This is a genomic window from Pseudomonas sp. NPDC089407, from assembly GCF_044900445.1.
Lineage (GTDB): Bacteria > Pseudomonadota > Gammaproteobacteria > Pseudomonadales > Pseudomonadaceae > Aquipseudomonas.
This window is the reverse complement of sequence record NZ_JBJDNB010000019.1, coordinates 1-57,671: the sequence shown is the minus strand read 5'-3', so window position 1 is coordinate 57,671 and position 57,671 is coordinate 1. Positions and strand designations below refer to the sequence as shown.

Sequence of the window (57,671 nt, the reverse complement as noted above, 5' to 3'; positions counted from 1 at the left end):
CGTAGCCAGCAAACGCCAGCCATCACGCAGTTCATCCCATTCCTGATGCACATGCCCCCACAGCAGCGCCCGCACCTGTGGATAACCTTCGACGATATCGAACAGCGCCTGGGCATTGCGCAAACCAATCGGCGCGATCCAGGCGCAGCCGATGTCCACCGGCTGATGGTGGAAACACACCAGACAATGCCGTTCGCCCGCACCTTTCAGTGCTGCTTCCAACACTGCCAGCTGGTCATTCTTCAGAAAGCCATGGGTCGCACCGTGCACGGCCGTGTCGAGCATGACGATGCGCCACCCGCCAATGTCGGTCACCGCCTGCACCAGCTCCGGCGCAACCTGTGCCATCACCTGGGCCTCATCGTGGTTGCCCGGCAACCAGCGAGTCGGCACGGCAAACGGCGCAGTCAGCTCACGGAACGCTTCATAAGAGGCAACACTGGCATCCTGGGACAGGTCGCCAGTGCATAACAGCAGGTCGACCCGCGGTTGCTCGCGCCGCACCTGGGCCACCACATGACGCAGGCTGTTGCGCGTATTGAGGCCGAGCATGCTGCCGGCCGGGTCCGCGAACAGGTGGGCATCGGTCAGTTGCACCACATGCACGGGGCGCGATGGTTCCGAGTGTGGCAACGGCCGTCTCCTTTCAGCGAACGCTGGCCAGTTCGTGACCGCAGGCCAGGCAGTGGCTCAGCCATTCACCGAGGAACAGGTTGAGCTGGGCTTTTTCGTCCGGCTGGTGCATGGCCTTGTTCGGGTACGGGTAGATGCTGCGCAGGCGGCGGGTGTGTTCGGCGCTGACCACTTCAGCCATGCGCGCATCGTGGTACACCTGCACTTCCAGGTGCGGCACCGGCAGCCACGGCAGGCTGTGCTCCTGGCGCACATGCAAGGTGGTGGTGTACGGGCAGGCCAGCACCACGTCCAGCACCAGCACGCCGAGCATCTGGTCGCCCTGGGTCATGCCGATGCGGCGCGAGCTCTGGGTGGTGCGCATGTCGGGTAACAGGCGCATCAGCCGGGCGTAGTTGGCCTCGCAGGCTGCTTGCAGCCCGACCAGGTCAACTCGATAGCGCTCGCGCAGCAGGTTCACTTCCACATACCTCGTACTTCGTCACGGTTCAGCGCCAGCCATTGCAGGCCAATGATGGTCGCCGCGTTGCAGACGCGCCCATCGCGCACCGCCTGCAAGGCATCCTCGAACGACCACACGCGCACGCGAATGTCTTCGCCTTCTTCTTCCAAGCCGTGCAGGCCGCCGGCACCCTCGCTGCTGCAACGCCCAAGGAACAGGTGAACGTATTCGTCACTGCCGCCGGGCGACGGGAAGTAACGGGTCATCGGCCACAGGGCGCTGAAGGTCAGGCCGGCTTCTTCTTCGGCTTCGCGATGAGCAACTTCTTCCGGTTGCTCATCCTTGTCGATCAGCCCGGCAACCATTTCGATCAACCAAGGGTTGTCGGCCTTGCCCATGGCCCCGACGCGGAACTGCTCGATCAGCACCACTTCGTCGCGCAACGGGTCATAGGGCAACACGCACACGGCATCGTGGCGCACGAACAGTTCACGGCTGATCTCGCGGCCCATCCCCCCGGCGAACAACTCGTGGCGCAGGTGCACCCTGTCGAGCTTGTAGAAGCCCTGGAAGCAATTGGCCCGCTTGACGATCTCGACCGCCCTTGGCACCGAATTCAACGTGTCTGACATGAAAATCCTCGTTGCTACATCAACCGCACAATTACTGCATCGCGCCATCCTACTCTGCACGCTAGCGCGTTTCACCCCTTTCCGGTAACCGTTCGCCCACTCGGGACAGCGCGCCTGCTCTCTGTTAGCTTAGTGGCGAACTGAAGGCCGCGCAGACGGTCAAAGGCCGACTTTTCCCTGTTCTGCAAGGATCATCATGACACTTGTCAAACTGACTTCCGTGGCCGTGCTGGCACTCGCTCTAGGTGCCTGCCAGAGCCTGTTCACGCCCAACTACCGGGCCCCGCTCGAGGTCAAGCGCGACGCCTGGGAGCATGTCAAACCCGGCTGCAGCGAAAGCGACTGCCCCTTGGTAAACATCGACATGGTGCACTTCCCGGACCTGCCCAAGCTCGACGGCATCGTCGAAAAGTGCTTGCTGCAACTGACCGAAGATAATCAGCATGGCACCGCACCGAGCACCCTGCAGGCCTACGAACAGCAATACCTGGCCACGGCCGACAAACGTAACAGCAGCTACCTGCAAGCCAAGGTACGCGAGCAGCATGACGGGCTGGTGATCATCGAGCTGTCCAGCTACCTCGACAGTGGCGGCGCCCACGGCATGCCAGGGCGTGGCTTCATCAACTATTCGCGCAAGCTGGACAAGGTGCTGACCCTGCAGGACATGCTGGTGCCTGGCCAGGAAGAGACCTTCTGGAAAACCGTCGAAGAATCGCACCGCGCCTGGCTGATGAGTGTGGGTATGGACAAGGACGCCGAGTTCGTCAAGACCTGGCCGTTCAAGAAGTCGCCGCACGTCGCCCTGACGTACGGCGCGGTGGTGGTCAAGTATGAGGTCTATGCCATTGCGCCCTACTCCATGGGCCACGTGGAACTGAAGATCCCCTACCCGCGCCTGAATGGCGTACTCAAGCCTGAACTGTTTCCCGGCCGCGGCTGAGGCTTAGCAAGGCATGCAGCACACCTGCCAGCAGCAACGCTGGCAGGGTGGCACCCAGCTCCGGTGCGTTGGCGGCAATCAGGTGGTAGGCCGCCACCCCGGCAAACCAGGCCAGCAGGGCCTGCCAGTGCACGCCATCGACCTGTGCCGGGAGGCGGCGGCGACGGATTACGTAGTGGTCCATCAGCACTACGCCGAACAGCGGCGCAAACACCGAACCGATCAGCAGCAGGAAGTTCTCGTACTGGGCCAGCGGCGCCAGCAAGGCGATCAAGGTGCACAGTACGCCGATGGCCAGCGCCAGCTGCTCGACTTTCAACGGCAGCAGCACACCGGTGGAAACCGCCGCCGAGTGGATATCGGCGAAGGCCTTTTCCGACTCGTCGAGCAGAATCAGCAGCAGCGGGATACCCATGCCGGCGCCAGCCAGGGCCAGCAACAGCGCATTGACTTCACCGCTGGCGGCGAAGGCCAGCGTGTAGGCCACGCCCAGGCTCATCAACCAGGTGTTGCCGATGAAGTAGCCCAGTACTGTACCGCCGAACACATGCTTGCCATTACGGGCGAAACGCGAGTAGTCGGCGATCAACGGCAACCACGACAACGGCATGGCAATGACGATGTCAAAGCCTACCGCCAGCGACATCGAGCCGTCCCCGGCGCGGTTCCACAGGTCAGCCAGGTCAGCCTTGGCGAACAAGTTCCAGGTCAGCCAGACGCAGGCGCCCAGCAGCAACCAGATACCCCAGGCGCGCAGCACCTTGCGCACGAACGCCAGAGGCCCGCTCACCGCCAGCAACGTCGCCAGGGCACCAAAGCACAGGGTCCACAGCATCGGGCTGTTCCAGGCACTGTCCTCACCAAAGGCGCGCGCGCCCAGCAGGCTGGCGGCATCGCGCATGACAATGATCTCGAACGCGCCCCAGCCCACCAATTGCAGCAGGTTGAGCAGCGCCGGCAAGCGCGCGCCATGGCTGCCCAGGCTGAGTCTCAGAGTGCCCATGGCCGACAAGCCAGTGTCGCTGCCGATGACCCCGGCGGCGCCCAGCAATAGAACCCCGACACCGGTGCCCAGGGCAATGGCCAGCACTGCGCCGGCCAGGCCCAGGCCTGGCGCGAGCATGGTGCCGACCTGCAGCACCATCAGGCCGATGCCGAGGGAGAACCACAGCGAGAACAGGTCGCGGGCGCCGAAGATGCGCTGGTGGGTGGGGACCGGGTGGTCGGGGGAGAATTGGCTGGGGGTGGTCATGCTTGTTGATACTCGGCAAAGTATTTGAATGGACGCGGTCGCTGTAGGAGCGGCCTTGTGTCGCGAAAGGGCCGCAAAGCGGCCCCGGGTCTCAGCTTCGCAGCTGAATTTGCCGGGGCCGCTTCGCGGCCCATCGCGACGCAAGGCCGCTCCTACAGGGGGCAGTGTCGCGATTTAGACCTTGTGGTACAGCTGGCTGCCTTCCTGGCGGAACCGCTCGGCCTGCTCGCGCATGCCTGTTTCGACCGTAACGTCCACGGCCTCGATCTTGGCGGCGTACTCACGCACTTCCTGGGTGATCTTCATCGAGCAGAACTTCGGCCCGCACATCGAGCAGAAGTGCGCGACCTTGGCCGATTCCTTCGGCAGGGTTTCGTCGTGGTAGGCCCGCGCGGTGTCCGGGTCCAGGCCAAGGTTGAACTGGTCTTCCCAGCGGAACTCGAAACGCGCCTTGGACAAGGCGTTGTCGCGGATCTGCGCGCCCGGGTGGCCTTTGGCAAGGTCGGCCGCATGCGCGGCGATCTTGTAGGTGATGATGCCGGTCTTGACGTCGTCCTTGTTCGGCAGGCCCAGGTGTTCCTTGGGCGTGACGTAGCAGAGCATGGCGCAACCGAACCAGCCGATCATCGCCGCACCAATGCCCGAGGTTATGTGGTCGTAGCCAGGGGCGATGTCGGTGGTCAGCGGGCCGAGGGTGTAGAACGGCGCCTCATCGCAGCACTCCAGCTGCTTGTCCATGTTCTCCTTGATCAGCTGCATCGGCACGTGGCCAGGGCCTTCGATCATGCACTGTACGTCGTGCTTCCAGGCAATCTTGGTCAACTCGCCGAGGGTTTCCAGCTCACCGAACTGCGCAGCGTCGTTGGCGTCGGCGATCGAGCCAGGGCGCAGGCCGTCACCCAGCGAGAAGCTGACGTCGTACGCCTTCATGATTTCGCAGATTTCGTCGAAGTGGGTGTACAGGAAGTTTTCCTTGTGGTGCGCCAGGCACCACTTGGCCATGATCGAGCCACCCCGGCTGACGATACCGGTAACGCGCTTGGCGGTCAGCGGCACATAGCGCAGCAGCACACCGGCGTGGATGGTGAAATAGTCCACGCCCTGCTCGGCCTGCTCGATCAGGGTGTCGCGGAACAGCTCCCAGGTCAGGTCTTCGGCCACGCCGTTGACCTTTTCCAGGGCCTGGTAGATCGGCACGGTACCGATCGGCACCGGCGAGTTGCGGATGATCCACTCGCGGGTTTCGTGAATGTGCTTGCCGGTGGACAGGTCCATGACCGTGTCCGAACCCCAGCGGATGCCCCAGGTCAGCTTGGCCACCTCTTCCTCGATCGAGGAACCCAGGGCGCTGTTGCCGATGTTGCCGTTGATCTTCACCAGGAAGTTGCGCCCGATGATCATCGGCTCCACTTCCGGGTGGTTGATGTTGGCTGGGATGATCGCGCGGCCGCGGGCGACTTCCTCGCGCACGAACTCGGGGGTGATTTCTTTCGGGATGTTGGCGCCAAAGCTGTGGCCGGCGTGCTGCTCGTTCAGCAGGCCAACAGCACGGGCCTCCTGCAGCTTCATGTTTTCGCGGATGGCCACGTACTCCATCTCGGCAGTGATGATGCCCTGGCGGGCATAGTGCATCTGCGAGACGTTGGCGCCGGGCTTGGCGCGGCGCGGGTTGCGCACGTGGGCAAAGCGCAGCTTGGCCAGTTCGGCATCGTTCAGGCGCTGCTGGCCAAAGTCCGAGCTCAGGCCGTCGAGGCGCTCGGTGTCACCGCGGGCTTCGATCCAGGCCGAGCGCACATCGCCCAGGCCCTTGCGCACGTCGATGATCACATCAGGGTCGGTGTACGGGCCGGACGTGTCGTAGACCAGTACCGGGGCGTTGGTTTCGCCACCAAAGTCGGTCGGGGTATCGTCCAGGCTGATTTCGCGCATGGGTACGCGAATGTCCGGGCGCGAGCCTTCGACGTAGATCTTGCGCGAACGGCGGAACGGTTGCACGGACTGCTGATCGACTTGTGCCGATTCGCTGAGGTTGATCGCTTTTTCTTGTTTGGTCATCACAGGCTCTCCAGACGGCTTCCTAGCAGTGGAATGTCGGGGTGAACCTGAATGGCGCGGACGCACCCATTGATGAGTGCAGTGCCGGATAGGGGTGCCTGAAGCTGCATGCAGCTGTGACAATCCCGGACCTGGCACAAGAGGCTCCCCGGGAAGGTGAGCAATCTTGTTCCCTACGCAGGCGCTAACCTGATCAGGTTCAACGGGATCCGCACCTCTGCGATCTCAGCCTTTGCTTCAAGGCACCCCGACAAGAACACGCGCAGTCTAGACTGGAGTGGTCGGCAAAGCCAAGCGGGTAAATGCGTGGATGATGAAAGGCACACCCGGCGATTGTTGCCGGGGGCGCATGGCACTACACTGGCGCATCGCTGGATACTCAACAGTTCAGTAATTAAATTTCGTACAAGGATTGCCTCTATGCTGCGCAAACTCTCACTGGCGATAGCCGTGTCTTGTGCGTCCAACGGAGTGGTATGGGCAGCGGACGTGCCCCAAACAGTCAAGACCGACCTGGTCAGCGTCTACCAGGAAGCGGTCGACAACAACGCTGACCTGGCGGCAGCGCGTGCCGATTACGGCGCCCGTCGCGAAGTGGTACCGCAGGCCCGGGCCGGGTTGCTGCCTAATCTGTCGGCGGGTGCCGAAATGATGAACACGCGCACCAAGCTGGATGAGCCGTCCATCACCTCCAACCGCAGCGGCAATTCCTGGAGTGCGACCCTGGCGCAGCCGATTTTCCGCGCAGACCGCTGGTTTCAGTTGCAGGCTGCCGAGGCGGTCAATGAACAGGCGGCACTTGAACTGTCGGCAACCGAACAGAACCTGATACTGCAAACCGCGCAGAACTACTTCGCCGTGCTGCGGGCGCAGGACAACCTGGCCGCGACCAAGGCCGAGGAAGCGGCCTTCAAGCGCCAGCTCGACCAGTCCAACGAACGTTTCGACGTGGGCCTTTCCGACAAGACCGATGTGCTGCAATCCCAGGCCAGCTATGACACCGCCCGGGCCAACCGGATCATCGCCGAACGCCAGGTACAGGATGCCTTCGAGGCCCTGGTAACCCTGACCAACCGCGAGTACAGCTCGATTCAGGGCGTGGTCCACACCTTGCCGGTGCTGGTCCCTACGCCCAACGACGCCAAGGCCTGGGTCGAAACTGCCGGGCGCCAGAACCTCAACCTGCTGGCCACCAACTATGCGGTTTCCGCCGCCGAAGAGACGTTGCGCCAGCGCAAGGCGGGCCATGCACCGACCGTGGATGCGGTGGCCAAGTACCAGAAAGGCGACAACGACAGCCTCGGTTTCAGCAACCCTTCGCCCTTGGGTCAGCGCTATGGCGGTGATGTCGAGCAGACCAGCGTCGGCCTGCAACTGAACATCCCGATCTACAGCGGCGGCCTGACCAGTTCGCAGGTACGCGAAGCCTACCAGCGCCTGAGCCAAAGCGAGCAGCAGCGTGAAAGCCTGCGCCGCCAGGTGGTGGAAAACACCCGCAACCTGCACCGTGCAGTGAACACCGATGTGGAGCAGGTGCAGGCGCGCAAGCAGTCGATCATCTCCAACCAGAGCGCACTGGAAGCCACCGAAATCGGCTACCAGGTGGGTACCCGCAACATCGTCGACGTGCTCGATGCCCAGCGCCAGCTGTACACCTCGGTGCGCGACTACAACAACAGCCGCTACGACTACATCCTCGATAACCTGAGCCTGAAGCAGGCCGCCGGTACGCTGAGCCCGCAAGACCTGCAGGACCTCAAGCGCTACCTGAAACCGGACTACAACCCGGACAAGGACTTCCTGCCGCCGGACCTGGCAGCGGCGGCGGCCAAGAACTTCGAGCGCCGCCCTTGAGATAGGGGTGCAGTGTTCAAAGGCTGGGTTGCCTTTGATGGCCTCATCGCCGGCAAGCCAGCTCCCACAGGTTCTCCACTGGCCTGTAAGACTTGTGCAATACCTGTGGGAGCTGGCTTGCCGGCGATGAGGCCAGAAAGCCCAACACAGAACTCAGCGCATGAGCCTGGCCAGCCCATCGAGCAAGCGCTGCAAAGCACCCTGATTGGCCTGCATCACCGCCCTGCCCGCCTCGCCCATGCGCTGGGCATCCTGCGGCAGCTCGACCAGGCGGCGCACCGCCTCGGCCAACCCCTCAGCATCGTCCACCTGCTGCAACGCCCCCGCCTCGCGCAACATCGCGCTGATTTCGAGGAAGTTGAACACGTGCGGCCCCATCAGCACTGGCAAGGCCAGTGCTGCCGGCTCCAGCGGGTTGTGCCCGCCGGTCGCCACCAGGCTGCCGCCGACAAAGGCGATGTCAGCCAGGGCATAGAGGAACAGCAGTTCGCCCATCGTATCGCCCAACAAAACCCGCGTCTGCGCATCGACCGGTAGCCCGGCAGAACGGCGCACGGTGTTGAACTGTTCGCTGCACAGCGCATGCACCGCATTGAACCGCTCAGGGTGGCGCGGCACCAGGATCAGCAAGGCATCGCCATGCACCCGCAACAGCTGTTGGTGCGCCTGCAGAATCAGCGCGTCCTCACCCTCATGGGTACTGGCGGCAATCCACACGGGGCGCTGCACTGCCCCCCATTGCCCGCGCAACAACCGGGCACGCGGCAGCAACTGCTCGTCGATTTTCAGGTCGAACTTGATCGAGCCGGTCACCTGCACGCATTCAGGCCGTGCGCCCAGGTCGCGAAAGCGCTGGGCCTCGGTTTCGGTCTGCACGGCAATCAGGCGCATCTCGGCCAGCATCGGCCGGGTCAGCCTGGCAAAGCGCCCATAGCCACGGGCCGAGCGCGCAGACAAACGCGCGTTGGCCAGCGCTACCGGAATGCAGCGCCGGGCACACTGATGAATGTGGTTGGGCCACAACTCGGTTTCCATGATGATGCCCAGCTTCGGCTGCACATGGTCGAGAAAACGCCCCGCCGCCCAAGGCAGGTCGTAGGGCAGGTAGCAGTGCTGCACGCGCGGTTCGTCGGCGAACAACGCGCGAATGCGCTCGGAACCGGTGGGCGTCATGCAGGTGAGCGTGATCGGCAGTTCCGGGTAGACCTTGAGCAAGGCACGCACCATCGGTGCAGCGGCGATGCTTTCGCCCACCGATACGGCATGCACCCAGATCCCGCCCTGGCGCATGGCCGGCAGCTTGAAGGCAAAACGCTCGGCGATGCGCTGGCCATAGGCCGGCGCCTTGCGCGCGCGCAGGTACAGGCGCAGCGCGACCAGCGGCAGGCCCAGGTGAAACAGCAAGGTGTAGAGGGTTCTGTTCATGGCAGCGGAGTTTACCCGATCGCGCGCAGGTGCACCGCAAAGCGCTCGGCCAACCATTGCGCGGCTGGGCCCAGGGGCTCATCGCGGCGCCAGGCCAGCTCCGCTACCAGCGCAGGCGGGCGCCATTCGCTGTCCAGTTCGACCATGTGCGCCTGATAGGTCGGGTACTGCACCACGTGGCGTGGCAACCAGGCCCAGCCCAGGCCGCGCATCAGCAGTTCGGCCATGGCGTAGAAACTGTCGGCACGCCATACCTGCGGGCTGGCAGCTTCGCCCCCGGGATAGCCACTTTGCTGTGGCGTGATCAACAATTGCCGGTGGCGTGCCAGTTGCTGCCGGGTAACCCGGCCTTCAGCCGCCAACGGGTGGCCAATTGCGCACACCGTGACCATTTCCACACTGCCCAGGGCTCGCCGTTCCAGCGATGCCGGCATACTTTCGTGGTGAAAAAACAGGCCCAGGTCGGCGCGCCGCTCGACCAGCTTGCGCGCGACATCGCCCTGGGCACCACTGGCCAGTTGCACCTCCAGGTACGGGTAGCGGCTGGCCAACTCGTCAAGGCTGTCGATGACCGGCTGGTAGGGCATGGCTTCGTCCTGGGCCACCCGTAACAAAGCTTCCTGCCCGCGCATCAACGCCAGCGCGCGGCCATCCAGGCGTTCGCACTGGCGCAACAGTTCACGGGCATCCTCCAGCAGCGCGCTACCGTTTTCGGTCAGTTTCGGCTGCCGGCCACTGCTGCGCTCGAACAGGGTAACGCCCAGGTCGGCTTCCAGCAGGGCAATGGCGCTGCTGATCGCCGACTGCGCCTTGCGCTGCTCGCGGGCCACGGCAGAGAACGAGCGCAATTCTGCAACCCGCAGGAAGGTGCGCAGTTGTTCAAGGTTCCACTGCTCAGCCATCAGCCTATCTCCACTATTGATAGGTAATGACTTTACCCCATCCAGGTTAGGTCTAGAATGCCCGCCCAGTAACCGGAGGATCCCGCCATGAATGCCTATACCTATCTCGCCATTGCCATCTGCGCCGAAGTCATCGCCACTGCCTCGATGAAAGCGGTAAAAGGCCTGAGCACGCCATTGCCGCTGCTGTTGATGGTGGTGGGTTATGGCATTGCGTTCTGGATGCTGACCCTGGTGGTGCGCAGCATTCCGGTGGGGATTGCCTATGCCATCTGGTCGGGGCTGGGAATTGTGCTGATCAGCGTGGCGGCGCTGGTGGTCTACGGGCAGAAACTGGATGTGCCGGCGATGCTGGGGATGGCGATGATTGTGGGTGGGGTGGTGGTGATTCAGCTGTTTTCGAAGACGGCTGGGCATTGAGGTTGGCCATGAGGACCTATCGCCGGCAAGCCAGCTCCCACAGGTGTTCCACTGGCCTTGAGCCTTGTGCAATACCTGTGGGAGCTGGCTTGCCGGCGATAGGGCCCTCACAGGGATAGGCTGTATACTTGCCAGCTGTCCCAGTCTTCGAGGTACCGCCATGCCATCTGCCATTTCCACTGACGTACTGATCGTCGGCGCCGGGGTCGCAGGCCTCTGGCTCAATGCCCGCTTGCGTCGCCTGGGCTACTCGACGGTGCTGGTTGAGCGCGCCAGCCTTGGCGGCGAGCAGACGATCAAGTCGCAAGGCATCATCCATGGCGGTACCAAGTACGCCCTGCACGGCGCGCTGACCGGTGCCTCGGAAGCCATCGCCGACATGCCGCGCCGCTGGCGCGAGGCGTTGAGCGGCAAGGGTGAGCTGGAACTGACCCGCACCCGCCTGCTGTCCGATGCGCACTACTTGTGGTCGCCAGGCACCCTCGCCGGCAACCTCACCAGCTTCTTCGCCAGCAAGGCCGTGCGCGGCCGGGTTGACCAGGTGAAAGGCGAGCAACTGCCTCCCGCGCTGCAAGACCGCGCCTTCAAGGGCAAGGTCTATCGCCTGGCCGAACTGGTCATCGACGTACCCAGCCTGCTGGCCAACCTGGCCGAACTGGCCGGCGACAGCCTGTTGGCCGGTGAACACATCGAGCCGCTGCGCGAAGGCGACGAACTGGTCGGCCTGCGGGTCGATGGCCGCGACATCCGTGCCCAGCGCATCGTCCTCAGCGCCGGTGCAGGCACCGCTGACCTGCTGCATGCCCTGGGCCTGAACCAGCCGGCCATGCAAACCCGCCCGCTGCACATGGTGCTGGCCAAGGGCGCCAACCTCAAGCCGCTGTACGCGCACTGCCTGGGCGGCGGGCCGAAACCGCGGGTCACCATTACCACCCACCCGGCCGCCGATGGCCAATGGGTCTGGTACCTGGGCGGCGACCTGGCCGAAGCCGATGGCGTAGCCCGCGAACCGGCGGCGCAGATTGCTGCAGCACAGAAAGAAATTGCCAGCCTGCTGCCGTGGGTCGACCAGAGCCAAATACATTGGGCGACCTTGCGGGTCGACCGTGCCGAGCCTGCGCAATCGGGCCTGGTGCGCCCGGACAACGCCTTCCTTGCCGACCAGCAACGCCTGCTGGTTGGCTGGCCGACCAAACTGGCACTGGCACCGGACTTCAGCGACCGGGTGGTCAGCCACCTGGAGCGCGACGGTATCCGCCCGCAGGCACACGCCGAGCTGGCCGGCCTGCCACGCCCGCCACTGGGCATCCCGGCCTGGGAGCAACTGTTGCCATGAGCCTGCCGACCCTGCACGACTTCCACCGCCCGCTGGGCAGCACTGGCTTCAAGGTTTCGCCACTGGGCCTGGGCACCGTCAAACTGGGCCGCGACCAAGGCGTCAAATACCCTAACGGCTTCACCATCCCCGACGATGACGAAGCCCGCCTGCTACTGGCCCAGGCCCGCGAACTGGGTATCAACCTGATCGACACCGCCCCGGCCTACGGCCGCAGCGAAGAGCGCCTGGGCCCGCTGCTGCACGGGCAGCGCGACGAATGGGTAATCGTCAGCAAGGTCGGTGAAGAGTTCGACAATGGCCTGTCGCACTTCGATTTCAGTGCCGCTCACACCCGCCGGTCGGTGGAGCGCAGCCTGCGCAGGCTGGAAACCGACCGCATCGAGTTGGTGCTGGTGCACTCCGACGGCAACGACCTGGCAATCCTCGAACAGCAGGAGGTGTACCAGACCTTGGCCGAACTCAAGCAGGAGGGCAAGATTCTCGGCTTCGGGCTGTCTGGCAAGACTGTCGCCGGCGGCCTCAAGGCGCTGGAGCAAGGCGACTGCGCCATGGTCACCTACAACCTCAATGAGCAGGCAGAACGCCCGGTGCTGGACTACGCTGCCGAGCACGGCAAGGCCATTCTGGTGAAAAAGGCCCTGGCCAGTGGGCATGTCTGCCTGGCCCCGGGCGTTGACCCGGTACAGGCCAGCTTCGAGTTGCTGTTTGCCCACCCGGGCGTCAGCAGTGCTATCGTCGGCACCATCAACCCGCTGCACCTGGCCCACAACGTGGCCACTGTCGCCCGCATCCTGGGCCGGCACTGAGTTACCCCTGGCCCGAGGGCCAGGAAACTGACCCGACGCAAGGAGGAGCCTCGTGGCGCGAACGCTGATCCGCAAGAACCCGAGCAACTTCAAGACACTGCCCCTGCATGTCGAGGCCACGCCCGAGGGGCTTATTTACCAAAGTATCGGCATGCCGCTGAACTTCGCCCAGACTCAGCAGCGGCGCAAAGCCATCCAGCTGCCCGACGCGCAGCGCTTCGTGGTCGAACTGGCCAACCTGGGCGTATCGGTGCGCCTGACGCTGAATTGGCAGAACCGCGATTACTGGGTGCTGGTCCGCCAGCGCCGGCAAGACCGCGGCGATGTGGTGCTGAAACTGATTTCCGGGTATGTACCGGCGCAGGAGCTGAACCTGCCGTTGCACACCGCCGTGCAGGAAGTGGCTGAAGAGTGCCTGCTGGAAACCCCGGAAGGCTGGTTGGGCGGCCGCTTCAACGACACCTGGCTGCCGGTACCGTACGCCGCCGCCCTGCACTACCGCGAAACCCCGCATTTCGTGCTGGCCCCGGAGTCCGGCGCCGCACGCCCCGTGCACTGCGGCAAGCTGATGCTGCTGGAGCGGCCACGCGCTTATGTTCATTTGCCCACCGCTTCATTGCAACTGATCTACGACATGCGCCTGCAGGTGCCGCGGGAAGCCAAGAAGCTCAGCCTGTTTCACGTTGATGAGCGGCTGGAGGGCGAGCAACTGGTGGCACGGCTCAACCGCAAGCGGCCTGACCTGTACCTGATGCCGTTGAAGGACGGCCAGCCATTGGCAGAGCTGTATACGCTGAAGAAGGACGAGCTGGTGCCGGCGAGTACGCGGGGGCTGTACCTGGCCGAAAGCTTTGCTAGGCAGGAAGGCTGGGTGGTAACGGACGAGCGGGTACGCTGGAAGGACTGGGTGAAACAGCAGGGGTTGGTGGAGAGCAAGCCGGTGCGGGCGTCGCACTTGCAGCGCTTTGGCGACAAGGCGCGTGCACTGCTGGAGCGGGCGCGGACTTCACTTCACAAGTGACATCCTGGGGCTGCTTTGCAGCCCATCGCCGGCAAGCCAGCTCCCACAGGGCCTGCACAGTTTTCAAGATCTGCGCTACACCTGTGGAAACTGGCCTGCCTGTTTGCACAGGACCTGCACAGCTTTCAAGATCTGCGCTACACCTGTGGAAACTGGCCTGCCTGTTTGCACAGGACCTGCATAGTTCTCAGGATCTGCGCCGCACCTGTGGGAGCTGGCTTGCCGGCGATGGGCCGCAATGCGGCCCCGGCTTTATCAATGCTTCCGGATCTTCTCGACAATGGCAGTGGTCGAGCTGTTCTCGACCAGCCCCAGCACCTTCACGGTGCCGCCGTAGGCCTTGACGATGTCAGCGCCGACCACTTGGTCGATGCCATAGTCACCACCCTTGACCAACACATCCGGCTTGACCTGGCTCAGCAGGTTTTCCGGGGTGCCTTCGGGGAAGCTGATCACCCAGTCCACTGCCCCCAGGCCAGCCAGCACAGCCATGCGCCGGTCAACACTGTTGATCGGCCGGCCCGGCCCCTTCAGGCGGCTGACCGAAGCGTCGTCGTTGACCGCGACGATCAGGCGGTCGCCCTGGGCTCGCGCCTGCTCCAGGTAAGTCACATGCCCGGCATGCAGGATGTCGAAACAGCCGTTGGTGAAGACGATCTTCTCTTTGTGTGCCCGCGCGTCATCAATGGCCAGCAGTAGCTGCTCAAGGCCCAGCACACCGCGTTCGGAGCCTTCCTCACGCTGGATGGCACGGCGCAGTTCAGGGGCGCTGATGGCAGCGGTACCCAGCTTGCCGACCACGATGCCCGCTGCCAGATTGGCCAGTGCCACCGCGTGGGGCAAATCCTCGCCCGCAGCAATGGCTGCGGCCAGGGTAGAGATGACCGTATCGCCGGCACCGGTCACATCAAATACTTCACGCGCCCGCGCTGGCAGGTGCAGCGCCGGCTGGCCAACACGCAGCAGGGTCATGCCATGCTCGCCACGGGTGACCAGCAAAGCACCCAGGTCCAGGTCCTGCAGCAGTTGCAGGCCCTTTGCGACCAGTTCGGCCTCATCGGCGCAACGGCCGACAATGGTCTCGAACTCACTGAGGTTAGGCGTGATCAGGCTGGCGCCGCGGTAGATGGAAAAGTCCTTGCCCTTCGGGTCGGCCAGCACCGGAATGCCCTTGGCCCGCGCTGCCTGGATCAGGCTCTGGTGATTCTTCAGTGCGCCCTTGCCGTAGTCGGACAGGACCAGCACCTTGACGCCTTCGAGCAGGCTGTCGACTTCAGTGGCGAGTGACAGCGGGTCGGTAGCGAACGGCTCTTCGAAATCGATGCGCAGCAGTTGCTGGTGACGGCTCATGACCCGCAACTTGACGATGGTCGGCTGGTGCGCGATGCGCTGGAACACCGAGCGCACCCCAGCAGCCTGCAGGCTGTTGGCCAGGCTGTCGGCAGCCTCGTCCTGGCCGGTGACACCGACCAGCGAAGCCGGCGCACCCAGCGCGGCAATGTTCAAGGCAACGTTGGCCGCGCCGCCGGGGCGATCCTCGATCTGATCGACCTTGACCACCGGAACTGGCGCTTCAGGCGAGATACGCGAAGTACCGCCATGCCAGTAGCGGTCGAGCATGACATCGCCGACCACCAGTACCGGGGCTTGATCGAAACGCGGCATGGACAACTTCATGGGCAACCCATATGGAAATAATGAACAGGGGCAGGATATTAGCACAGGGTAGTCGACGGCTTTACGGCCAGATCGTCCCCGGAAAATTCCCGTGACAATCGGGGCCATGACGGCCCCGATCAAGGAGGGTTCAGGTGATATCGGCCTTGGTCGGCTCATCCAGGCCCATGGCATGCAGGCGGGCATAATGGCCATTAGCCGCAAGCAGCTCGGCATGCGTGCCGCGCTCGACCAGACGGCCTTGGTCCATGACCAGGATCTGGTCAGCCTTCTCGATGGTCGACAGGCGGTGGGCGATCACCAGCGTGGTGCGGCCTTGCATCACGTGGTCCAGCGCCGCCTGGATATGCCGCTCCGACTCGGTATCCAGCGCCGAGGTGGCTTCGTCGAGGATCAGCAGCGGCGCGTTCTTGAGCAGCGCACGGGCAATGGCCAGGCGCTGGCGTTGGCCGCCGGAAAGCAGCACACCGTTTTCACCCACCTCGGTATCGAAGCCCTTCGGCAGGCGGTCGACGAACTCCTTGGCATAGGCATCGGCCGCAGCGGCTTCAATGTCTGCGCGCGGGGCGCCAGCCAGGTCACCATAGGCGATGTTGTTGGCCACGGTATCGTTGAACAGGGTGACGTGCTGGGTCACCTGCGATACATGCCGACGCAGGTTGCGCAGGCGGTAGTGCTCGATCTCCACGCCGTCGAGCAGGATCTGCCCCTGGTCGTGATGATAGAAGCGCGGGATCAGCGCAGCCAGGGTCGACTTGCCGCTGCCGGAACGGCCAACCAGGGCGATCATCTGCCCAGGTTCGGCGGTGAAGCTGATATCACTCAGCACTTCGCGCTCGGTACCCGGGTAGGTAAAGCTCAGGTTACGTACCTCCAGGCGCCCGTCCACGCGCTCCTTCTCGACCGTACCCGTGTCCAATTCAGGCGCTTCGTCCAGTTGTTCGAAGATGCTTTCGGCACCGGCCAGGCCCTTCTGGATGGTCGAGCTGACTTCCGACAACTGGCGAATCGGCTTGGGCAACAGGCCGGCAGCGGTGATATAGGCAACCAGGTCACCGGCAGTGGACTCGCCACGCAAGAACAGCACCAGGAACATCAACGCGGCCATGGCGCTGTAGATCACCAGCTGCAGCATCGGCGTGTACAGCGAGCCGGTCTTGGTCATGCGCAGCTGCTTGTCGGTGTTGCTCTGGCTGGCCTTGCCGAAACGCTGCTGCTCGTAGGCTTCGCCACCGAAGCTGCGGACCACGCGGTAACCCTGGATGGTTTCCGAGGCCACGTGGGTTACGTCGCCCATGGCCACCTGGATCTTCTTGCTCTGCTTGCGGAATTTCTTGCTGGCAACGCTGACCATTACCGCGATCACCGGCAGGATGGCGACCATTACCAGGGTCAGGTGCCAGTTCATCCACAGCAGGTAGGCGAACAGGAACACCACGGTCAGGCCTTCGCGAATCACCACCTTGATGGCGTCGGTGGCAGCACCGGTGACCATGGTCACGTTGAAGGTAATACGCGAAATCAGGTGCCCGGAGTTGTGGTTGTCAAAGTAGCGGTTAGGCAACACCAGCAGCTTGTTGAACAACTCCACGCGCAGGTCGTGCACCAGGCACAGGGAAACCTTGGCCAGGAAGTAGTTGCCGAGGAACGAGCCCAGGCCCTGCCAGGCCGCGATCAGGATGATCAGCAGCGGCACTGCCTGCAGCAATTGCAGGTCGCGTAGGTAGGGAACGTTGGGGAACAACACCGCTTCGGGGTTGCTCAGCCCATCGACGAAGTACTTGAGAATGCCGGCCAGCATCGGCTGGGTCGAGGCAAAGATCACAAAACCGACAATGCTCAGCAGGAAAATGCCGACATAGGGTTTCACATAGCTCAGCAGCCGGAAGTAGATCTTCAGGCTGGAGGTGTGCTCCGCCGGTCGCGGTGTTTCGGCCATTATCGAGCTCGCTGTTCAGGTTGAACCGGAAATTTTACCACAGGCGCCATTTTCGGCACGCCCCCATGGCAGCATCATGGCAAGGCCCACCGGCAGCCAGCTGATAAACCACTCGGCACGCGGCGTACCGGTGAGGCTGGCGGCATCGAACTGCATGGCCAGGGTCGAATACACCCACAAGCCGAGCAGGATCTTGCCGAACAGCGTGCCACGGGCGCGGACGATTTCAGCCAGGGTGTACAGCCACACGGCCACCCACAGCAGCATCCCGGGCAGCCCCACCTCCAGCGCAACGTGGGTGAACATGTTGTGGGAATGATCAAACTGCAAGCCTACGGCCTGCACAACGTAAGGGCTACCCATTCCCAACCCCGTCCAGGGGTGCTGCGAAATCATGTTGATGACGGCGCCGAAAATTTCCGGACGGAAGGAAGAGCCTCGCTGCGCGATGACATTGTACATCGCGAAAAACGCCAGCCCGGTGGCGATCACTGCCAGCAGCGAAAACAGCCGGCTATGCCGGTCGCGAAACCACAGTGGCGCGATCAACACGGTGAGCACCAGCGCCAGCACTGCTCCACGGCTCTGGCTGAGGATAACGAACGCCCCCAGGCAGGCCAGCGCCACCGCCCAGCCCAGCTGCGCTGCACGGTGAGTTGGCCGGTCGTAGAGCATCAACAGCACCGCCGCGCCGATTACATAAGCCCCCAGGATCGGATGTGAAATTTCACCGATACCCGCCAGCCGGAAAATCAGCGGGTTACCCAGAATCCCGTAGAACTTGATGATCGACACCAAGGCTGCCAACCCCAGCAAGGCGCTGCCCATGCGCAACAACCGCCGTATCTGAGCCTGGCCCAACTGGGCCAGCAGCGGGAACGCCAACAGGAACACCAGAATATAGAGCATGCGCTTGAGTTCACGACCTGGGTCTTCTGTCGCCGACCAGGCCAGGCTGAGCCCGCTCCACACCATCAGTAACAGCACGCTCCCCCACAAGGCCGGCTGGCGCTTCCAGGCCTGCACCAGCACGCGGCGGGCAGACCACGCCAACACCAGCGTCGGCAACCACAGGAACAACACCAGGCCTTGTTGATAGAGCTTGTTGCTCGGCGCCAGGGCAATCGCCGCCAGGAACCAGACCAGACCAAATCCCAACCAGGCCCGCGCCCAGTCTTTTTGATACAACATCCTTCCTCCCCGATGAATCAAACACACCATCCATGGTGCTACCGCATTATTTTCGGCATTATTGCCGGTCATTTTGCTCGCCAGACGACAAGGCTCTATTCATGCAATGCTCCCGGCTCACCCAGGTCGACTTCGACCAGCTGACACTTGGCGCACAGGTGCTAGAGGCAGACAGCCATGGCGCCAAAGTCTACCTGCTCGCAGATGGAAATTTCCTCAAGGTTTTTCGTAGGAAAAGGCTGATTTCATCTGCGCTGCTGCGCCCTTACTCGCAGCGCTTCGTCGATAATGCCGCACGCCTGGCGCAACTGGGCATCCCTACCCTCGAGGTCATCAGCCAGCACAAGCTCGACCTGCCAGGCCGCACAGCCGTGCTCTATCGCCCGCTGCCCGGGCGCACGCTGCTGCAGATGTCACGCGATGAAGGTTTCAGTTGGGACATTTACCTGCCGCGCCTGGTCGAATTGATTCGCCAGCTGCACCGCAGCGGTGTGTACTTCCGTTCGCTGCACCTGGGCAACGTGGTGGTCACCCCCGACCAGCGCCTGGGCCTGATCGACGTGGCTGACATGCGCTTCCTGCGCCCGCCGCTGTCGGCGCGCATGATCCGGCGTAACGTGCAGCATATGGTGCGTTACATTGAGCGGGAAAACCTGGGCGACCGGTTCCCCCTCGCTGCGTTCGAAGCGGCCTTGCTGGCGCGCTGAGTGTCAGTTGCGCAACAGGCTCTGGGAACCGTTGCAGAAGGCTTGCCAGGCCTGTTCCGGCGCCAGTGCCTGGCGCTGCCTGGCGGCTACGGCCGAGGCACTGAGCGCCGCGCAGTGCTCGATCGCCTCGGCCCAGGCGCCCTCGTCGGCAACAGGCAGGTAGCCACCGGTGTCCCGCAGCTGCTCGCGAAACACCTGCAGGTCGCTGCACACCACCGGCACATCGGCCATCACCGCCTCTTGCACCACCAGCCCCAGGCCTTCTGAGCGCGAAGGCACTAACAACCAGTCAAACGCCCGGTACAGTTGCTGCAGGTCTTCGCGATACCCGCGCAGATGAACGCGCCCCGCCAGCCCCAGTGCATCGATTCGCGCTTCCAGCACGGCGTGCTGGGGGCCCTCACCAATGATCGCCAGCTGCAAGTCTGGCTGCCGTGCACTGGCCTTGGCGAAGGCCCCGATCAGCATTTCGAAGCCTTTGCTTTCCACCAGGCGCCCTACCGCACCGAGCATTACGGCGGCATCCTGAGGTAACTGCAGCGCCTTTCTGGCCTGCTCCCTGCTGCGCAACGGCTCGACGAACGCCAGCGGGTCAAGCGCCATACGCAAGGTTTGCACCGGCCTGCCCAGATCACGTTCCAGCGACTCGGCTAACGTCTGCGACACCGCCGCAATACTCAGGCGTTCAGGCGCAAGCATGCGCAACAGGCGGATATCGCCGCCGTTCAGCCGCGTCTTGCCATGGAACAGCACCTTGGCCCGCAGCTCGGGAATGCTCTGCAGCAGCGGCAATACCAGGCGTGCAACGCCAATGCCGTCGAGCAGGACGACTTCAGCCCTGGCCTCGGTCAGCGCCTTGCGCAAGCGCATGCGCAGCCAAGGCCGCAGCAGGCGCCACAAGTGGCGACCCTTCAGTGCACGTGACGGCATGTGCCACTCCCGGGTCGAGCCAAGCCCACAGCAGAGCCCGCTTCCCAGCAGCAGCCAGTTACTGATTCGGGCATCGGCACCCGCGTTGGACAGTACCTGCCGATGTACCTTGTGGATGGACACATACGGCGTTCCACCCGCCCACATCATATTGACGATGTTCATGGGCCCTCTCCCGCTCATGTCAGGTGGGACAGCGACTTCATTGAACAAAAATGGTGATACCCATGCCGATCAAGGCACCCGTCACCAGCGTCAATGCCAGCTTGATGCGATCACGTTGACGACGCTTGGCCTTACGTTCCACTTCGATGGGCAAGGTCACGTGATTGCCAAATCCAGTGTGCAATACTGCATCACCCTCCAAGGTGACCGCTGTCAGATTTAACTCAGCGTAGCGTCGGGAAAGCGCCTTCTCTCCAGCATAGGCTGCAAATGGCGCACAGCGCTGGTAATCGCTCAAACGACGCAGGCCGGGGTTCAACGAAAACGCCTGCCATTCCGCCTTTTCCGACAACAATGGGTAGCAAGGCACGCCAGCGATCACCTGGCGATCGCCCAGGTGGATGTACGGGCTGTGCACAGCCAGGTCATGGGCATGACTGCGCAACCACACCTGCAGCAGGTTGGGGCTTGCCTCCAGAATGGCCTGCGAGTCTTCGACAAACCCCTGGCGGTAGAAATGCCAGTCGTCTTCGCAGTGGAAGATGTACGGCGTCTTGACGTGGCTGTACGCCAGGTCGATAGACGGCAGCTGGCCCAGCTTGGGCCGGTTGACGAACACCTTGCAGTGCGGTTTCCAGTGCTCCGGCACAGCGCCATGCACAGCATCGTCACCGGAGTCTTCGGTGATGAACACCTCGCGGATGGGCGCCGTGTTGTAGCGATCGAAACTCTCAAGGGTGTCTTTGAGCAGATCAAACCGCCCACAACTGGTCACGACGAGCGTGACGTCACTCTCATTTGAAAAGCGCACCGGACTCCCTCCGCATTGCGACTATCGGCTTTCAACCCCGCTCCTGGGCGCGAAAGCACTTATGTTAGATGCCCAGCTTCAAGCGCAGCCGCTGCCATGCTGACAATGGCGGGTGGGGCCTGAGTGCCGGGCGCATGTGGTCGACGATGCTACGTCCAACTGCGCCGAAACTGAAACGGGAAACCGCCAGGTGGCGGCCATTTTCTGCGATCTGTCGCGCCAGTTCAGGTTCCGCACGCAAGCGCCGGAGCTTGTCCTGAAGGGCCGGGATGGTGTCATAGAACACCACGTTGTGCATGTCCTGCAGGCCCAGCGCACGGTTTTCTTCATCGCCCTGGTCGTACGCCAGCAATACACAGCCACAGGCCATGGCTTCGAAGTTCTTGATCATGTACTCGCCCATGCCGACATCGGCACTGACAAAGAACCGGATACGGTTGAGCGTGTTGCAGTAGTCCTCGCCCGACTTGGTGCGGGTTACCAGCAGGTTCTCGACTTGCCCCAACTCGTCCAGCAGCGCCTTGCGACCGCTGTAGGCCACGCTGTTGACACTGCCGACGAAGGCCAGTTCGATATCGCGCTCGCGCCCTTGGTCGGCCAGCAACTGCTCGTCATAACCCTTGGGCACGAACACCGCATCGAAACCTTCCTGGCGCAGGCGCTCGCTGACCATGTAGCCGGAACTGATCACCCGCGCCCAGGGCAACTGGCGGTAATGGGCGCTGAACTTGCCGGTGTACTTGCACGGGATGTAGTTCTGGTAGGCGTCGTGTTCGAGGATGACCAGGTTGGGTACGGTGCGAATGAACGCCACCTGGCGGATTTCCTGCTTGAAGCGCAGGAAGAACACGATGCGGTCATAACGCTCGACCTGCACCTCACGCTTGAAATAGCGGCGCAGGTTGCGCTGGTCTTCGCTGGTCAGCCAGCGCAGGTCGCATTCACAGTTGGCCGCGACGCCGTCGTACAGGCGGTCGAGAATCGCCCGCTGCTCTTTCTGTACCAGAAATAGGACTTTCATTACGTTCCTTGGGCGCTCTGCGCCATCGCGGTCAGGTTTACAGCTCACGCCGCCAGAACAGCTCGTGCCGGCGCACCGCCTTGCGGAAGAACTCGTTCCCCCCGTAAGGCGACGGACGGCGCCCGGCCAGCCAGCGTTGCAGCAGCCGGCGCAGGCGGCGCTTGAACGGTGCGGCCGGCTGCAGGTCGTGCATCATGCCCAGGGCCATGGCCTTGTCACGCTGGGTGGCCAGGTCCAGCACCAGGCTGCACGGGGCCCACGCCTGCCCGGCGCTCAATTGCGGCGGCAAGGCCACGCCATCACCACTGTCGCCCATCGGCCAGCGGTCGTTGTCGTGCAGGTGGTTGGCATAGCAAAGCAGCGTTTTCGGCTGCCAGGCAAGGCCCTGCAGGGCCTCAAGCACGGCGGCCTGGGCGCAGATGTGGTCGGGGTGCGGGTCGAGCTGCGGGTGCGGCATCACCAGCACCTCGGGCCTGGCCATTTCCAGCAGCGCGCGCAGGTCGGCCAGTAGGTTGTGCCAGGTGGGGGCGCCATCCTCATCGGCCGGCAGCAGAAATGGATTGAACTGGCGGAACGGGCGGATATCGGCCATGTCGGCCTCGCGGGACGCCACAGGCTGGTCGGGCACCGCCTGCATGGCCGGCAACTGCAGGCAGAAGTAGCCCAGTTGCACGCAGCGTGACTCCGGCACACCGGCCCAACGCGGCACGGCAATGCTGTCCCAGGCGCGCAGGCGCCCTTTCAGGCGGGCGGCCTCGGCCTTGGCCAGGCCCATCTGCTGATAGTGCTCGGCCTCGATTTCGCCGGCGGTCAGGGTTACCACCCAGGTTTCGTCAGCCTGGCTGTACAGGCCATAAGCGGCCAGCTCGGCGTCGTCAGCATGCGGGGCAATCACCATTACCCGACGCCGCTGCAGCTCGACCGCTGGCGTTATCCACAGGCGCGGCTGGCCTGCCAGCCGGCAATGCCGGCCGCGCAGGCGCAACGTGCCCGCCTGTAGCGGCGCTGCCAGGCCAGTCAGGTTGAGGAAGCGCAGGCCATCGACACCACGCTCGAAGGTTTGCCGGTCTACCTGATCGCCAGCCTGCAGCTCGACCCGCGGGTCGAGGAAACGTCCCAGCCAACTGTTTTTTACCTGCAGTTCAAGGATCAGGGTTTCATCGCCCTGCAACGTGCAGCCGGCCTTGAGCACGCCATCGTGCAGGCTGGCAGCAACCGGTCGCGCCTGCTCGCCGAAGTCGTAGGCGTAGTCTTCGCCTGGCGCATAGAACAGGTGGTCGGCGAACCAGGCTTCGTGGGCGGCCCAGAGCAGTGGCAACAGCAGCAGTGGCAACCACCACCAACTGAATACCCCCAGGGCGACCAGCGCGACCAGCCCCGCCAGCAAGCCCAGGCGCTTGTTGCGCCGGTGGCGCCTGAGCAACTGCTGCTTGCGACTCACGCCTGATACACCGGCACGGGGTTGCACCAGCGGTCCTTGTACTCGCGGTCGGCACGGCCGAACGAGAAGCGCAGCGGCTTGTTGCGCGCGCGGGCGTCATCCCAGGCGGCCTGGGTGTTGAGGAAGCTCAGCACGCTGCCGGGGCTGAAGGCCTTGGTTTCAGGGTCGACACCGCCATTGATGTACTCGACGCTGATCCATTCCGGCGCTTCGACGCGGTACACCAGCTGGATGGCAATCGGCTTGCCGTCCAGCAGCAATACCGAACCGATCAGCAGCTCACGCAAGCGCTGCAGCACATCGGCCATGCGCTCGGCACCGGTGGCCGGGAAGCCCCAGCGGCGCTGGAACAGGTCGCAGTACATGCTGGCGATTTCCTGCGCGCTGAAGTCACTGATCGGGCGCACCACGCCGCCCGCCTCTTCCAGCAGGCGCAGTTCGCGGCGCTGGTTGTAGCGAAACTTCTTCGACAGGTCTTCATGTGCCCGGGCCATGGCCAGCTGTTCCTTCTGCGCCTTCAGGCCGCTGAAACGGCCTTGGTTCAGTTCGGACAGGTAGCGCACGGTATGGCGCAACGGGGCGGCAGCATCGGCCGCCGCCGGCAGGATGATTTCGGCATTGCCGAGGTCGAACAGGGCTTTCTTGCCGGCGCGCTTGAGCACGTCCTTGGACAGCGCCAGGTGGCGGCCCCAGGCCGGAATCGCGGCCTTGAGCTCACCCGCCTGATGCCAGCCCAGGTAACGCACCGGGATCTGCGCCAGGTCGGCCAGTTGCTCGACCACCAGCGGGTGGGTGGCGACGCTGCCGCCAAAGCGGGCCCACGCCTCGGCGTAAGCCTTGGCATCGATGACTTGCCAACCGCGTTCGCGGAAGGCCTGGATACGATTGAGCATCAGGCTTGCCCCACCAGCGCACGCACTTGCGGCAACTGCCAGAAGGCCTCGCGCACGGCCTGATCAGAGAAGCGCTCGCGCAGGCGCTGCAGCATGAGCTGGGCACACACTTCGCGCTGTTCGGCACTCAGGACAGCCATGTGCTCCAGGCCTTGGGCCAGTTGCTCGGCATCGCCCAGCGGGAACAGCACGCCAACGCCCTCGACCACCTCGCGCGCGCCGCCACAGGCCGTGGCCAGCACCGGCACACCGGCAACCATGGCTTCGAGCAGGACCATGCCGAACGGCTCATGGTCGGAGCTCAGGGCAAACACATCGAAGGCCTGGAAGTAACGGCGCGCATCCGGCACCTGGCCAAGGAAGTCCACCTGCCCGGCAATGCCCAGCTCGGTGGCCAGGGCCTTGAGTTTTTCTTCCAGGCGGCCCTTGCCGAGAATCGCCAGGCGCGCACCGGCCGGCAGCCCCGGCAGCGCCTGGGCAAAACCACGCAACAGAGTGGCCTGGTCCTTGTCCGGGTGCAGGCGCCCGACGTTGCCGACGACCCACGCCTGGGCATCCAGGCCCAGCGCCCGGCGCGCCACGGCACGCGGCACCAGGGCTGCTTGCAGGGCGTCGATGTCGATGCGGTTGTACAGGGTCTGGATGCGCTCGGCCGGCCACTGCGGCAGGCAGCGGCGCATGTCGTCGCGCACCGCGTCCGACACGCCGAGCAGGCTCAGGCGCTTGCTGAACAGGTTGGCGAACAGGCGCCGCCCCTTGCGCTGGTAGTCACCGAAGGCATGGTGCACACCGATAACCGGCAGGCCGGTACCCAGCAACGCCACGTAGATCGGCTTGAAGCGGTGGGCGATGCAGAACGCGAAATTACGCTCGGCCGCGATCCGCCGCAGTGCGCGGATCGCCCCAAGCTTCAGGCCACGCACGGCCTTGGAGCTGAACGCCAGGAACAGCACCTCGTCCGACGCGCAGCCGGCCGCTACCTGCGGGTCGGCGGCACCGGTGAGGAACACCGTGGTGACCTGGTAGCCACGCCCCTGGAACAGGCTGGCGTACTGACGGGCACAATCCAGAAAAGGCCCGTCATAGCCATGGCAGAACTGCAGGATGCGCGGTTCAGAGCGGCTGGTCATAGGCGGCGGCGCCGTCCTTCACGACCAGGATGTCTTCCATGATCAGGTACTGCAAGTCCGAGCCGAAGAACATGTTCAGGGCATCGGTCGGCGAGCAGATCATCGGTTCGCCACGGCGGTTCAACGAGGTGTTCAGCGACACGCCGTTGCCGGTCAGGTCTTCCAGCGCCTTCATCATGTCGTAGTAGCGCGGGTTGTACTCGCGCTTGAGCACCTGGGCACGCGAAGTGCCGTCCTCGTGGACCACTTCCGGCACGCGGGTTTTCCACTCTTCAGCCACTTCGAAAGTGAAGGTCATGAACGGCGCCGGGTGGTCGACCTTGATCATCTGCGGGGCGACGGTGTCGAGCATCGACGGGCAGAAAGGTCTCCAGCGCTCACGGAACTTGATCTGGTGGTTGATGCGGTCAGCCACACCTTCGACGCTTGGGCAGCCGATGATCGAACGGCCGCCGAGGGCACGCGGGCCGAACTCCATGCGCCCCTGGAACCAGGCCACCGGGTTGCCATCAACCATGATTTGGGCGATCTGCTGCGGCATGTTGTCGAGCTTGCGCCATTTTGGTGCATTCGGGTGACGGGCGCAGGCGGCGATCACGTCTTCGTTGGAGTACGACGGGCCGAGGTAGACGTGTTCCATCTTCTCGACCGGCACACCACGAGCGTGGGAAACATAGGCTGCGGCGCCTACGGCAGTACCGGCGTCGCCGGAGGCCGGCTGCACGAACAGCTCTTTCACGTCCGGGCGGGCGATGATCTTCTGGTTGAGCTTGACGTTCAGCGCACAGCCGCCGGCAAAGGCCAGCTTGCCGGTTTCACGCAGGGTGTCGCCCAGGTAGTGGTCGATCATCTGCAGCGCCAGCTTCTCGAACAGCGCCTGCATGCTGGCCGCGTAATGGATGTACGGTTCGTCGGCGATGTCGCCTTCGCGCTTTGGACCCAGCCATTCGATCAGCTTCGGCGAGAAGTAGAAGCCCTTGCCCTTCTCTTTATGACGGCGCAGGCCGATGACGTTGGCGTACTCGGTGTTGATCACCAGCTCACCGTTTTCAAAGCTGGCCAAGCGCGAGAAATCGTATTTGCTGGCATCACCATACGGCGCCATGCCCATGACCTTGAACTCGCCGTCGAGCATCTCGAAGCCGAGGAACTCGGTGATTGCGCCGTACAGGCCACCCAGCGAGTCCGGGTCGAAGAATTCCTTGATCTTGTGGATCTTGCCGTTTTCGCCGTAGCCAAAGAAGGTGGTGGCGTATTCGCCTTTCCCGTCAATGCCGAGGATGGCGGTTTTTTCCTTGAAGCCCGAGCAGTGGTAGGCGCTGGAGGCGTGGGCCAAGTGGTGCTCGACCGGCTCGATCTTGACCTTTTTCGGGTCGAAGCCCAGCTGCTCCAGGCACCAAACGATCTTTTTACGGTAGCGCTTGTAGCGACGGTTGCCCATCAGGATGGCGTCGAGGGCGCGATCCGGGGCGTACCAGTAGCGCTTGGCATAGTGCCAGCGCGCCTTGCCGAACAGGCTGATCGGGGCGAACGGGATGGCTACCACGTCGACGTCGGATGGCTTGATGCCTGCCTGTTCCAGGCAGAACTTCGCCGACTCGTAGGGCATGCGGTTCTTCGCATGCTTGTCACGCACGAAGCGCTCTTCTTCGGCGGCGGCAATCAGCTTGCCGTCAATGTACAGGGCCGCGGAAGGGTCATGGCTAAGGGCGCCGGACAGGCCAAGAATCGTCAATGCCAAGGGATTAGCCTCTTCATTCGGTAGAAATGCGCCAGCGGCCGCTTGGGCGGGTGGCGACTAAAGGGCGGGATTATAACGCAAACATGTGCGTAACGCGGCAACCTGTACCGGCCTCATCGCCGGCAAGCCAGCTCCCACAGGTACACTATCGCCCTTGAGGTCTGCACTGTACCGGTGGGAGCTGGCTTGCCGGCGATGAGGCCAGCACAGGCAACCAAGATTATTCGGCGATCAGCCAGTCCATGCGGTAGCTACCGGCAGTCTGCGCCAGTTCCTTGGCCAGCCACGGCAACAGCTCTTTCAGCTCTTCTTCCAGCCCCCACGGCGGGTTGGCGATGGCCAGACCGGAGCCGTTCAGGCCCTGCGGGCTGTCCTGGTGGTGCACATACAGCTCGACCCGCAGCAGCTTCGGGGCGCCGGTGCTGGTCAGGTCCTGGTAATAGCGGGTCAGCGAGCGCTGGTCCTTGATCGGGTACCAGATGGCCGCGACGGTCTGGCGCATGCGGCCAATCGCCTCTTTCATGGCAGTGGTGCAGCGCTTGAGCTCGTCGGCCTGCTCGAACGGCGGGTCGATCAGCATGATCGCGCGCTTTTCCTGTACTGGCAGCAAGGCCCGCGGCACATGCCAGCCTTCGCCCAGGTGCACGGTCACGCGCGGGTCTTTCTTCATGTTCTCCTTGAGCAGCGGCCCGTCTTCGGGGTGCTTCTCGTTGAGCAAGGCGCGGTCCTGCTGGCGCATCAGGCGGCGGGCCAGCTCGGGCGAACCCGGGTAGTAACGCAGTTCGCCGTCGGCGTTCAGGCGCTTGATGATGCGCAGGTAGTCGTCAGCCATGGCCGGTAGATCATCGCGGTTCCACAGGCGGGCGACGCCTTCCAGGTATTCGCCGGTGCGGCTTGCCTGGTCGCCTTGCAGGTCGTACAGACCAAGCCCTGCGTGGGTATCGATGTAGGCGAACGGCTGCTCCTTGCGCGACATCAGGGCGATGAGGCGGGTCAGCACGATGTGTTTGAGGACGTCGGCGTGGTTGCCGGCGTGGAAGGCGTGACGATAGTTCATGGTAACTCCTGCGAAGGCGGCAAGTTTACCTTGCCTTGCAGGCGGAGTCAGGCCTGGCTGCTGGCCGGTGTTGGCTTCTTCGCGGGTGAACCCGCTCCTACAGAGGCCTGCACAGCTCTCAAATTCTGTGCAGTACCTGTGGGAGCGGGTTCACCCGCGAAGCAGGCGCCGCCGACTCAGCGTGTATTACTTGTCAGCGTGATACGCCGCATCAGCCGTCTCGAAGCGCTGCACCATCGCCTGCGAAGGGCTGCCCATCTTGCTCACCACGAAAATGGCAATGCTCGCCAGCAGGAAGCCCGGGATGATTTCGTACAGGCCCCAGGTATCGATCTGCTTCCACAGGATCACGGTCAGTGCACCCACCACGATACCGGCCAGTGCGCCGTTACGGGTCATACCCTTCCACAGCACCGAAATCAGCACCACCGGACCGAAGGCGGCACCGAAGCCGGCCCAGGCGTAGGCCACCAGGCCCAGCACGCGGTTTTCCGGATTGGCCGCCATGGCGATAGCGATCAGGGCCACGGCCAGCACCATCAGACGGCCGACCCACACCAGCTCGCGCTGCGAAGCGTTCTTGCGCAGGAAGGCTTTGTAGAAGTCTTCGGTCAGGGCGCTGGAGCACACCAGCAGCTGGCAGCTCAGGGTGCTCATTACCGCCGCGAGGATGGCCGACAGCAGTACACCGGCGATCCATGGGTTGAACAGGATCTTCGCCAGCTCGATGAACACACGCTCGTGGTTCTCGGTAACTGGGCCGGCCAGGTCAGGGTTAGCCGAGAAGTAGGCGATACCGAAGAAGCCCACGGCGCAGGTACCGGCCAGGCACAGGATCATCCAGGTCATGGAGATGCGGCGGGCGTTGGCGATCGACTTCACCGAGTCTGCCGCCATGAAGCGCGCCAGGATGTGCGGCTGGCCGAAGTAGCCCAGGCCCCAGCCCATCAGGGAGATGATCCCGATGAAGGTTGCGCCTTTGAGCATGTCGAAGTTGGCCGGGTTGATCGCCTCGATGGCCGCGAAGGTAGTGTCGAAGCCGCCGGTGGAAATCAGCACGATGACCGGGGTGAGGATCAGCGCGAAGATCATCAAGGTCGCTTGCACGGTATCGGTCCAGCTCACCGCCAGGAATCCACCGACGAAGGTGTAGGCAATGGTGGCCGCAGCGCCAGCCCACAGGGCGGTTTCGTACGACATGCCGAAAGTGCTTTCGAACAAACGGGCACCGGCAACAATGCCGGAAGCGCAGTAGATGGTGAAGAACACCAGGATGACGATCGCCGAAATGATGCGCAGCAGGCCGCTGCTGTCTTCGAAACGGCTGGAGAAGTAATCCGGCAGGGTCAATGCGTCGCCGTTGTGCTCGGTCTGCACCCGCAGGCGACCGGCCACGAACAGCCAGTTCAGGTAGGCACCAACGGTCAGGCCGATGGCGATCCAGGCTTCGGACAGGCCGGAGAAGTAGATGGCGCCCGGCAGGCCCATCAGCAGCCAGCCACTCATGTCGGAGGCGCCGGCAGACAGCGCGGTAACCACGCTACCCAGGCTGCGACCGCCCAGAATGTAATCGGAAAGGTTGTTGGTGGAGCGATAGGCGGCGAAGCCGATCAGCACCATTGCCGCGATGTAGATCACGAAGGTGATCGTTAGTGGATTGCCCATGCGTGTGCCCTGGCGTTTGTTTTTATCTCATGCACAACCGCAGCGATGGCGGTTGCACCCAGGCGACGAATGCTATGCAACAACGCAAAGCGGGTGCAACCATTTTTCATGTGCAAGTTGCACCTGCCCGCGCACTTTTCCGATAAAACCGCTTTTTTGCTCCTTTTTGGCGCATAGACGTCGTTTTTAAGACAAATACGCACCAAAAACGACCCTTTGTCAGGTGTGGAAATGTCTGTCAGACGAGTTGCACCTCGTACACAAAAAATTCGGGTTGCACCTGGTTGCACCCGAATTGTCCTACAGGCTAATCTTGGCATCAGCTTAGGCCACAGCCGTGGCAATAACGAGGATAAGAAATGGCGACGACCACCCTTGGGGTCAAACTAGATGACCCTACCCGTGAGCGACTCAAGGCAGCAGCGCAGTCGATTGACCGCACGCCGCACTGGTTGATCAAGCAAGCGATCTTCAACTACCTGGAGAAGCTCGAGGGTGGCGCCACCCTGACCGAACTCAACGGTCATGCCAGCAACCTGGCCGATGATGCCGGCGAAGTTCAGGCCGACCACAGCCATCAGTGCTTCCTCGAATTCGCCGAGAGCATCCTGCCCCAGTCGGTACTGCGCTCGGCGATCACCGCCGCCTATCGCCGCCCTGAGCAGGAAGTGGTGCCGATGCTGCTGGAGCAGGCCCGCCTGAGCGCGCCGCTGGCCGAGGCCACCAACAAGCTGGCCGCCGGCATCGCCGAAAAACTGCGCAACCAGAAGAGCGCTGGCGGCCGCGCCGGCATCGTCCAGGGCCTGCTGCAGGAGTTCTCGCTGTCGTCGCAGGAAGGCGTGGCGCTGATGTGCCTGGCCGAAGCCCTGCTGCGCATTCCCGACAAGGGCACCCGCGACGCACTGATCCGCGACAAGATCAGCACCGGCAACTGGCAGCCGCACCTGGGCAACAGCCCGTCGCTGTTCGTCAACGCCGCCACCTGGGGCCTGCTGCTGACCGGCAAGCTGGTCAGCACCCACAACGAATCCGGCCTCACCTCCTCGCTCACCCGCATCATCGGCAAGAGCGGCGAGCCGATGATCCGCAAGGGCGTCGACATGGCCATGCGCTTGATGGGCGAGCAGTTCGTCACCGGCGAGACCATCGCCGAAGCCCTGGCCAACGCCAGCCGCTTCGAGGCCAAGGGCTTCCGCTATTCCTATGACATGCTGGGTGAAGCGGCACTGACCGAGCATGACGCACAGAAGTACCTGGCGTCCTACGAGCAGGCCATCCACTCGATCGGCAAGGCCTCGCATGGCCGCGGCATTTATGAAGGCCCAGGCATCTCGATCAAGCTGTCCGCGCTGCACCCCCGCTACAGCCGCGCCCAGTACGAGCGCGTGATGGAAGAGCTGTACCCGCGCCTGCTGTCGCTGACCCTGCTGGCCAAGCAGTACGACATCGGCCTGAACATCGACGCCGAGGAAGCCGACCGCCTGGAGCTGTCGCTCGACCTGCTCGAACGCCTGTGCTTCGAGCCGTCGCTGGCCGGCTGGAACGGCATCGGCTTTGTTATCCAGGCCTACCAGAAGCGCTGCCCGTACGTGATCGACTACGTCATCGATCTGGCCAAGCGCAGCCGCCACCGCCTGATGATCCGCCTGGTGAAAGGCGCCTACTGGGACAGCGAAATCAAGCGCGCCCAGGTCGAAGGCCTGGAAGGCTACCCGGTCTACACCCGCAAGGTGTACACCGACGTGTCCTACGTTGCCTGCGCCCGCAAGCTGCTGGCCGTGCCGGAAGCCATCTACCCGCAGTTCGCCACCCACAACGCCCACACCCTGTCGGCCATTTACCACATCGCCGGGCAGAACTATTACCCGGGCCAATACGAATTCCAGTGCCTGCACGGCATGGGCGAGCCGCTGTACGAGCAAGTGGTCGGCAAGATTGCCGATGGCAAGCTGAACCGCCCTTGCCGCGTCTATGCACCGGTCGGCACCCACGAAACGCTGCTGGCCTACCTGGTGCGCCGCCTGCTGGAAAACGGCGCCAACACCTCGTTCGTCAACCGCATCGCCGACCACTCGATCTCGATCCAGGAACTGGTCGCCGACCCGGTCGCCAGCATCGAGCGCATGGGCACCCAGGAAGGCAGCCTCGGCCTGCCGCACCCGCGCATCCCGCTGCCGCGCGACCTGTATGGCACTGAGCGGGCCAACTCGGCCGGCATCGACATGGCCAACGAACACCGCCTGGCGTCGCTGTCCTGCGCCATGCTGGCCACCGCCCACAACGACTGGAAGGCCGCCCCGCTGCTGGCCTGCGCTGCCAGCGAGTCTGCTGCTGTGCCTGTACTGAACCCGGCAGACCTCCGCGATGTTGTCGGCCATGTGCAGGAAGCCACCGTTGCCGACGTCGACAACGCCATTCAGTGTGCGATCAATGCGGCACCCATCTGGCAGGCTACCCCGCCGGCAGAACGGGCTGCGATCCTGGAGCGCACCGCCGACCTGATGGAGGCTGAGATCCAGCCGCTGATGGGCTTGCTGATCCGCGAAGCAGGTAAAACCTTCGCCAACGCTATCGCCGAAGTACGCGAGGCCGTGGACTTCCTGCGCTACTACGCGGTGCAGGCCCGCAACGACTTCAGCAACGACGCCCACCGCCCGCTGGGCCCGGTGGTGTGCATCAGCCCGTGGAACTTCCCGCTGGCGATCTTCTCCGGCCAGGTGGCCGCAGCCCTGGCCGCCGGTAACCCGGTGCTGGCCAAGCCTGCCGAACAAACCCCACTGATCGCAGCCCAGGCCGTGCGCCTGCTGCTGGAAGCCGGCATCCCTGAAGGCGTGCTGCAACTGCTGCCAGGCCGCGGCGAAACCGTCGGTGCCGGCCTGGTCGGTGACGAGCGCGTCAAAGGCGTGATGTTCACCGGCTCTACCGAAGTGGCCCGCCTGCTGCAGCGCAATGTCGCCGGTCGCCTGGACAACCAGGGCCGCCCAATCCCGCTGATCGCCGAAACCGGTGGCCAGAACGCGATGATCGTCGACTCCTCGGCGCTGACCGAGCAGGTGGTGATCGACGTGGTGTCCTCGGCCTTCGACAGTGCCGGCCAGCGCTGCTCGGCCCTGCGCGTACTATGCCTGCAGGAAGACTCCGCCGACCGCGTGATCGAAATGCTCAAAGGCGCCATGGCCGAAAGCCGCCTGGGTTGCCCGGACCGCCTGGCCGTGGACATTGGCCCGGTGATCGACGCCGAAGCCAAGGCCGGTATCGAGAAGCACATCCAGGGCATGCGCGAGAAAGGCCGCTCGGTCTATCAGGTCGCCATCGCCGATACGGCCGAGATCAAGCGCGGCACCTTCGTCATGCCGACCCTGATCGAGCTGGACAGCTTCGACGAGCTGAAGCGCGAAATCTTCGGCCCGGTGCTGCACGTGGTGCGCTACAACCGCCGCAACCTCGACCAGCTGATCGAGCAGATCAACAACTCCGGCTACGGCCTGACCCTCGGCGTGCACACCCGCATCGACGAGACCATCGCCAAAGTGGTGGAAACCGCCAACGCCGGCAACATGTACGTCAACCGCAACATCGTCGGTGCAGTAGTAGGCGTGCAGCCGTTCGGTGGTGAAGGCCTGTCCGGTACCGGCCCGAAAGCCGGTGGCCCGCTGTACCTGTACCGCCTGCTGTCGACCCGCCCGGCCGACGCGATCGGCCGCCACTTCCAGCAGCAGGACGGCGAAGGCAAGCCGGACCGTACCCTGCACGAACAGCTGGTCAAGCCACTGCACAGCCTGAAGGCCTGGGCGGAGAGCAACCAGCTGGCCGACCTGGCGGCGCTGTGCAGCCAGTTCGCCGGTCAGTCGCAGAGCGGCATCGCCCGCCTGCTCCCAGGCCCGACTGGAGAGCGCAACAGCTACACCATCCTGCCGCGCGAGCACGTGCTGTGCCTGGCTGACAACGAAGCCGACCTGCTGGCGCAGTTTGCCGCGGTATTGGCTGTTGGCAGCTCGGCAGTATGGGCTGACGGCGAGCCGGGCAAAGCCCTGCGCGCCCGCCTGCCGCGTGAGCTGCAGGCCAAGGTGAAACTGGTGGCGGACTGGAACAAGGATGAAGTGGCGTTCGACGCCGTGATCCACCATGGCGACTCGGACCAACTGCGTGGCGTTTGCCAACAGGTGGCCAAGCGCGCCGGGGCGATTGTGGGTGTGCACGGGCTGTCCAGCGGGGATCACCAGATTGCGCTGGAGCGACTGGTGATTGAGCGGGCGGTGAGTGTGAATACCGCGGCGGCGGGGGGGAATGCCAGTTTGATGACTATTGGCTGAGGCTGAGGGTTGTTGAGGAAAAGGGAGAGCTTTGGCTCTCCCTTTTTATGGGTGCATGTCTTGAGATTGGGGTTGGGCTGACAGGTGCTTGCCACAACATTTTCAGCGCCTATGAGATCGAGCGCCGCCCGCGCGGCGCTTCGCGGGGCAAGCCCGCTCCCACAGTCTGTTTCGGGCCAGTTACTCCTGCCTCCTCCGCACTCGCACCCTGGGTGCATGGCTGGACATTGCAGAAAAGCAGCGGCGACACCTTCAATATCGAATGGAACAAACAAGGCGGCCAGCGGTGAACTCACAGGAGTGATTGGCCCGAAACAGACTGTGGGAGCGGGCTTGCCCCGCGAAGCGCCGCGCGGGCGGCGCTCGATCTCACAGGCGCTGAAATTGTTGTGGCGAACACATGGCAGCCTTCACCCTATCTTAAGCCAACCCCTCACTGCTTCATCCCCAACTCAGCATCATCCATCAGCGCCTTGGCCATCGCACTCAGGTAATGGGCAGCCCAGATCATCATCGGCTTCTCATCCATCAACCCGGTGATGGTCAGTTCGCGCACATAGCCCATCAACTCCGAAGACTGCTCGCGGGCGTCTCTGCACGGGATACCGGGCTCGATGCGGAACAACGGGTGGTTACCGTTTTCGCCTTGGTAAAAAGTGGTTTTGCCGACGGTGAATTGGGTGTCTTCTGTTGTCATTGTTCAATCCCCTGATAATTCTTGGCTGCCTGGGCCGGCCCTTTCGCGGGTAAACCCGCTCCTACAAAGACCACCGCAGGCCCTGGCATGTGATGCCCGTTGTAGGAGCGGGTTTACCCGCGAAAGGGCCAGCCCAGGCGACATATCAACAAAGCCTTACAGCAGGCATCTGCCCCTGCATCGGGTTGTCTTCAGAAAAAGGGGATCAAGGGGTGGATCAGGAACATTCTTCAGCATCATGGTTCACCTGGTAATGAGGGCCACCACACACCTGCTGTCAAACAAGAGGGTGGCAGCTGTACATGGGTTGACAGACCGGTAGGCAAACCAAAACCCGGCGCACACGAGGTGCCCCATGCACAGCTGCCATAAAGGCAAAGCCATGCGGTTTGACCTGGTCGGCCTGTCAAAGCCGGTCGCTGATTCGCCAGCGACCACCCGAGACTAGGGCCCTACCCAGAGCACCGCAATGGCTTGAAGGGGGTTGGGAGTATGTTTGGGAAATGGACTACATGGAATAGGCAAATACTTAAAAAAAATGTAGGAAATCCGGCTGAAAAATATTTGGCCTCGTAAATGTGCGTCTCCTATATCACAAGGTGCAGTAGACCAAGCCATGGATGACTCACCCCTTAAACCACATCCAAGACAATATCTACCCTACATTTCCCTGCCTCAAGTAGGAAACTTCCCATAGACATTCAGCGACAATATTGAACACTAAGCACATTGACCTCTAGCCTCGCGCATAATTTCATATGCCACTCTCAAAGGGTGGTCTTCATGCGCTGGCAGAATTCAATCATCGACGGCAGGGAACGCTGTATGGCGCATCTAAGGCCTGCCACTCATTCGTTCGAAATCAGCTCGCGCGTCATCAGCGTAGACTTCACATTTGGATTCCACTGTTTCACAGATAACAAGAACGAAGGTCCGCTTATCACCAACCCTCGCTCGAATGAACAGCGGAACTTCAGCCAGAGCCGCTACGACTGCTCAAAGCTACTTCCAGAATTCGTTGCTCGCAGGTTCGTCGATGCCAAGGTTCGCGCCCACTTCGCGGGCAGAAACAATCGCCGATACTTTTGCCTGGACACTTTTGATTACGCGATATTTTTCGAAGTACGCAAATTGGGGGGCAAAGAAAACCACCTAAGGGTGAACGTTATATCCGCCTATCAAGTAGATGCTTGGGGGCGGACGAGCATGCCCAAGGGGCAGCTTTTTAATGTTCGCTACATACTGGAAAAGCGAAATGAAGGCTTGATCATCTAAGCAGCTGCAAACTATTCGAACCCCATAAACAGAAAGCCCCAAAACATTCGTCCTGGGGCTTTCTGCTAAATCTGAATATCGGCCTGGCCTTTCGAATCCCGCTCACTGGCTGGGAGAAATCAGCATCAGCTGGTCCCCGGCATTGCTACCCCCTGATCCAGGGTTCCGGTCTGTAGCAACACCGCAATGCTATCCAAGCGAAGCAACGACGTCAAAGGGATGAACACTCAAAAATGTTTCCGTCTGTTCCTCAACATCAACCGAATCAATCATGGTATCCACCTGTAACTGGCAAAACCTACACTCGCAGCATCCCGCCTCAGGACCGCCCCCATGCCCGAGACCCTGCTCAGCCCCCGCAACCTCGCCTTCGAGCTCTACGAAGTCCTCGACGCCGAAGCCCTCACCCAGCGCCCGCGCTTCGCCGAGCACAGCCGTGAAACCTTCGATGCCGCGCTGACCACCGCGCGCACCATCGCCGAAAGGTTCTTCGCCCCGCACAACCGCAAGGCCGATGAATACGAGCCCCGCTACGTCGATGGCCGCGCCGAGCTGATCCCCGAAGTGAAACCTGCCGTCGATGCCTTCCTCGAAGCCGGTTTCCTCAACGCCAACCGTGACTTCGAGGTGGGTGGCATGCAGTTGCCCAGCCTGGTCTCGCAGGCTTGCTTCGCCCATTTCCAGGCCGCCAACGCCGGCACCACGGCCTACCCGTTCCTGACCATGGGCGCGGCCAACCTGATCGAGAGTTTTGGCACTGAAGAGCAGAAGCGCCTGTTCCTGCAGCCGATGATCGAGGGCCGCTACTTTGGCACCATGGCCCTGACCGAACCCCACGCCGGCTCGTCGCTGGCCGATATCCGTACCCGCGCAGAAGCGGCAGGCGACGGCAGCTACCGGCTCAAGGGCAACAAGATCTTCATCTCCGGCGGCGACCACGAACTGTCGGAAAACATCGTGCACATGGTGCTGGCCAAGCTGCCAGACGCCCCGCCCGGGGTGAAGGGCATTTCGCTGTTCATCGTGCCCAAGTACCACGTCAACCCGGACGGCAGCCGTGGCCCGCGCAACGACGTGCTGCTGGCCGGGTTGTTCCACAAGATGGGCTGGCGCGGCACCACCTCCACGGCGCTGAACTTCGGCGACAACGGCCAGTGCGTCGGTTACCTGGTCGGCCAGCCGCACCAGGGCCTGGCCTGCATGTTCCAAATGATGAACGAGGCGCGTATCGGCGTCGGCATGGGCGCGGTGATGCTGGGTTACGCCGGCTATCTCTATTCGCTGGAATACGCCCGCCAACGCCCGCAGGGCCGGCTTCCGGACAACAAGGACCCGCACAGCCCGGCAGTGCCGATCATCGAACACACCGATGTGAAACGCATGCTGCTGGCCCAGAAAGCCTACGTCGAAGGCGCCTTCGACCTTGGCCTGTATGCCGCGCGCCTGTTCGACGACACCCATACCGCCAGCGATGAAAACGCCCGCAAACAGGCACAGGAACTGCTTGACCTGTTGACCCCGATCGTCAAATCCTGGCCCTCGGCGTTCTGCCTCAAGGCCAACGAGCTGGCGATCCAGATCCTCGGCGGCCACGGTTACACCCGCGAATACCCGGTTGAGCAGTACTACCGCGACAACCGCCTGAACCCGATCCACGAAGGCACCGAGGGCATCCAGTCGCTCGACCTGCTCGGCCGCAAGCTGGCGCAGAACAATGGCGCCGGCCTAAAGCAACTGATCCGCCTGATTGCCGTAACCGGCGAGCGCGCCAGCCACCACCCCAACCTCGACCCACTGCGCCAGCCGCTGGAGCAACTGGTCTACCGCCTTCAAGGGGTAACCCTGGCCCTGCTCGGCGACCTGGCCCAGGGCAAAGTCTCTGGCGCCCTGGCCAACTCGGCGCTGTACCTCAAGGCCTTCGGCCACTGTGTGATCGGCTGGCGCTGGCTGGAACAGGCGATTCACGCCGAACTCGGACTGCTCAAGGGCAGCCCAGCCGACCGCGACTTCTACCTCGGCAAGCTGCAAGCCGCACGTTATTTCCTGACTTGGGAACTACCGGGCTGCCATAATGAGCTGGCATTGCTCGAGGCACGCGACGATACCTGCCTCGGCATGCAAGACGGGTGGTTCTAGGGGGAGCCACCGTTTACACGGAGACTTCCGCATGTTCGATTCCAGCGCCCTGCTGCGCCAGCGCTTTGCCGCGCTGCGCAGTACGGCCGAGTTGTTTTCCCTGCGCCATATGAAACAGTCGCACCAGGCGCTGTCGGTTCGCCGCAATGTTGCCGAGCCGCCCTTCTTCAGCCAGGACGAAGGGGCCATGCTCACCGTGCGGGTCAATGGCGTAGAGGCCTATGCGGCCACCGCCGACCTGTCCCAGGTCGGTCTGCAACGCGCCCTCGAGCAAGCCGAGGCACTGGCCCGGCAGATCGCCCGATACAGCCTGCTGGACCTGCGCGAGCAACCGGTGACCAGCGCTCGCCACGACCACGTCTCGCCCAATTTCGACCAGCCCGTGCCCAGCCTTGGCGACTGCCTCGGCCTGCTCGCCGCCGAATCGGCCAGCGTACCCAAGGACAGCCGACTGGTGGACTGGCAGGCCAGCCTGGGCCTGACACTGGTCGAGCAGACCTACCTGAATTCGGCCGGCGCCGAACTGCGCCACGCCCAGCGCTTCCTGTTCCCAGGTTTGAGCGTGACCGCCAGCGACGGCCAGGACAGCCAGAGCCGCAGCCTGGGCCGCGACAACTTTGGCCAGCAAGGCGGTTTCGAGATCATCGAGCGTTGTGGCCTGGTCGGCGCCGCCAGCCGGGTTGCCGACGAGGCACTGCAGCTGCTGCTGGCACCGAACACGCCCAGCGGCCCACGCGACCTGCTGCTGATGCCGGACCAGATGATGCTGCAGATCCACGAATCCATCGGCCACCCGCTGGAAATGGACCGCATCCTCGGCGACGAGCGTAACTACGCTGGCACCAGCTTCGTCAAAGCCAGCGACTTCGGCCACCTGCAATACGGTTCCAGCCTGCTCAACGTGAGCTTCGACCCGACCATCGGCGAAGAGCTGGCCAGCTACAGCTTTGACGACGATGGCACCGCCGCCAGCAAGCAGTTCCTGATCCGCGAGGGCCTGCTGCTGCGCCCGCTGGGCGGTGCGCTGTCGCAGTTCCGTTCCGGCCTGGACGGGGTGGCCAACAGCCGCGCCTGCGGCTGGAACCGCGCGCCAATCGACCGCATGGCCAACCTCAACATCGAGCCGGGTGACCAATCCCTTGAGCAGCTGATCGCGGGCATCGAGCACGGCATCCTGATGCGCACCAACCGTTCCTGGTCCATCGACGATGCGCGCAACAAGTTCCAGTTCGGCTGTGAATGGGGCCAGTTGATCGAAAACGGCGAGCTCAAGGGCATCGTCAAGAACCCCAACTACCGCGGCATCTCCGCACAGTTCTGGCGCAACCTGGCAGCGGTCGGCGACCACAGCACCTTCCAGGTACTGGGCACGCCCAACTGCGGCAAGGGCGAACCCAACCAGGTGGTGCGCGTCGGTCACGCCTCGCCAGCCTGCGTGTTCCGCCAGATCGACGTATTCGGAGGAGACGCCTGATGCAACACGCATTCGAAACCCTGGTCGGCGATGTGCGCGCCGCCCTGCAAACGGGCGAGCAGTTCACCCTCGGCTACAGCGCCGAACACTCGCAATTCGTGCGTTTCAACCATGCGAAGGTGCGCCAGGCGGGCGAAGTGAGCCAGGCCAGCGCGCAGCTGCGGCTGATTCGCGACGGCCGCCAGGCCGAACAGCAAGTGACCTTGAGTGGCGATGCCCAACTGGACCGCCAACGCCTGACCGATGCGCTGGAACAACTGCGCCAGACCCTGCCGCTGCTGGTCGTCGACCCTTACCTGCGCCTGGACGAAAGCGCCTGGCACAGCCACAGCCAGCAAGCGCAGCCGCTGCCCGAGTTGAGCGAAGTGCTGGCCCTGCTCGACCGCGAAGCCGGTGACCTTGACCTGGTCGGCATCTACGCCGCCGGCCCGATCTGCCGGGGCTTCGCCAGCTCGTTCGGCGCCTTCGGCTGGCACCAGGCCAACAGCTTCAACTTCGACTGGAGCCTGTTCCACGAAAACGGCGAAGCAGTGAAGGCCAACTATGCCGGCCAACTGTGGAGCGCCGACGACTTCACTGCACGCTTGCGCCAGGCACGCGAGCAGCTGGGCTTCCTCGACCTGCCTGCTGTTACCCTCAAGCCCGGCAGCTACCGCGCCTACTTGGCGCCGGCAGCCATGGACGAGATTGCCGGTATGCTGTGCTGGGGCGGTTTCTCGGCTCAAGCCCTGGCCACCGGCAACAGCGCCTTGCAGCGCCTGTACAACCGTGATGCGCGGTTGAGCCCGCTGGTGAGTTTCACCGAGCAGGTCAGTAGCTCGTTGAGCCCGGCGTTTTCCGATGAAGGCTCGCCGCGCCGGGATGTGCCGTTGATTCAGCACGGCCAGGCGCTGCAGCGGCTGATCAGTGCGCGCAGCGCGGCCGAGTTCGAGCTGCTGGCCAACGGCGCCGACAGCTACGAGTCGCCGTGCGCGCTCAGCCTGGCGCCGGGTGGCCTGGCCAATGAGCAGATCCTGGAGCAGTTGGGCACCGGGCTGTACATCAGCAACCTGTGGTACCTGAATTACTCTGACCTGCCAGCGGCGCGCATGACCGGGCTGACCCGGTTTGCCACCTTCTGGGTGGAAAACGGGCAGATTCAAGGGCCGGTGAGCACCATGCGCTTCGATGACAGCCTGTACAGCTTGCTAGGTAGCCAGCTGGAGGACCTGACCCAGGAGCGCGAGATAATTTTGTCGACCAGTACCTATGGACAGCGCAGTACCGGGTCGAGTCATTTGCCGGGGGCGCTGGTCAAAGGGCTTACCCTGACATTGTGATTGGACTTGCCGGCCCTTTCGCGGCTAAAGCCGCTCCTACAACGAACGCGTAACCTTTGTAGGAGCGGCTTTAGCCGCGAAGAGGCCGGCACTGACAAACGAGGAAGTCATGCCCGAACGCACCCCGCTGGACCCCGTCACCGCCCGCTGGATCCCCTGGGTAGTGGCCATCGCTTTCTTCATGCAGTCCCTGGACGGCACCATCCTCAACACCGCGCTGCCGGCCATGGCCCGTTCGCTGGCCGAAGACCCGCTGCGCATGCAGGGCGTGATCATCGCCTACATGCTCACCGTGGCCCTGCTGATTCCCGCCTCGGGCTGGATCGCCGACCGCTTCGGCACCAAGCGCATCTTCTTCAGCGCCATCCTGCTGTTCAGCTTCGGCTCGCTGCTGTGCGCCGCCGCCAACAGCCTCGGCTTCCTGATTTTTGCCCGCGTGGTGCAGGGCCTGGGCGGGGCGCTGATGCTGCCGGTCGGGCGGCTGGTGGTGCTGCGCGCCTACCCGCGCAGTGAACTGGTGCGGATCATGAGTTTCATCACTATCCCCGGCCTGCTCGGGCCGCTGCTGGGGCCAACGGTGGGTGGCTGGCTGGTGGAAATCCTCAGCTGGCACTGGATCTTCCTGCTCAACCTGCCGGTCGGCCTGATTGGCTGCTACGCCGTCTGGAAGTTCATCCCTGACCTGCGCGGCACCGAACGCACCCGCTTCGACACCCCCGGTTTCCTGCTGTTTGGCGCGGCGATGGTGCTGATCACCATTGCCATGGAAGGCCTGGGCGAACTGCACCTGCCACACCTGCGGGTGATGTTGCTGCTGTTTGCCGGCATGGCGTGCCTGGCCGCCTACTGGCTGCGCGCCGGGCGCGACCCCGAGCCGCTGTTCTCGCCCAGCCTGTTCCGCGTGCGCACCTTTGCCATCGGCATCCTCGGTAACCTGTTCTCGCGCCTGGGCAGCGGTGCCCTGCCGTTTCTGGTGCCGTTGCTGCTGCAGGTGGCACTGGGTTACTCGCCGGCCCAGGCCGGCATGAGCATGATCCCGCTGGCAGCGGCAGCCATGCTGGCCAAGTCCGTCGCCAGGCCGCTGATCGAGCGGTTTGGCTACCGCATCATCCTCACCGGCAATACCTTGATGCTGGGCCTGATGCTGGCCAGCCTCGGCCTGGTCGATGAACAAACGCCCTACGCCGTGCTGCTGATTCAGTTGGGCCTGCTCGGCGCGATCAACTCCATGCAATTCACGGCGATGAATACAGTGACGTTGATCGACCTCGACGACGCCAGCGCCAGCAGCGGCAACAGCCTGCTGTCGGTGGTCGCGCAGTTGGCGCTGAGCCTGGGCGTGGCCTGTGCCGGTGCACTGCTCGGCGGCTTTACCGCAGCGGGCAGCGCCGAGGACGTGGAGACCACGCTGGGCGCGTTCCAGCTGACGTTCGTCACCATCGGCATCATGTCCATGCTGGCCGCGGCCATCTTCCTGCAGCTGGCGCCGACAGACGGAAGGCGTGCCCGTCGTCCGGAAGAGCACGTAGAGTCTTAGGGCGAATGGCCATGAGGCTGGTAGACTGTGCGGCATTTTTAGCTTCGCACCGCAGGCCCGCCTCGTGACCACCGAATCCACTGCCTTTGCAACCTTGCCGCTGTCCACTGCCATGCTGGCTAACCTGGACGCCCTCGGCTATGCCTCGATGACGCCGATCCAGGCCCAGAGCCTGCCGGTCATCCTCAAGGGCCAGGACCTGATCGCCCAGGCCAAGACCGGCAGCGGCAAAACCGCCGCCTTCGGCATCGGCCTGCTCAACCCGATCAACCCGCGCTACTTCGGCTGCCAGGCGCTGGTGCTGTGCCCTACCCGCGAGCTGGCCGACCAGGTGGCCAAGGAACTGCGCCGCCTGGCCCGGGCCGAGGACAATATCAAGATCCTGACCCTGTGCGGCGGCGTATCGCTGGGCCCGCAGATCGCTTCGCTGGAGCACGGTGCGCACATCATTGTCGGCACCCCGGGGCGTATCCAGCAGCACCTGGACAAGGGCACCCTGGTGCTCGATGGCCTGAACACCTTGATCCTCGACGAAGCCGACCGCATGCTCGACATGGGCTTCTTCGACGCCATTGCCAGCATCATCGGCAAGACCCCGTCGCGCCGCCAGACCCTGCTGTTCTCGGCCACCTACCCGGCCGGCATCAAGCAGCTGGCCGCCGACTTCATGCGCAACCCGCAACAGGTCAAGGTCGAGAGCCTGCACACCGACAACCAGATCGAGCAGCGCTTCATCGAGATTGATGCAGCGCAACGTCTGGATGCCGTTACCCGCGTGCTTGGCCACTACCGCCCGCAGTCGTGCGTGGCGTTCTGCTTCACCAAGCAGCAGTGCGAGGACGTGGTTGCCCACCTGACCGCCAAAGGCATCGTCGCCCAGGCGCTGCACGGCGACCTGGAGCAACGCGACCGTGACCAGGTGCTGACCATGTTCGCCAACCGCAGCAGCTCGGTGCTGGTGGCTACCGACGTGGCCGCACGCGGCCTGGACATCGATGGCCTGGACATGGTCATCAACGTCGAGCTGGCGCGTGATGCGGAAATCCACGTGCACCGTGTGGGCCGTACCGGTCGTGCCGGCGAGAAAGGCGTTGCAGTCAGCCTGGTGGCCCCGGCTGAAGGGCACCGCGCCCAGGCTATCGAAGCGTTGCAAAAGAGCCCACTGCGCTGGGACCAACTGGACAGCCTGAAGAACAAAGGCGGCGAGCCGCTGCTGCCCGTGATGAGTACCCTGTGCATCGCTGCCGGGCGCAAGGACAAGCTGCGCCCGGGCGATATTCTGGGGGCGCTGACCGGTGATGCCGGTATTCCGGGCAAGCAGGTGGGCAAGATTGCGATCTTTGACTTCCAGGCCTTTGTGGCGGTGGAGCGGGCGCTGGCCAAGCAGGCCATGCAACGCTTGAACAGCGGCAAGATCAAGGGTCGGTCCCTGAAAGTCCGTATCGTCTGACATTTTTTGGGGCTGCTTTGCAGCCCATCGCAGGCAAGCCAGCTCCCACAGGAACTCCACAGGCCTCAGGCTTATGCAATACCTAAGCCAGCCTCCACAGGATCATCACAGGCCTCAGGCCTTGTGCAGCACCTGTGAGCCAGCTCCCACAGGATCAGCACAGGCCTCAGGCCTTGTGCAGCACCTGTGAGCCAGCTCCCACAGGATCAGCACAGGCCTCAGGCCTTGTGCAGCACCTGTGAGCCAGCTCCCACAGGATCAGCACAGGCTCCGGGCCGGGTGCAGTCCCTGTGGGAGCTGGCTTGCCTGCGATGGGCCGCAAAGCGGCCCCGGCTATTCATGAGGTAACACCGTGCACTCCACCGACGTGATCATCCTCGGCGCCGGCGCCGCCGGCCTGATGTGCGCCCAGCTCAGCGCTCGCCGTGGCCGCCGGGTACTGCTGCTCGACCACGCCAACAAGCCAGGCAAGAAAATCCTCATGTCTGGCGGCGGGCGCTGCAACTTCACCAACCTGTACACCGAGCCGGCCAACTTCCTCTCGCACAACGCACACTTCTGCAAGTCGGCGCTGGCCCGCTACACCCAGTGGGACTTCATCGAACTGGTGTGCAAGCACGGCGTGGCCTACCACGAGAAGAAGCTTGGCCAGCTGTTCTGCGACAACAAGGCCAGCGACATTCTCGACATGCTGCTGGCCGAATGCGACGAGGCCGGCGCCGAGATCCGCATGCACACCAGCATCGAACAGATCGAGAAGACCGATAGCGGCTACCTGCTGCAGACCAGCGGTGGCCAGTTCGCCTGCCAATCGCTGGTGATCGCCACGGGTGGCCTGTCGATCCCGACCCTGGGCGCCACCGGCTTCGGCTATCAGGTGGCCCGCCAGTTCGGCCATACCCTGCTGCCGACCCGCGCCGGCCTGGTGCCGTTCACCATCACTGAGCCCCAACTCAAGGCACTGTGCACCGAGTTGTCGGGCACCTCGCTGGACTGCACCGCCAGCTGCAACGGCACCCGCTTCCGCGAGAACCTGCTGTTTACCCACCGCGGCCTGAGCGGCCCGGCGATCTTGCAGATTTCGTCGTTCTGGGAAGCCGGCGACACGGTCGAAATTAACTTGCTGCCCGATCGCGACGCATTGACCTGGCTGCAACAGATGCAGGCCGAGCGCGCCAACACCGAACTGAAGACCGTACTGGGCGAGGTATTCACCCGCAAGCTGGCCAACCTGCTGGCCGAGCAGTGGTTCGAGTCCCGCCCGATGAAGCAGTACACCCCGGCGGAGCTTGCACAGATCGCCGAGAAGCTGGCGAACTGGCAGGTGGTGCCGGCCGGCACCGAAGGCTACCGGACTGCCGAAGTGACTTTGGGTGGTGTGGATACCCGCGAAGTGTCGTCCAAGACCATGGAATCGCTGAAAAGCCCCGGGCTTTACTTCATCGGCGAAGTGCTGGATGTGACCGGCCACCTGGGCGGCTTCAACTTCCAGTGGGCCTGGGCATCGGCCAACGCCGCAGCGCAGTTCGTGTAGAGTAGAATCCATTCAGCAGCACGGAACGCTTCTTGCTGGCCCGTGCTGGGAGTGCCGGTAAAGCATTGGGGCTGCTGTGCAGCCCATCGCCGGCAAGCCAGCTCCCACAGGATTACCACAGGCCTTCAGGCTTGTGCAGTACCTGTGGGAGCTGGCTTGCCGGCGATGGGCCGCGACAGCGGCCCCAATAGCACGGCCTCGAAGGTATTCCTCTGATCACTGCCTAGCAGGCCATCATGTCATCGAGCTCGTTCCGTCAGTCACTGCGTCGCCTGTGGGGCCAAGACAAGTTCAGCTATAGCATCCGGGTCACCATCGCCCTTACCGGCAGCCTGGCCCTGTGCTGGTATCAGAACGAGATGGCCCTGCTGATTCCGCTGTTCCTCGGCATCATCGCCAGCGCCCTGGCCGAAACCGACGACAGTTGGCAGGGTCGCCTCAGCGCCCTGGCCGTTACCCTGGTGTGTTTCGCCATCGCCGCGCTGGCGGTCGAGTTGCTGTTCCCCTACCCCTGGATATTCGCCGTCGCGCTGGCCCTGGCGGCGTTCGGCCTGACCATGCTCGGCGCCCTGGGCGAGCGCTACGGCGCCATCGCTTCGGCCACCCTGATCACCGCGGTGTACACCATGATCGGCGTGGACCAGCGGGGCGGCCAGGTGACTGACTTCTGGCACGAGCCGATGCTGCTGGTGGCAGGCGCCGCCTGGTACGGGCTGTTGTCGGTGCTGTGGCAGGCACTGTTCTCCAACCAGCCCGTGCAGCAGAGCCTGGCCAAGCTGTTCTTCGAACTGGGCAGCTACCTCAAGCTCAAGGCCAGCCTGTTCGAGCCGGTGCGCACCCTCGACGTCGAGGCGCGGCGCCTGGAGCTTGCCCAGCAAAATGGCAAGGTAGTGGCAGCGCTGAATGCGGCCAAGGAAATCATCCTGCACCGGGTCGGCAACAGCCAGCCGAACGCCAAGGTCAGCCGCTACCTCAAGCTGTATTTCCTGGCCCAGGACATCCATGAGCGGGTCAGTGCGTCGCACTATCCCTACAACGGCCTGACCGAGGCGTTTTTCCATAGTGACGTGATGTTCCGCTGCCAGCGCCTGCTGCGTAAACAGGGCTCGTCCTGCCAGGAGCTGGCCCGTTCGATACGCCTGCGCCAGCCGTTTGTGCTGGCCAGCGGTTACCCCGAAGCCCTCGAAGACCTCAACGCTTCGCTGGAACACCTGCGTACCCAGAACAACCCGGCCTGGCGCGGCCTGCTGCGCTCGCTGCGGGCGCTGGCCGCCAACCTCGCCACGCTGGACCGCCTGCTCAGCGCCGCCAGCAACCCGGAAAGCCTGGCCGACGCCAGCGACAGCAGCCTGCTCGACCGCTCGCCGCGCTCGCTGAAAGACGTGTGGACACGCCTGCGCACCCAGCTCACGCCTACGTCGCTGCTGTTCCGGCATGCCTTGCGCCTGCCGCTGGCGCTGTCGATCGGTTACGGCATGGTGCACCTGATCCACCCGACCCAGGGCTACTGGATCATCCTCACCACGCTGTTCGTCTGCCAGCCCAACTACGGTGCTACCCGACGCAAACTGGTGCAGCGCATCTTCGGCACCGCCGTCGGCCTGACGGTCGGCTGGGCCTTGTTCGACCTGTTCCCCAACCCGGTCATCCAGTCGTTGTTTGCTGTGGTCGCCGGGGTGGTGTTCTTCGTCAACCGCACCACCCGCTACACCCTGGCCACCGCTGCGATCACCTTGATGGTGCTGTTCTGCTTCAACCAGATCGGCGATGGCTACGGCCTGTTTCTGCCGCGCCTGTTCGACACCCTGGTGGGCAGCCTGATTGCCATCCTGGCGGTGTTCCTGTTCCTGCCTGACTGGCAGGGCCGCCGGTTGAACAAGGCGCTGGCCAATACCCTGGCCTGCGCCAGTGTGTACCTGCGCCAGATCATGCAACAGTATGCCCATGGCAAGCGTGACGACCTGGCCTACCGCCTGGCCCGACGCAACGCCCACAACGCCGATGCGGCGCTGTCCACTACCCTGGCCAACATGCTGATGGAGCCGGGGCATTTCCGTAAGGAGGCCGACGTCGGTTTCCGCTTCCTGGTGCTGTCGCACACCTTGCTCAGCTACCTCTCGGGGCTGGGGGCACACCGTGACACGGCGTTACCGGCAGAGGTGCAGGAACAGTTGATTGAAGGTGCCGGGCAAAGCCTGGCCAGCAGCCTGGACGAGATTGCCAATGGCCTGGCTGCGCGGCTGCCGGTGGCGATTCATAGCGATGCCGAAGAGGCGCTGGCCAATGCCCTGGAGCAGATGCCGGAAGAGCTGGATGAACATCAGCGGCTGGTGCAGACGCAGTTGGCGTTGATCTGCCGGCAGTTGGGGCCGTTGCGGACCTTGGCGGCGCATTTGATCAAGGAAGGTGCGCCTGCCTGAGCCTTGTGTTGCCTGTGCTGGCCTCTTCGAGGCGTCGAACCGCCGCGAAGAGGCCAGCACAGGCAATACAGATCAAAACCCATGCTGACGCAGCAGCCGCGCATAGCTGCCATCGGCCTTCATCGCCGCAATCGCCTGCTCGAAGCGCGCGACGATCCGCTTATGCTCCGGGTGCTTCAGGCTGACCAGAATGTGCAAGGTGTTCTCCCCCAGCGGCGGCTCCACCAGCACTACCCCATCACGCACCTCCTGCGGCTCGCGCTGCAGGTTGTAGCGGGCCACGAATTCGTCTTCCACCGCCAGGTTCACCCGCCCTGCCACCAGCATGCGCACCGCCGAAGAAAAGTTGCGCACCGGCACCTTGTGCAGACGGGTATCACCGTCAAATTCGGGTGAATAGGCGTAATCACGCACCACGGCAATGCTGTAGGGGTAAAGGTCCGACTGGCGCTTGTAACGGAACGCCTCGCCCTTGCGCTGTAGCAGGCGCACACGGTTGGTCAGGTAGGCTTCGGAAAACTGCCCGATGTTGGCACGCGCATCGTTGTACCAGGCATTGATCAGCACGTCGTAGCGCCCTTCTCCTACGCCTAGCAGCGCCCTGGCCCAAGGCACCTCTTCGTAGACACTGCCGTAGCCGGCGCGCGCCAGGGCTGTGGTGACAATGCTGGTGGCCAGGCCGCCACCTGGCATGTTGACATCGTTGAACGGAGGCCAGCTGTCAGCCACCAGGCGCAACGTGTCGTTACCCGGGGCGGGTGTTGCAAGCATCATTGCCAGCATTCCCAGCACACAAAGCAGTGGCCGCATGCTCAGGTCCTTTCGCAATGGAGGGCACACACTGCCGATGAGATTACACAAAGCCGTTGCAGAGGGCAGCGGCCAATAGTGTCATTTAGCCTCTATTTTGGCCGAAACCGGTGCAGCATGCGATGATCGAGGCCCATTCAAGGAGTTCGCGCCAATGTCCATCGACTGGCTCTGCAAGCACCACACCGACCTTGGCAAAGAGCAGCTCTACGCCATTTTGCAATTGCGCACCGAAGTGTTCGTGGTCGAGCAGCGCTGCGCCTACCAGGAAGTCGATGGCCAGGACCTGAATGGCGATACCCTGCACCTGATGGCCTGGCAGGAAGACAAACTGGTCGCCTACCTGCGCCTGCTCGACCCGCAGTCGCAGGGCGGGGACGTAGTGATCGGGCGGGTGGTGACATCGCCTGAAGCACGCGGGCTGAAACTGGGGCACACGCTGCTGCTCAAGGGGCTGGAGGCGGCGGAGCATTGCTGGCCGGGGGTGCCGGTGTACCTCTCGGCGCAGGCGCATTTGCAGGCGTTTTATGCCGGGCATGGGTTTATGGTGGTGGGTGAGGAGTACCTGGAGGACGACATTCCGCATATCGGCATGCGCAAGGGCTGAAATTGCCACGATCCCTGTGGGAGCGGGCTTGCCCCGCGAATCAGACGACGCGGTGCATGGCACCGGCTTTGCCGGTGTTCGCGGGACAAGCCCGCTCCCACAGGCCGCAGAGCGGCCCCATGTTTTCAGGGGTAACCCAGCACTTCGCGAATCTGCCGCAAATGCTGGATGATCCACTGCTTGTCGATCGCGCCCCAGTCTTGAATGCGGTAATGCCCGGCGTGGTTGCGGGCGCCTTCCTGCTGCTCGAACTCGCAGACGATATCCAGGTCGGCCAGCGCGGCGATGGTGTCCTGGGCGGTGCGCCGCGGCATGCCAGTGGCCTCCATCAGGGCGGGCACGCTGGTCGCGGTCTGGCTGTCGATCAGCCAGGCCACGTACAGGCGGCGGTAGAAGCTGCTCTTGGTCTTGCTCACTTCCATGCTGCATGTTCCTTAGAGGTTGCCCGGCAGCTCCCGATAGGTCAGGTAGACGCGCAGGTCGAATTCCAGTTGGTGATAGTCCGGCTCCATGTGCTGGCAGAGCTGGTAGAACGCCTTGTTGTGGTCGCGCTCGCGCAGGTGCGCCAGTTCATGCACCACGATCATGCGCAGGAACTGTGGTGCGGCCTCCTTGAACAACGAGGCAATGCGGATTTCCTTCTTGGCCTTGAGCTTGCCGCCCTGCACCCGCGACACCGCGGTATTCAGGCCCAGGGCCCGGTGGGTCAGGTCGAGGCGGCTATCGAACAGCACCTTGTCCAGGCCCGGCGCGCTGCGCAGGTACTGCTGGCGTAAATCCTGGGCATAACCATACAGCGCCTTGTCGCTTTGAACGTCATGGCGGTCGGGGTAGCGGCGCTGCAGGTAGTCGCCCAGGCGGTCGCTGTCGATCATCTGCCGCACCTGCTCCTGCAGGTGCGGCGGGTAAGCTTGCAAGTAGCGTAATACGGTCATGGCACTGCATTCGGCGTAACGAATGCCGATTCTAGCCAATCAGGGCCCTGGCCAGGAGAAAATCACCGGAAAGCCGCTGGCATCTGCTGCAGTCATTGGCCTGGCGACCAGAAACCCCTGCACGTATTCGCAACCATTGGCCCGCAGCCAAGCCGCCTGGGCCGGGGTTTCCACGCCTTCGGCAATGACCGTGATGCGGTAGTCGGCACACAGGCCAATGACGCTGCGCACCAACGCGGCATCCACCGCCGAATCGGGCAGCCGTGCCACCAGGTGGCGATCGAGCTTGAGGGTATCGATCGGCAGGTCACGCAGCATGCGCAACGAACAATCGCCTGCGCCAAAATCATCCAGCGCCACCCTTACCCCCAGCTCGCGCAGGCGGTGGATCGCCTTCACCGCCGCATCGATGTTGTACATCAGCGACGTTTCCGCAACTTCCACCTCTATCTGTGCCGGTGCCAACTGGTAGAGCTGAATCACCCGCTGCAGCTCTTCAACCAGGCTGGGCATGGCGAATTGTGCCCGGCTCAGGCTGATGCCCAGTACCAGGTCTGCCGGAAAGCGCGGGTACCAGGCCTGTCGCTGAGCCGCCCCCTGGCGGTAGATCCAGCTGGCCAGGCGGTTGATCAGGCGCGCTTCTTCGAGCAAGGGGATGAACAGGCCTGGGGGCACATCGCCGACACTGGGGTGCTGCCAGCGCAGCAAGGCCTCGAAGCCACGCAAGTGGCCATCGATGAAGCTGACCTGCGGCTGGTACACCAGGCTGAAATCCTGCTGCTCGATGGCCGTGCGCACGCTGTCTTCAAGCATCAACCGCGAGCGCGCCCGACCGTTGAGTTCCTGGTCATAGAAGCGGTACTGCTGGCGCCCGGCCTGCTTGGCCGCATACATTGCCGCATCTGCCGCCCGCAGCAGGCCTTCGACATTGGCCCCGCATTCCGGGTAAGTCGCGATGCCGATACTGACCCCAAGGCACACATCAAGCCCGTCTACCTCATGGCTGATGGACACCCGCTCCAGCAGGCGTTCGGCATAACGCCCGGCCTGCTCCGGGTAAGGCAAGCTGTCGAACAGCGCGGTGAACTCATCGCCGCCCATGCGCGCCAGCAAGGCCTCGCTGCCCAGGCAGTCCTTGAGCTGCTCGGCGACCCAGCGCAGCACCCGGTCACCCGCGTCGTGGCCAAGCGAATCGTTGATGCGCTTGAAGCCATCCAGGTCCATGTACATCAACGCTTGCGCCTTGTCCGAGCGCTCGTTGCGCAGCAGCGCGCCTTCGGCCGCCTGGTAGAACCCGCGGCGGTTGAGCAGGCCGGTGAGCGGGTCGGTGACGGCCTGGTACTCCAACTGCTGATGCAGGTTACGCACCACCGACATGTCCAGCACGGTCACCACCATGGCCTGCTGTTCGGCCGGCAGGGGTGCACAGGACAACGCCACGGGTACCAGTTCGCCGCCCAGGGTACGCAGATGGGCATCGTGCACACGGAAGATGCGCCGGCCCAGGTAAGCCTGGTAGAAGTCCGATTCGCGCCATAGGCTGGCGCTGGCCAACTGCACCAGGTCGAGCAGGTGGGTGCCTTGCAGTTGCTGCACGGAGGTCGCCAGCAAGCGGGAAATGGCCGGGTTGGCAAAACTGATGATGCCCTTGGCATCGACCACCAGAATGCCTTCGGCAGCGTTCTCCAGAATTGACGCATTGAACGCCCTGGCCGCTTCCAGCTCACGGGTCAGCCGCTGCAGCATGCGTCGGTTGCGCTGCTGATCGAGCAAGGCCTGGATTTTGGGCTTGAGAATTTGCGGGTCAAACGGTTTGAACATGTAGTCCACGGCGCCACTGGCGTAGCCTTTGAGTACGGCCGCTTCGGACTGTTCGTTGGCGGTGAGGAAAATGATCGGTGTCAGCCGCGTACGCAGGCTGCCGCGCATCAGCCGGGCGACTTCGAAGCCGTCCATTTCCGGCATTTGCACGTCGAGCAAGACCAAGTCGACATCGTGCTCAAGCAACACGCCCAAGGCTTCCGTCCCCGAGCTTGCCGTCAACACTTGCCAATCCTGACGGGCCAGCAAGGCCCGCATGCTGAGGAGGTTCTCGGGGTAATCGTCTACCACCAGTAGAACCGAGCTGCCATCCAGTGGCTGTGGTTGAGGGTGAGCGACATCCATGCTGCTTCTCTATTATGTGACCAACTTCAACATGCGGTTGGATCCATCATTACTCTAGACCTGAGCGGATAACACGCAATGCAATCAGAACGCTATCAGTGACTGAACTGTACGGTAGCCGACCAACGGTTGTTCTGCAGAGAATATGTGTTACCCGCGAAGAGGCCAGCACAGGAGTAACACCCAAAAATAAAAAACCCGCATTTCTGCGGGTTTCTTGTGTAGCCGGGTGGCTTAGTTGACCTTGGCGGCCAGCTCACCTTTGGCATAGCGCTGGAACATGCCTTCCAGGGAGATCGGCTTGATCTTCGAGGCATTACCGGCGGTGCCGAAGGCTTCGTAACGGGCGATGCACACGTCACGCATGGCCTTCACGGTTTCAGCGAAGAACTTGCGAGGGTCGAACTCGCTCGGGTTCAGGGCCATGTGACGGCGCATGGCACCGGTGGACGCCAGACGCAGGTCAGTGTCGATGTTGACCTTGCGCACGCCGTACTTGATACCTTCGACGATTTCTTCAACCGGTACGCCGTAGGTCTCTTTCATCTCGCCGCCGTACTGGTTGATGATCGCCAGCCACTCTTGCGGTACCGAAGAAGAACCGTGCATCACCAGGTGAGTGTTGGGAATGCGCTTGTGGATTTCCTTAATGCGCTCGATGGCCAGGATGTCACCGGTTGGCGGCTTGGTGAACTTGTAGGCACCGTGGCTGGTACCGATGGCAATGGCCAGGGCGTCGACCTGGGTCTTCTTGACGAAGTCGGCGGCTTCTTCCGGGTCGGTCAGCATCTGGCTGTGATCCAGTACGCCTTCGGCGCCGATGCCGTCTTCTTCTCCGGCCATGCCGGTTTCCAGCGAGCCCAGGCAGCCCAGCTCACCTTCTACCGAAACGCCGCAGGCGTGCGCCATGGCAACGGTCTGCTGGGTAACACGGACGTTGTATTCGTAGTCGGTCGGGGTCTTGCCGTCTTCGCCCAGCGAGCCGTCCATCATCACCGAGCTGAAGCCCAGCTGGATCGAACGCTGGCAGACGTCAGGGCTGGTGCCGTGATCCTGGTGCATGCACACCGGGATGTGCGGGAATTCTTCGATGGCCGCCAGGATCAGGTGGCGCAGGAACGGCGCGCCAGCGTACTTGCGGGCACCGGCCGAAGCCTGAACGATCACCGGGGAGTCGGTCTTGTCGGCCGCTTCCATGATGGCGCGCATCTGCTCGAGGTTGTTGACGTTGAAAGCCGGTACGCCGTAACCGAACTCGGCGGCGTGGTCCAGCATCTGGCGCATGCTAATGAGTGCCATTGTGTATCTCTCTCCCGACAAGCGTCGTTTGTTTCGTGCAAGCCTGCCGCAGGGGCGGTTGCTGTTCAAGTAGTGTGGGCCACCGTTGCGGCCCGGCCAGTCACGGTGCCTTGCAGCCCCGCCCAATCAGGTCGTTGGTTGCCACCCAGTACACCAGGCCTTCTTCGCCCTTGGTGTGGAAGGCCAGCATGCCATCGCTGTACAGCGCACCCGAGGCACCCGGTTCGGCCTTGAGCCGGTAAACCTGGTCACCGCCGCCAAGGCGTACATCAACCTGGTCGCGTTGCGCATCGGCGAAGCGCCACAGCACTTCGGCCTGGGTGTCACAGACCCAACGGGTCCAGTTGTCTGCCGGGGCGGGTTGCGCCGGCTGCAGCAGTGAGCATCCTGCCAGTGTCGCCAGGGCCGTTACGGCCAAGAGCGCTTTCATTGCATATCCTCTAGATGACCACACAGCGGTCGCTTGGTTGCCTGACCCGACGAAACGCCGGGGGTCACGGGCAGCCCGGCGCCTTGCGCTGGTGGTCTTCATCGTACTTTTCCAGGCCTTCCGGGCCCACGCGCTTGCTGATGACCGGCACGGTCTCGGCCTGCCACTCGGACTGGTAGCAACCGCCCTTGGGCGGCTGCGCCGGGTCGTCGGCACTCGAGGACGGGCTGCCGGAACACGCACTCAGCAAACCCGCCAGCATCATCACAGGCAATTGCTTGACCATCAGGCCACTCCCTTTGCCAAGCGCCGACTTCATCAGGCCTTGGCCCGCTCTTCCAGGATTGCCACGGCTGGCAGGACCTTGCCCTCAACGAACTCGAGGAAGGCGCCACCACCGGTAGAAATGTAGGAGATTTCCTTGCTGACGCCATATTTGTCGATGGCTGCCAGGGTGTCACCGCCACCGGCGATGGAGAACGCAGCGCTGTCGGCGATGGCCTTGGCCAGCACCTTGGTGCCGTTGCCGAACTGGTCGAACTCGAACACGCCAACCGGGCCGTTCCACAGGATGGTTTTCGACGACTTCAGCAGCTCGGCGAAGTTAGCAGCGGTTTGCGGGCCGATGTCCAGGATCATGTCGTCAGCGGCAACGTCGGCGATGGCCTTGACGGTGGCTTCGGCCGTTTCGGCGAATTCCTTGGCAACCACCACGTCGACCGGCAGTGGCACGCTGACCTTGGCGGCGATGGCCTTGGCGGTGTCGACCAGGTCAGGCTCGTACAGCGACTTGCCCACCGGGTGGCCGGCAGCAGCCAGGAAGGTGTTGGCAATGCCGCCGCCGACGATCAGTTGGTCGCAGACCGAGCTCAGGCTGTTCAGTACGTCCAGCTTGGTCGATACCTTGGAGCCGGCGACAATGGCCGCCATCGGCTTGGCCGGGGCCTTCAGGGCCTTGCCCAGGGCATCCAGCTCGGCAGCCAGCAACGGGCCGGCAGCCGCCACCTTGGCGAACTTGGCCACACCATGGGTCGAACCTTCGGCGCGGTGAGCGGTGCCGAACGCGTCCATGACGAACACATCGCACAGGGCGGCGTACTTCTGCGCCAGCTCGTCAGCGTTCTTTTTCTCGCCCTTGTTGAAGCGCACGTTCTCGAACACCACCAGCTCACCGGCCTGTACTTCGATGCCGTCGAGGTAGTCGGCAACCAGCGGCACGTCGCGGCCCAGCGCCTTGCTCAGGTACTCGGAAACCGGCTTCAGGCTGTTTTCGGCCGAGAATTCGCCTTCGGTCGGGCGACCCAGGTGCGAGCAGACCATTACCGCCGCGCCCTTCTCCAGGGCCAGCTTGATGGTCGGCAGCGCTGCCAGGATACGCGCGTCGCTGGTTACCGCACCGTCCTTCACAGGCACGTTGAGGTCTTCGCGGATCAGTACGCGCTTACCTTGCAAGTCGAGGTCGGTCATCTTCAACACGGTCATGAATGCAGTCCTTCAGGGCTGTTTGTTGCGGATTGGTTGAACGACGTGCAGAAAGTGTTCGGCAACGTCGAGCATACGGTTGGCGAACCCCCATTCGTTGTCGAACCAGGCCAGCAGGTTCACCAGGCGGGGGCCGGAAACGCGGGTCTGGCTGGCATCGACAATCGCCGAATGCGGGTCATGGTTGAAATCACAGCTGGCGTGCGGCAGCTCAGTGTAGGCCAGCAGGCCTTTCAGCGGGCCTTCCAGCGCGGCCTCGCGCAGCACCCGGTTGACCTCGGCCGCGCTGGTGTCGCGGGCGGTCTGCAGGGTGATGTCCAGGCACGAGACGTTGACAGTCGGCACGCGTACCGCTTTGGCCTGGATTCGCCCGGCAAGTTCCGGAAGCAGTCGCTCGATACCGCGCGCCAGGCCGGTGGACACCGGAATCACCGACTGGAAGGCCGAACGCGTGCGGCGCAGGTCTTCGTGGTGGTAGGCGTCGATCACTGGCTGGTCGTTCATCGCCGAGTGGATAGTAGTGATCTGCACGTATTCGATGCCGAACGCCTGGTCCAGCACCCGCAGCAGTGGCACGCCGCAGTTGGTGGTGCAGGAGGCGTTGGACACCAGCCGCTCGTTGCCGGTCAGGCAGGCCTGATTGATGCCGTAGACCACGGTGGCATCGACATCGGCCTCGCTGGCCATCGGCTGCGAGAACAGCACCCGCGGCGCACCGGCATCGAGGAAGCGCTGGCCATCGGCACGGGTGTTATAGGCACCGGAGCACTCCAGCACCAGGTCGATGCCCAGCGCGGCCCAGTCAATGCCCTCGGGGGTGGCGCTGCGCATCACTTTCACGCAGTCGCCATTGATATGCAGGCAGTCGCCATCGACCTTCACCTCGCCGGGGAAACGCCCGTGGGTGGAGTCGAAGCGGGTCAGGTATTCCAGGCTGGCCTGGTCGGCCAGGTCGTTCAGCGCGACGATCTCGAAACCGGCCTTTGCCCCCCGCTCGAACAGCGCGCGCAGGACACAGCGGCCGATACGGCCATAACCGTTGAGTGCAACTTTGTAGGGACGCAGGTGGGGCATAGGTAGCTCTTGAACTCCGGCAGTTATACGGGGCCGCTGCGCGGCCCATTCGCGGCACAAGGCCGCTCCCACAGGGGACGGCGTGCGCAATACCCTGTGGGAGCGGCCTTGTGCCGCGAACGAGGGCCAAAGGCCCTCGCCTTCCTTGTATCAGTCTTCCAGCAGCTCTTCGGCAGTACCCAGGATGTTCTCCAGGGTGAAACCGAATTCTTCGAACAGTGCCGAAGCCGGCGCCGACTCACCGTAGGTGGTCATGCCGATGATACGACCTTCCAGGCCGACGTACTTGTACCAGAAGTCGGCGTGGGCAGCTTCGATGGCGATGCGCGCACCCACTTCCAGCGGCAGCACGGACTGCTTGTAGGCAGCATCCTGGGCATCGAACACGCTGGTGCATGGCATGGAAACCACACGCACCTTGCGGCCTTGCTCGGTCAGCTTGTCGAAGGCCTGAACCGCCAGGCCCACTTCGGAACCGGTGGAGATCAGGATCAGCTCAGGCTCGCCAGCGCAGTCCTTGAGCACGTAGCCACCACGGCTGATGTCGGCGATCTGCTGGGCGTTGCGGTCCTGGTGCTGCAGGTTCTGGCGCGAGAAGATCAGCGCCGAAGGGCCGTCCTT

47 protein-coding genes and 1 riboswitch (1 of these 48 running past the window's edge) are annotated in these 57,671 nt (G+C 63.3%); of the genes, 17 read left to right on the top strand and 30 right to left on the bottom strand.

Annotated elements, in window-relative coordinates:
* The 3 genes in view from cpdA to ACI2KG_RS16195 are tightly spaced (at most 13 nt apart) and all read right to left on the bottom strand, a layout consistent with a single transcriptional unit that may run on beyond the window.
* Positions 1-633, bottom strand: the 5' portion of a protein-coding gene (gene cpdA / locus ACI2KG_RS16205) for a 3',5'-cyclic-AMP phosphodiesterase (protein WP_404662547.1). 168 nt of this gene lie to the left of the window's left edge; the window shows 633 of its 801 coding nt (coding positions 1-633); its start codon is at positions 631-633; the stop codon falls past the left edge of the window.
* 13 nt (positions 634-646) lie between these two features.
* Complete coding sequence (locus ACI2KG_RS16200) at positions 647-1,099, bottom strand: DUF1249 domain-containing protein (RefSeq protein ID WP_025752404.1); 453 nt, start codon at positions 1,097-1,099, stop codon at positions 647-649.
* Positions 1,090-1,707, bottom strand: a complete 618-nt coding sequence (locus ACI2KG_RS16195) for an NUDIX domain-containing protein (protein WP_404662546.1) — start codon at positions 1,705-1,707, stop codon at positions 1,090-1,092. Before ACI2KG_RS16195 ends, ACI2KG_RS16200 begins: the two co-directional genes overlap by 10 nt.
* 196 nt (positions 1,708-1,903) lie before the next feature.
* Between ACI2KG_RS16195 and ACI2KG_RS16190 the strand changes: the two genes are divergently transcribed.
* Positions 1,904-2,650, top strand: a complete 747-nt coding sequence (locus tag ACI2KG_RS16190) for an RsiV family protein (protein WP_404662545.1) — start codon at positions 1,904-1,906, stop codon at positions 2,648-2,650.
* Here ACI2KG_RS16190 and cytX read toward each other — a convergent pair.
* Both cytX and thiC read right to left on the bottom strand, forming a co-directional pair.
* The gene (cytX, locus tag ACI2KG_RS16185; protein WP_404662544.1) at positions 2,619-3,902 is read right to left on the bottom strand and encodes a putative hydroxymethylpyrimidine transporter CytX; all 1,284 of its coding nucleotides are present in this window, start codon (positions 3,900-3,902) and stop codon (positions 2,619-2,621) included. The genes ACI2KG_RS16190 and cytX overlap by 32 nt on opposite strands.
* 174 nt (positions 3,903-4,076) lie before the next feature.
* Positions 4,077-5,957, bottom strand: coding sequence for a phosphomethylpyrimidine synthase ThiC (gene thiC / locus ACI2KG_RS16180; RefSeq protein WP_404662543.1), 1,881 nt, complete (start codon positions 5,955-5,957; stop codon positions 4,077-4,079).
* Between the two features lie 153 nt (positions 5,958-6,110).
* A riboswitch (TPP riboswitch) is annotated at positions 6,111-6,217 on the bottom strand.
* Positions 6,218-6,377: 160 nt separating this feature from the next.
* Here thiC and ACI2KG_RS16175 point away from each other — a divergent pair.
* Complete coding sequence (locus tag ACI2KG_RS16175; protein ID WP_404662542.1) at positions 6,378-7,811, top strand: TolC family outer membrane protein; 1,434 nt, start codon at positions 6,378-6,380, stop codon at positions 7,809-7,811.
* Between the two features lie 153 nt (positions 7,812-7,964).
* On the opposite strand, the gene waaA is transcribed toward ACI2KG_RS16175, so the two are convergent.
* Both waaA and ACI2KG_RS16165 read right to left on the bottom strand, forming a co-directional pair.
* A complete protein-coding gene (gene waaA / locus ACI2KG_RS16170; RefSeq protein WP_404662541.1) occupies positions 7,965-9,236 on the bottom strand; it encodes a lipid IV(A) 3-deoxy-D-manno-octulosonic acid transferase in 1,272 nt (423 codons plus the stop codon).
* An 11-nt stretch (positions 9,237-9,247) separates the two neighbouring features.
* A complete protein-coding gene (locus tag ACI2KG_RS16165) occupies positions 9,248-10,138 on the bottom strand; it encodes a LysR family transcriptional regulator (protein ID WP_404662540.1) in 891 nt (296 codons plus the stop codon).
* A gap of 87 nt (positions 10,139-10,225) precedes the next feature.
* Between ACI2KG_RS16165 and ACI2KG_RS16160 the strand changes: the two genes are divergently transcribed.
* The 4 genes from ACI2KG_RS16160 to ACI2KG_RS16145 all read left to right on the top strand — a co-directional run bounded on the left by ACI2KG_RS16160 (position 10,226) and on the right by ACI2KG_RS16145 (position 13,724).
* Positions 10,226-10,558 carry a multidrug efflux SMR transporter gene (locus tag ACI2KG_RS16160; RefSeq protein WP_054887895.1) on the top strand — a complete coding sequence of 111 codons (333 nt, stop codon included), beginning with the start codon at positions 10,226-10,228 and terminating at the stop codon, positions 10,556-10,558.
* A 160-nt stretch (positions 10,559-10,718) separates the two neighbouring features.
* Entirely contained in the window at positions 10,719-11,894 is a 1,176-nt protein-coding gene (locus tag ACI2KG_RS16155; RefSeq protein ID WP_404662539.1) for an NAD(P)/FAD-dependent oxidoreductase, read from the top strand.
* On the top strand, positions 11,891-12,703 hold the full coding sequence (locus ACI2KG_RS16150) for an aldo/keto reductase (RefSeq protein WP_404662538.1): 813 nt from the start codon (positions 11,891-11,893) through the stop codon (positions 12,701-12,703). The genes ACI2KG_RS16155 and ACI2KG_RS16150 overlap by 4 nt, the downstream gene beginning before the upstream one ends.
* A gap of 52 nt (positions 12,704-12,755) precedes the next feature.
* On the top strand, positions 12,756-13,724 hold the full coding sequence (locus tag ACI2KG_RS16145) for a metal ABC transporter ATPase (protein ID WP_404662537.1): 969 nt from the start codon (positions 12,756-12,758) through the stop codon (positions 13,722-13,724).
* A gap of 255 nt (positions 13,725-13,979) precedes the next feature.
* Here the strand turns inward: ACI2KG_RS16145 and hldE are convergent, their stop codons facing one another.
* From hldE to ACI2KG_RS16130, 3 genes are all read right to left on the bottom strand, one after another.
* The gene (gene hldE, locus ACI2KG_RS16140; protein WP_400612179.1) at positions 13,980-15,401 is read right to left on the bottom strand and encodes a bifunctional D-glycero-beta-D-manno-heptose-7-phosphate kinase/D-glycero-beta-D-manno-heptose 1-phosphate adenylyltransferase HldE; all 1,422 of its coding nucleotides are present in this window, start codon (positions 15,399-15,401) and stop codon (positions 13,980-13,982) included.
* A gap of 130 nt (positions 15,402-15,531) precedes the next feature.
* The gene (gene msbA, locus ACI2KG_RS16135) at positions 15,532-17,340 is read right to left on the bottom strand and encodes a lipid A export permease/ATP-binding protein MsbA (protein WP_404662536.1); all 1,809 of its coding nucleotides are present in this window, start codon (positions 17,338-17,340) and stop codon (positions 15,532-15,534) included.
* 15 nt (positions 17,341-17,355) lie between these two features.
* On the bottom strand, positions 17,356-18,531 hold the full coding sequence (locus tag ACI2KG_RS16130; protein WP_404662535.1) for an O-antigen ligase family protein: 1,176 nt from the start codon (positions 18,529-18,531) through the stop codon (positions 17,356-17,358).
* Positions 18,532-18,632: 101 nt separating this feature from the next.
* On the opposite strand from ACI2KG_RS16130, the gene ACI2KG_RS16125 reads away from it, so the two are divergent.
* Positions 18,633-19,238 (top strand): toluene tolerance protein, encoded by a 606-nt coding sequence (locus ACI2KG_RS16125; RefSeq protein ID WP_201205637.1) that lies wholly within the window; start codon positions 18,633-18,635, stop codon positions 19,236-19,238.
* A 3-nt stretch (positions 19,239-19,241) separates the two neighbouring features.
* On the opposite strand, the gene ACI2KG_RS16120 is transcribed toward ACI2KG_RS16125, so the two are convergent.
* The 9 genes from ACI2KG_RS16120 to putP all read right to left on the bottom strand — a co-directional run bounded on the left by ACI2KG_RS16120 (position 19,242) and on the right by putP (position 30,092).
* Positions 19,242-20,333: a glycosyltransferase gene (locus tag ACI2KG_RS16120; RefSeq protein ID WP_404662534.1), complete on the bottom strand. Its 1,092-nt coding sequence runs from the start codon at positions 20,331-20,333 to the stop codon at positions 19,242-19,244.
* A gap of 37 nt (positions 20,334-20,370) precedes the next feature.
* Positions 20,371-21,144 (bottom strand): glycosyltransferase family 2 protein, encoded by a 774-nt coding sequence (locus ACI2KG_RS16115; protein ID WP_404662533.1) that lies wholly within the window; start codon positions 21,142-21,144, stop codon positions 20,371-20,373.
* Between the two features lie 64 nt (positions 21,145-21,208).
* A complete protein-coding gene (locus ACI2KG_RS16110) occupies positions 21,209-22,165 on the bottom strand; it encodes a glycosyltransferase (RefSeq protein WP_404662532.1) in 957 nt (318 codons plus the stop codon).
* 37 nt (positions 22,166-22,202) lie between these two features.
* On the bottom strand, positions 22,203-23,606 hold the full coding sequence (locus ACI2KG_RS16105; protein ID WP_404662531.1) for a PIG-L deacetylase family protein: 1,404 nt from the start codon (positions 23,604-23,606) through the stop codon (positions 22,203-22,205).
* Entirely contained in the window at positions 23,603-24,499 is an 897-nt protein-coding gene (locus tag ACI2KG_RS16100; RefSeq protein ID WP_404662530.1) for an antimicrobial resistance protein Mig-14, read from the bottom strand. Before ACI2KG_RS16100 ends, ACI2KG_RS16105 begins: the two co-directional genes overlap by 4 nt.
* The gene (locus tag ACI2KG_RS16095) at positions 24,499-25,629 is read right to left on the bottom strand and encodes a glycosyltransferase (protein WP_404662529.1); all 1,131 of its coding nucleotides are present in this window, start codon (positions 25,627-25,629) and stop codon (positions 24,499-24,501) included. The genes ACI2KG_RS16100 and ACI2KG_RS16095 overlap by 1 nt, the downstream gene beginning before the upstream one ends.
* The gene (locus ACI2KG_RS16090; protein ID WP_400612197.1) at positions 25,613-27,370 is read right to left on the bottom strand and encodes a carbamoyltransferase; all 1,758 of its coding nucleotides are present in this window, start codon (positions 27,368-27,370) and stop codon (positions 25,613-25,615) included. Before ACI2KG_RS16090 ends, ACI2KG_RS16095 begins: the two co-directional genes overlap by 17 nt.
* Positions 27,371-27,590: 220 nt before the next feature.
* A complete protein-coding gene (locus ACI2KG_RS16085; protein ID WP_346645262.1) occupies positions 27,591-28,427 on the bottom strand; it encodes a 23S rRNA (adenine(2030)-N(6))-methyltransferase RlmJ in 837 nt (278 codons plus the stop codon).
* 186 nt (positions 28,428-28,613) lie between these two features.
* On the bottom strand, positions 28,614-30,092 hold the full coding sequence (gene putP, locus ACI2KG_RS16080) for a sodium/proline symporter PutP (RefSeq protein ID WP_404662528.1): 1,479 nt from the start codon (positions 30,090-30,092) through the stop codon (positions 28,614-28,616).
* A 359-nt stretch (positions 30,093-30,451) separates the two neighbouring features.
* Between putP and putA the strand changes: the two genes are divergently transcribed.
* Entirely contained in the window at positions 30,452-34,405 is a 3,954-nt protein-coding gene (gene putA, locus ACI2KG_RS16075; protein ID WP_404662527.1) for a trifunctional transcriptional regulator/proline dehydrogenase/L-glutamate gamma-semialdehyde dehydrogenase, read from the top strand.
* A gap of 433 nt (positions 34,406-34,838) precedes the next feature.
* Here putA and ACI2KG_RS16070 read toward each other — a convergent pair whose 3' ends face one another.
* Entirely contained in the window at positions 34,839-35,102 is a 264-nt protein-coding gene (locus ACI2KG_RS16070; RefSeq protein ID WP_404662526.1) for a DUF3077 domain-containing protein, read from the bottom strand.
* 783 nt (positions 35,103-35,885) lie between these two features.
* Here ACI2KG_RS16070 and ACI2KG_RS16065 point away from each other — a divergent pair.
* The 8 genes from ACI2KG_RS16065 (at position 35,886) to yccS (ending at position 48,247) form a co-directional block, all read left to right on the top strand.
* Positions 35,886-36,377 carry a hypothetical protein gene (locus ACI2KG_RS16065; protein WP_404662525.1) on the top strand — a complete coding sequence of 164 codons (492 nt, stop codon included), beginning with the start codon at positions 35,886-35,888 and terminating at the stop codon, positions 36,375-36,377.
* Positions 36,378-36,710: 333 nt separating this feature from the next.
* A complete protein-coding gene (locus ACI2KG_RS16060; RefSeq protein ID WP_404662524.1) occupies positions 36,711-38,513 on the top strand; it encodes an acyl-CoA dehydrogenase in 1,803 nt (600 codons plus the stop codon).
* 31 nt (positions 38,514-38,544) lie between these two features.
* A complete protein-coding gene (locus ACI2KG_RS16055) occupies positions 38,545-39,987 on the top strand; it encodes a TldD/PmbA family protein (protein ID WP_404662523.1) in 1,443 nt (480 codons plus the stop codon).
* Positions 39,987-41,306, top strand: coding sequence for a TldD/PmbA family protein (locus ACI2KG_RS16050; protein WP_404662522.1), 1,320 nt, complete (start codon positions 39,987-39,989; stop codon positions 41,304-41,306). Before ACI2KG_RS16055 ends, ACI2KG_RS16050 begins: the two co-directional genes overlap by 1 nt.
* Positions 41,307-41,415: 109 nt before the next feature.
* On the top strand, positions 41,416-42,843 hold the full coding sequence (gene mdtD, locus ACI2KG_RS16045; RefSeq protein ID WP_404662521.1) for a multidrug transporter subunit MdtD: 1,428 nt from the start codon (positions 41,416-41,418) through the stop codon (positions 42,841-42,843).
* A gap of 112 nt (positions 42,844-42,955) precedes the next feature.
* A complete protein-coding gene (dbpA, locus tag ACI2KG_RS16040) occupies positions 42,956-44,293 on the top strand; it encodes an ATP-dependent RNA helicase DbpA (RefSeq protein ID WP_400613220.1) in 1,338 nt (445 codons plus the stop codon).
* Between the two features lie 352 nt (positions 44,294-44,645).
* Positions 44,646-45,827 carry an NAD(P)/FAD-dependent oxidoreductase gene (locus tag ACI2KG_RS16035; RefSeq protein WP_404662520.1) on the top strand — a complete coding sequence of 394 codons (1,182 nt, stop codon included), beginning with the start codon at positions 44,646-44,648 and terminating at the stop codon, positions 45,825-45,827.
* Between the two features lie 236 nt (positions 45,828-46,063).
* Positions 46,064-48,247, top strand: coding sequence for a YccS family putative transporter (yccS, locus tag ACI2KG_RS16030; RefSeq protein ID WP_404662519.1), 2,184 nt, complete (start codon positions 46,064-46,066; stop codon positions 48,245-48,247).
* A 72-nt stretch (positions 48,248-48,319) separates the two neighbouring features.
* Here the strand turns inward: yccS and ACI2KG_RS16025 are convergent, their stop codons facing one another.
* Positions 48,320-49,057 carry a substrate-binding periplasmic protein gene (locus ACI2KG_RS16025; RefSeq protein WP_404662518.1) on the bottom strand — a complete coding sequence of 246 codons (738 nt, stop codon included), beginning with the start codon at positions 49,055-49,057 and terminating at the stop codon, positions 48,320-48,322.
* A 154-nt stretch (positions 49,058-49,211) separates the two neighbouring features.
* On the opposite strand from ACI2KG_RS16025, the gene ACI2KG_RS16020 reads away from it, so the two are divergent.
* Positions 49,212-49,664, top strand: coding sequence for a GNAT family N-acetyltransferase (locus ACI2KG_RS16020; protein ID WP_404662517.1), 453 nt, complete (start codon positions 49,212-49,214; stop codon positions 49,662-49,664).
* Positions 49,665-49,789: 125 nt separating this feature from the next.
* Here ACI2KG_RS16020 and ACI2KG_RS16015 read toward each other — a convergent pair whose 3' ends face one another.
* The 9 genes from ACI2KG_RS16015 to ACI2KG_RS15975 all read right to left on the bottom strand — a co-directional run.
* A complete protein-coding gene (locus tag ACI2KG_RS16015) occupies positions 49,790-50,086 on the bottom strand; it encodes a helix-turn-helix domain-containing protein (RefSeq protein ID WP_404662516.1) in 297 nt (98 codons plus the stop codon).
* 12 nt (positions 50,087-50,098) lie between these two features.
* Complete coding sequence (locus ACI2KG_RS16010) at positions 50,099-50,599, bottom strand: M48 family metallopeptidase (protein ID WP_400612223.1); 501 nt, start codon at positions 50,597-50,599, stop codon at positions 50,099-50,101.
* 39 nt (positions 50,600-50,638) lie between these two features.
* Positions 50,639-52,765 (bottom strand): putative bifunctional diguanylate cyclase/phosphodiesterase, encoded by a 2,127-nt coding sequence (locus ACI2KG_RS16005; protein WP_404662515.1) that lies wholly within the window; start codon positions 52,763-52,765, stop codon positions 50,639-50,641.
* Between the two features lie 234 nt (positions 52,766-52,999).
* Entirely contained in the window at positions 53,000-54,064 is a 1,065-nt protein-coding gene (fba, locus tag ACI2KG_RS16000; RefSeq protein WP_201206955.1) for a class II fructose-bisphosphate aldolase, read from the bottom strand.
* A gap of 100 nt (positions 54,065-54,164) precedes the next feature.
* Positions 54,165-54,494, bottom strand: a complete 330-nt coding sequence (locus ACI2KG_RS15995) for an MliC family protein (RefSeq protein WP_004576614.1) — start codon at positions 54,492-54,494, stop codon at positions 54,165-54,167.
* A gap of 64 nt (positions 54,495-54,558) precedes the next feature.
* Positions 54,559-54,813, bottom strand: a complete 255-nt coding sequence (locus ACI2KG_RS15990) for a hypothetical protein (RefSeq protein ID WP_400612229.1) — start codon at positions 54,811-54,813, stop codon at positions 54,559-54,561.
* Positions 54,813-55,976 carry a phosphoglycerate kinase gene (locus ACI2KG_RS15985; RefSeq protein WP_404662514.1) on the bottom strand — a complete coding sequence of 388 codons (1,164 nt, stop codon included), beginning with the start codon at positions 55,974-55,976 and terminating at the stop codon, positions 54,813-54,815. Before ACI2KG_RS15985 ends, ACI2KG_RS15990 begins: the two co-directional genes overlap by 1 nt.
* A 12-nt stretch (positions 55,977-55,988) precedes the next feature.
* Entirely contained in the window at positions 55,989-57,050 is a 1,062-nt protein-coding gene (gene epd / locus ACI2KG_RS15980) for an erythrose-4-phosphate dehydrogenase (protein WP_404662513.1), read from the bottom strand.
* Positions 57,051-57,200: 150 nt separating this feature from the next.
* Positions 57,201-57,671: transketolase-like TK C-terminal-containing protein (locus tag ACI2KG_RS15975; RefSeq protein WP_404662512.1), on the bottom strand; the 471-nt coding region annotated here is incomplete at its 5' end.

Coding starts and splice junctions, on each gene's coding strand:
- hldE (WP_400612179.1), bottom strand. CDS start 15,401: ATGAAGTTGTCCATGCCGCGTTTCGATCAAGCCCCGGTACTGGTGGTC.
- ACI2KG_RS15990 (WP_400612229.1), bottom strand. CDS start 54,813: ATGAAGTCGGCGCTTGGCAAAGGGAGTGGCCTGATGGTCAAGCAATTG.
- ACI2KG_RS16100 (WP_404662530.1), bottom strand. CDS start 24,499: ATGCTCAATCGTATCCAGGCCTTCCGCGAACGCGGTTGGCAAGTCATC.
- ACI2KG_RS16070 (WP_404662526.1), bottom strand. CDS start 35,102: ATGACAACAGAAGACACCCAATTCACCGTCGGCAAAACCACTTTTTAC.
- ACI2KG_RS16160 (WP_054887895.1), top strand. CDS start 10,226: ATGAATGCCTATACCTATCTCGCCATTGCCATCTGCGCCGAAGTCATC.
- ACI2KG_RS16015 (WP_404662516.1), bottom strand. CDS start 50,086: ATGGAAGTGAGCAAGACCAAGAGCAGCTTCTACCGCCGCCTGTACGTG.
- ACI2KG_RS16055 (WP_404662523.1), top strand. CDS start 38,545: ATGTTCGATTCCAGCGCCCTGCTGCGCCAGCGCTTTGCCGCGCTGCGC.
- ACI2KG_RS16165 (WP_404662540.1), bottom strand. CDS start 10,138: ATGGCTGAGCAGTGGAACCTTGAACAACTGCGCACCTTCCTGCGGGTT.
- waaA (WP_404662541.1), bottom strand. CDS start 9,236: ATGAACAGAACCCTCTACACCTTGCTGTTTCACCTGGGCCTGCCGCTG.
- ACI2KG_RS16120 (WP_404662534.1), bottom strand. CDS start 20,333: ATGAACATCGTCAATATGATGTGGGCGGGTGGAACGCCGTATGTGTCC.
- ACI2KG_RS16010 (WP_400612223.1), bottom strand. CDS start 50,599: ATGACCGTATTACGCTACTTGCAAGCTTACCCGCCGCACCTGCAGGAG.
- ACI2KG_RS15995 (WP_004576614.1), bottom strand. CDS start 54,494: ATGAAAGCGCTCTTGGCCGTAACGGCCCTGGCGACACTGGCAGGATGC.
- ACI2KG_RS16025 (WP_404662518.1), bottom strand. CDS start 49,057: ATGCGGCCACTGCTTTGTGTGCTGGGAATGCTGGCAATGATGCTTGCA.
- ACI2KG_RS16125 (WP_201205637.1), top strand. CDS start 18,633: ATGCAATGCTCCCGGCTCACCCAGGTCGACTTCGACCAGCTGACACTT.
- cytX (WP_404662544.1), bottom strand. CDS start 3,902: ATGACCACCCCCAGCCAATTCTCCCCCGACCACCCGGTCCCCACCCAC.
- ACI2KG_RS16175 (WP_404662542.1), top strand. CDS start 6,378: ATGCTGCGCAAACTCTCACTGGCGATAGCCGTGTCTTGTGCGTCCAAC.
- ACI2KG_RS16130 (WP_404662535.1), bottom strand. CDS start 18,531: ATGTTGTATCAAAAAGACTGGGCGCGGGCCTGGTTGGGATTTGGTCTG.
- msbA (WP_404662536.1), bottom strand. CDS start 17,340: ATGGCCGAAACACCGCGACCGGCGGAGCACACCTCCAGCCTGAAGATC.
- ACI2KG_RS16005 (WP_404662515.1), bottom strand. CDS start 52,765: ATGGATGTCGCTCACCCTCAACCACAGCCACTGGATGGCAGCTCGGTT.
- thiC (WP_404662543.1), bottom strand. CDS start 5,957: ATGACCAAACAAGAAAAAGCGATCAACCTCAGCGAATCGGCACAAGTC.
- dbpA (WP_400613220.1), top strand. CDS start 42,956: ATGCTGGCTAACCTGGACGCCCTCGGCTATGCCTCGATGACGCCGATC.
- putA (WP_404662527.1), top strand. CDS start 30,452: ATGGCGACGACCACCCTTGGGGTCAAACTAGATGACCCTACCCGTGAG.
- ACI2KG_RS16060 (WP_404662524.1), top strand. CDS start 36,711: ATGCCCGAGACCCTGCTCAGCCCCCGCAACCTCGCCTTCGAGCTCTAC.
- ACI2KG_RS16085 (WP_346645262.1), bottom strand. CDS start 28,427: ATGAACTATCGTCACGCCTTCCACGCCGGCAACCACGCCGACGTCCTC.
- mdtD (WP_404662521.1), top strand. CDS start 41,416: ATGCCCGAACGCACCCCGCTGGACCCCGTCACCGCCCGCTGGATCCCC.
- ACI2KG_RS16020 (WP_404662517.1), top strand. CDS start 49,212: ATGTCCATCGACTGGCTCTGCAAGCACCACACCGACCTTGGCAAAGAG.
- ACI2KG_RS16110 (WP_404662532.1), bottom strand. CDS start 22,165: ATGAAAGTCCTATTTCTGGTACAGAAAGAGCAGCGGGCGATTCTCGAC.
- putP (WP_404662528.1), bottom strand. CDS start 30,092: ATGGGCAATCCACTAACGATCACCTTCGTGATCTACATCGCGGCAATG.
- ACI2KG_RS16150 (WP_404662538.1), top strand. CDS start 11,891: ATGAGCCTGCCGACCCTGCACGACTTCCACCGCCCGCTGGGCAGCACT.
- epd (WP_404662513.1), bottom strand. CDS start 57,050: ATGCCCCACCTGCGTCCCTACAAAGTTGCACTCAACGGTTATGGCCGT.
- ACI2KG_RS15985 (WP_404662514.1), bottom strand. CDS start 55,976: ATGACCGTGTTGAAGATGACCGACCTCGACTTGCAAGGTAAGCGCGTA.
- yccS (WP_404662519.1), top strand. CDS start 46,064: ATGTCATCGAGCTCGTTCCGTCAGTCACTGCGTCGCCTGTGGGGCCAA.
- ACI2KG_RS16065 (WP_404662525.1), top strand. CDS start 35,886: ATGCGCTGGCAGAATTCAATCATCGACGGCAGGGAACGCTGTATGGCG.
- ACI2KG_RS16195 (WP_404662546.1), bottom strand. CDS start 1,707: ATGTCAGACACGTTGAATTCGGTGCCAAGGGCGGTCGAGATCGTCAAG.
- ACI2KG_RS16095 (WP_404662529.1), bottom strand. CDS start 25,629: ATGACCAGCCGCTCTGAACCGCGCATCCTGCAGTTCTGCCATGGCTAT.
- ACI2KG_RS16190 (WP_404662545.1), top strand. CDS start 1,904: ATGACACTTGTCAAACTGACTTCCGTGGCCGTGCTGGCACTCGCTCTA.
- ACI2KG_RS16155 (WP_404662539.1), top strand. CDS start 10,719: ATGCCATCTGCCATTTCCACTGACGTACTGATCGTCGGCGCCGGGGTC.
- ACI2KG_RS16050 (WP_404662522.1), top strand. CDS start 39,987: ATGCAACACGCATTCGAAACCCTGGTCGGCGATGTGCGCGCCGCCCTG.
- fba (WP_201206955.1), bottom strand. CDS start 54,064: ATGGCACTCATTAGCATGCGCCAGATGCTGGACCACGCCGCCGAGTTC.